This window comes from Lysinibacillus louembei (genome assembly GCF_033880585.1).
Classification (GTDB): Bacteria; Bacillota; Bacilli; order Bacillales_A; family Planococcaceae; genus Metasolibacillus; species Metasolibacillus louembei.
The window spans coordinates 2,013,430-2,071,100 of the sequence record NZ_CP137624.1; the positions used below are offsets into that span (position 1 = coordinate 2,013,430).

The following is a 57,671-nucleotide window of genomic DNA, read 5'->3' on the forward strand; positions in this document are numbered from 1 at the left end:
GATGTGATTGGTTTAAATAGCCCATATAGTAATCATCATTATGAGGATGTACCAGTAGCAACATTAAAGCAATTAATCAAAATTGTTGATGGTATCTGTCAAAAGCAAAATAAAATGGTTATCAGCTTGGGTGAGGTGTTGTGTCTTCATAAATATGAAGAGAGATATTTAGATATGCTGTGGTTCGATAATCGAGCGAAGATATTTTTAGATAAGAATGTCACCATCATTCAGCAATTTTTTGATAATAAAATTCAAAAAGGACTAGCTTTTACTGATACTGAACAAGAGATATATAACAAGTTTATTCAAGGCGAATTAACAGGCGATGATTTATTAAATATTGATATTGAAGATTTAAAACTTGAGAAACAGGGTGGAAGATTCCATTCATATATCCAAAATAAAGAATTAGCACGAAAGAACGTTTATTATAAATCGACAGAGGAACTTTTAAATGAATTTGATTTTCTTGGAACAGAAAGAGTAAGAGAAATTGTTTCTATCAATACCATCAAATTGTTGGATAGATTTTCTCCCTATGAGATAGTACCAATGCATCCGTTAGTAAAGCCATCTATGTTAGGTGGCAATGAAAAAGAGAAGATGCTTGAAGTTGTAGAAAGAAGGCTTAAAGAGCTATATGGTGAGCATGTTGATAAAACAGTCCAAGACAGATTAGCCCTTGAATTAGAAATGGTATACAAAGGTAGCTATGAAGTTGTCTTTTATGGCAGCTATTTATTGGTGGAGGAAAGCAAGCGCAACGGCTACTTAGTAGGTAGTCGAGGGAGCGTTGGGAGTATGTTACTCGCTTATGTAATGGGGATTAGTGAGGTCAATCCATTACCACCACATTATCAATGTGATACATGTAAAATGCTTAAATTTTGTGGAGATGAAGATGTAGTGTGTGGCTTTGATTTGCCTATTAAGCGATGTGCTTGTGGTGGTGCTTTAAAGGGAAATGGTTTTGGTATTCACTGGAGTAGCTTTATGGGATATGGTGGCGAGAAAACGCCTGATGTGGATTTGAATTTTAGTAGTGAGATTCAAAAGCATATGATTGATTTTATCACCAGCCTATTCGGTGAGAGTAATATAGTACGAGCTGGCACAATTAGTACACTTGCCGAGGGAAAAAGTAAAAAAATCATATGGGAGTACCATAAAGCTAAGGGAAATATAAAAGTAGAGACGCTAAAAGAACGATACGATAATGATGTTAGTGATTTTTATGAATTAGACGATGAAGGCAATTTACATCCAATTGATTATATTCATTTTGATAAAAATAATCGCAGTATCATTTATATAGAAAAATTAAAACAAGAGGATAATGGCGAGCCATTAGTAGAGATATTAGCATTTGATTTCGACAGCTTGGTTTTTCAAGAAACGTTAGATTTTTTAAATGGTGTAGCATTTAGCAGCGGTCAACATGCTGGAGGGATGTTAGTGATTCCAGAAGAGTTAGATGTGCATTATTACAGTGGTATTACCTATAGTAAGGATGGCTATGATGCCAGCCATGTTACATTGCAATCAGAATATAAGCCATATGAGGATGCAATTTTAAAGTTTGATATTTTGAGCCAAGATGATAGTACAAGGTTGTACTATTTGGAAAAAGAAACAGGCGTTAGTATTGCTGATATTGATATGTATGATAGTGATGTGATACAACAATTTGCGTTAGGGCGCACTGAAATGATAAGTGAATTTAATACAAACTATTCTACCAATGTCACCAAGCAAGTAAGCCCTCAAGAATTTAGCGACTTAGTAGCGATTAGCGGTTTAACACACGGAGAAGGTTTATGGGATGATAATGCGGATGTGTTGCTAAAGAACGGCAAGGCAATTGATGAACTAATTACAAGTCGAGAGAACTTTAAAAGGCTTCTCATTCAATATGGCATCGAAGAAACATTAAGTAATCAAATTGTGGAATTTATTCGCAAAGGAAAATTGCATAATAAAAAGAATAGCGCTACCAATTTGATTGAGTGGAAAAAATATGAAGAGATTTTAAGAGAGTACCATGTAGATGAATGGTTTATCCAAAGCATCAAAAAGGTTAAATATTTATTTCCTCTAGCCCATGCTGCTGCTTATGTCATCAATGCTTATAGATTGGCGTGGTTCAAAAAATATTATCCACTTGCTTTTGCAAAAATCATGATAAATCTATCTTTATCAGATAAAGATGTGGATAAGCGTATCTTTTTAAAGGATAGGGAGCAAATTGAGGCATTGATTAAAAAATACGAAAATCCCAAAACGTATTACACACTTCCTAATAAGACGAGAGAAAGTGCGGCAGAGTTGTATTTTATGCGTTGGTTGTTTGATAATCATATCGAGTTATTGGGGGTAGATGAAAATAAATCAGATGCTAAAATCGCTACAATAGAAGATGGAAAAATACGTCTTCCATATATGTTGAAACGATTTAGCATAACAGAAAATGAATAACTAGTATGTATAAAAATCCATTCAGACCATCTAGGAAAGAATGGATTTTTATGTATGAAGATATAGAAAGGAGAAGTGGTGTTATTCTCGCTCAAAATGTTTTTTATAGGTCTTGATAACATCGAGAATATATAGTTGTTCTTCTTCTGATAGCTCGTTTGCAAGGGCATAAATGTCCGCAAGCACTTTAGCACTTTGAGCAATATCCTCTTTTTCATGCATTTCCCCTTCACCGTTTAGCAGCCAATCTTTATTGATGTTTAAACATTGACTAATGGCATTAATCACAATCATCTGTGGCTCAGTTTTATTTTTTTCAAGATTAAAAATAACACCTCTTGATACACCAATTGTTTCAGCAAGTGCCTCTTGTGTGAACCCCTTACTTTTTCTAGCATGGGTTAATCTTTCTCCTAAAGAATCCATTGAACTATCACCTCATCTTTTATTATAACCAAATTAAAAATCATTATCAAAGCATTTTTGCGTTGTTAATGAAATTTATTCTATTTAATTTGCGTTTACAATGAAAAAATATTGTGTTACTATTCATTTATAAAGCAAAAATAAGGTGGTGGATGAATTGACAAAGCGAAATGAAGCTGTTTCATCGGTTCGGATACTGAACGAAATCATTGATACGGCAAATGAGCTACCCATTGAATGTCAGGAAAGAATTCTTGATATTTTACGTGGTATGGCATTTACAAAAAAATGTTTGGCAAAAGAATCCGAACAATTAGATGAATCTAACGAATAGGATAGCGGTCAATACCATCAATGGATAACAAATTTATTTAAAGGGTTTTAAAGGCTATTTTTAATACATTTTATCAATAGCCTTATTTTCCATAATTTTTAGGAGGCGAAATAATGAGGAAAAAAATGAAATTAGGTATGTGTAGCGCATTATTAGTAAGTAGTTTAGTAGGTGGAACTCTAGGTACAAGTGACATGGTAGCACATGCATCAAGCCATGTAGCTCAACAGGTAGGTAATCCGTTTAAAGATGTGAGTAAAAAGGATGCTGCTTATGAAGCCATTCTATGGGCAAGTAAAGAAGGGATTGTTAGCGGCTATAAGGATGGTACATTTAAGCCAAATGATAAAGTCACAGAGGCTCAATTTGCAAAAATGTTAGTGAATTACTTTAAGCTAGATGCTGCAAAAGGCACGTTAATGAGAAATAGTGGGGAACGGCATTGGGCTGATGATTTTTATGACAAATTAGCAAGCTATAGTGTGCCATTAAATGGCTATGTCAACGAGGTACAACGTTTTGAGCCTGTTAAACGTGGCGTTGTAGCCGAAGCACTTGCTTATCTTGCAAAAGATGAGATGACGTTAAAAGATAGCATTCAATTTTTATACGATAATAAAGTATCAAACGGTCAAAATTCAACAGAAAAATTGATTGAGCAACATTTTGGCTATGCGAATGATATAACTCGTTCACAAGTGGTTGTTTTCTTTTACAAATTGCATTTAGCAAATATCAAATCGGTGCAAGGCAAACAAGCACTTAGTCAATATGCTTCTGATGAGGACATCGAGAAATTAGCGAAGCAAGGTACTAGCTACCTGTTCTATCTCTTAACGAAAAGTAGTATACATGTGGATTTAGAAAGAGCAGCAATTCGTCAAGAAGAAACCGAGGACTATAATAAACGATACAAAGCGTTATTTGAATCAGGTACATTTAAGTTTGCGGAACGTGTAAAAAATAAAAGTGCTGGTCATGAATTATTTGATTTTAAAGCATTGGATAAATTGGAAAAGGAATTAACACCTGAAACGATTCAATACTTAAATCAGCATTATGTAGTGGATGGCGCAACAAGTGGGGATGACCATTATTTAATATTCTTTGTGGATAAAAACGACAATTATCTAACAATTAACTATGGGTCAAATGATTTCGCTACAACTTTATACGGAAAACGTAAGTACCATGTAAGAGCTACAGGCAATACACCTACTGCTAATCAAGCATTGGCAATGGTAGTGAGCGATATTTCAGGCACAAAGCGAACGCTTACTGAAATCAATTCCTATAAAACGTGGATTGATAAAAAGCAAAACTTATCATATGAATACGGCTACGCTGGAAATCTTGTCGTTCGTTTTGGCATTAAAACGTATTTAACAGGTTTCCCATATGAAGATGGCGAGTTTAGTTTTACTTATTTCCCCGATAAAACGAGAAATGGAGATTATGAGTAAAAATAATCATTTAAGAAGCTGATACTATATAACAACTTTGCATAGTAGAACAATTGATAGCACTAGGTAGAATATCTTTTAGTTACTGTTCATGCAAAGTTGTGGTTTTAATAGCAGTTATATATAGCTGTATAAATAAAAATAACTGTAAAAAGGGAGTGCACTTTTGAAAAAGAATATCTTTCTATTATTTATAATAACAATACTATTAGTTGGATGTAGCAGTGGAAAAGGAGGAACTAAAACAACTGAAAAAGACGTTGTTCAAGCAACTGAAGATACATATAAGGATTATTATGGTACATATTACAAAGTACAAGCAGGACAGCTAGATGGTAATTATTTTGATGATTATGAAACGGTTCCGCTAGAGGATTTTCATGATAACGAAACGATTCAGTTAAAGAGTGATGGCACATATATTACTAAATATGATAGCTATACACAAGACGGTATTCTATTTAGTAAAACTACGAACAAATATGAGTATAAATTTGATGGCTTTAATGTGGTTCGTAACAGAAATATTAATGAAAATAATTTTAAATCCCAAAAAAGTATCTTACTATATGACGGAGCACATTATTTTAAAGAATCAGTCTTACAAGAATATGTAGATACTGGTGCTACGGTTCTGAAAGAAGATGAAGATTCAGTTGTATACGATATTACGAAATGGAGAATAGAAAATAATGAACAAGATGGTGAGGAAAATCATTTAGAGAATGACTTTGTGACAGTTGATGGACTGTTAATTAGTGTCAATTATTATTATGATAGTGACGAAACAAAAGTATCGGTTTATGAAAAAAGATAATAGCGTACAGCTTATGGGCGTGGAGGATGGAAGGGAAGGCTTTCAAATCAAATTTCCTGATGAATCGTGGGCATATGGAAACCTAGATTTGGTTGCTGAATCTGATTTAACAAAAATACATGAAGCAATTTATTTACCAACAGATGAAGAAATTGAGCAAATGGTAAATGATGAGTTAGGGATTGAGTGAAAAATGGTCATGCAAAAAAAGATGTTTAAGTCTTAGCGGATGAATAAGGGCTTGAGGAGGAATGAAATTACCTTCCAAGCTCTTTATTGTTGGTAAAACTCTTTATTTTTTAACCTTCGTTCTGTATACTTTACTCATGTGAAAAACAACATCAAATGAAAGGAACAACACAATATGCGAAAAAAGAGTAAGTTTAAATATTTCATCCCTATCATTTCTTTTTTGTTTTACCTATTATTTTCGAATCATATCGTTTGGGCAAATAGTATAGAAGATGATTTTGATTATGGTGACAATCGAGAGTATGAAGTACCATATTATCCTGGTGGGGTAACAATCTATGGTGATTTGAGTACGAGTAGAAAAGATTTAGTTTTACCAGATAGGCTAGGTGGAAAACCTGTCACTATAATAGGGATGTATGCATTTGACAATAAACAACTGACCTCCTTGAAATTTTCAGATAATATGAAATCAATTTCTTCTGGAGCGTTTCGGAATAATCAACTAACATCAGTCATACTTCCAAATCAGCTTGAATGGATTGGGCAATCTGCTTTTCAGAATAATCATCTATCAAGTATAACAATACCAAACAGTGTAAAAAAAATATATGGAAATGCATTTATTGGGAATGATTTAAAAACGATAACGATTTTTGGTGCTAATACCTTCCTAATGCAAAGTGCTATACCTACTAACACGAAGATATTAGGGGTTAGTCCATCTGAAGCAAAGGACTATGCGGATGCAAATGGATTTGTATTTGAAGAAATAGCGAATAAAATCACCTATGATGGGAATGGACAAACGAGTGGTGAACTATCGGAAGACTACACAGGAAACACTACAAAAACATTTATTGTAAAAAATCAAGGAAGTTTAAAGAAAATAGGCTATACATTTATAGGCTGGAATGATAAGCAAGATGGAAGTGGAACAGATTATGATGTCGGAGAAGAAATCGTCATCAATCAAGATATTACGCTATATGCAAAATGGGAAGAGGATTCCTTTTTGGTAAGCTATGAAACAAATGGTGGTACAACAGTGGATACAGCAACTGTCCTTTATGGAGGGAAGGTTACTAAGCCTGCAAATCCAACAAATATGGGCTATACATTTGTAGGCTGGTATACAGAAAATACGTTTAATAATGAATGGAATTTTGCAACAGATGTAGTAACAGGAAATATTACATTGTATGCTAAATGGTCAGCAAATCCATATACCGTTACATTTGAAACAAATGGCGGTACAACAGTGGATACAGCAACCGTCCTTTATGGAGGGAAGATTACTAAGCCTGCAAATCCAACAAATATGGGCTATACATTTGTAGGCTGGTATACAGAAAATACGTTTAATAATGAATGGAATTTTGCAACAGATGTAGTAACAGGAAATATTACATTGTATGCTAAATGGTCAGCAAATCCATATACCGTTACATTTGAAACAAATGGTGGTACAACTATCCATACAGAAACTGCGAACTATGGAGAAAAGGTAACTAAACCAGTAGACCCAACGAAAGCAGGTCATACATTTGAAGATTGGTATAAAAATAGCGAATTCAATATAGCATGGGATTTTACGACAGATGTTGTGACAGAAGCTATCACCTTATATGCGAAATGGACAACGAATACCTACCCTGTAACCTTTGAAGCAAATGGTGGGAGTGCCATCGTAGCGCAACAAGTACCATATAATTCGCAGGCAAATGAACCTACGCCACCAAGCAAACAAGGGCATACATTTGTTGGGTGGTATAAAGACACAGCATTGACACAGGAATGGAATTTTGCAACGGATATTGTAACAGAAGCTATCACCTTATATGCGAAGTGGACAACAAACCCAACCTATACAGTGACCTACGATAAAAATGGTGCAACAGGTGGGACAGTACCACAAGACAATAAAGCCTATGAACAAAACGATAACGTAACGGTGCAAGGCAATAGCGGTCAGCTTGTCCGAACGAACTATACATTCAAAGGTTGGAATACACAAGCAGATGGCAAAGGGATACCTTATGTTAAAGATGCGACATTCCCAATGGGTCAAATCAATGTGACCCTGTATGCGGAGTGGACAGCGAACCCACCCGCAACAGGCGGAGGAAACAATCCATCACCGTCACCTGTATCACCTGACCATGATGACTCACCACCAACAAAAGTAACTATCACCTTGCAGACAAATGGTGGAACAATTTTAAAACCGATCGAAATCACATATAACATGAAAATAAGGGATGTACCTAGCCCAACAAGAGAAGGCTATCGCTTTGATGGCTGGTATCAAGATGAAGCACTAACAAAGCCGTTGACAGAGGAAACGATTGTGCGAGAAAATAGTACGCTTTATGCGAAATGGACGGCATTGCCTGTAGAAGAGCCGCAATCACCAAAGCCAAATATAACATTTAGTGATGTAGAAAGACATTGGGCAAAAGACATGATTGTGGAACTATCAACACGAGGCATTATTCAGGGCTATGAAGATGGGTCTTTCCACCCGAATGCACCAATCAGTCGTATGCATGTGGCAGTATTACTAACAAGAGCCTTTCCATTGAACCAAGTACGAGAAGGAATGGAATTCGTGGATGTACCAACCACACATCCTTACTATGAAGCCATTGCGACATTACAGCAAGCAGGCATTGTAAATGGCTCAAATGGTGCATTCCATCCAACAGAAAATATGACAAGAGCGCAATTAGCGAAAGTTCTTGTCGGGGTACTAGGACTAGCACCAGAAGGCACAAGTTCATTCAAGGATGTAGATAGTAAACATTGGAGTACAGGCTACATTGCAGTGCTAGAGCGTGAAGGCATTACTTTAGGCGATAACGGTCATTTCCGACCAAATGAGCCTGTCACAAGAGCACAGTTTGTCGCATTTTTATATCGGATTATGCAAAAATAGGAAGTAGCAAAAACTTGAAGGGCGCTTTCCTTCAAGTTTTTTGTTAGGTAACATTCGCATCTGAACAAGCAAAATTGTATAATAAAAACAAGAAAATCATGCATAAGTGAGGTGATGTCGAACGTGAAATTGCAAAATCCGCATGATAAATTCTTTAAAGATTCATTTGGCAATGTCAGCGTTGCAAAGGACTTTTTGTTAAATTACTGCCCATCAGAAGTATTACAAGTGCTTGATTTAGCCACACTAGAACCACAAAAAGATAGCTTTTTAACGCCTGAGCTAGAGGAAAGCTTTTCAGATTTATTATTTAATTTCCGAATGCGTGGTTTAACTCCACCGTCTTTAGACGGTATCAGCTTTTAGCCTTGCCTTTCTCGGTCCATACTAATGGATGAGGTGAAAGGATGGACGGCTATAGAAAAAACAGTCACGCAGTACATGACATCAAATACCATGTGATTTGGGTAACGAAGTATAGATATAAAATACTAAGTGGTCCTATCGCTATACGAGTAAGAGAGCTGATAAGACAAGGTTGTGAAGCAAGGGGCATCATCATTCTACAAGGTAGTGTAGGAAAAGATCACATTCATTTATTAATTCCCTGTCCACCAAGTTTAGCGCCAAGTAAAATCTTACAATATCTAAAAGGAAGGTCCTCACGATTATTGCAAGATGAGTTTCCAGAATTAAAAAAGAGATATTGGGGTCAGCATTTATGGGCGAGAGGATATTTTTGTGCAACTGTTGGGGCAGTAACAGAAGAAATCATAAGAAATTATATTGCCAATCAATTTAATGAAGTTAAAAATGACATCTTCAATATCGAAGAATGAGTTTAGTCAAAATTCAGTGTGCTTCAGCATAAGAGCTTTGAGAAGGACTTCAGCCTAGAATACCGACTTTAGTCGGCGACATTTATGTCGAAATCCACCTGCTTTAGCAGGTGGTCGTTTAAGGTGAATATCAATCAGCGAGCAGGTTATTTGTATTTATTATTTGAGCATAAAAGCTATGCGGATAAAGGTGTCACATTCCAGTTATTACGCTATATGTTGGATATTTGGGAAGCGAAACAAACGAAAGAACGTGCGAAAAAACTGCCGATGATTCTTCCACTACTGATTTGCCATGACAATAAAAAATGGAAAATTTCAACAAGTTTGAGTGGTTTATTAGATGGCTATGAGGAACTGCCCGAAGCATTAAAAAAATATGTGCCTAATTTTGAATATATGTTGTATGATGTATCACAATATAAAGATGAAAACATGCGTGGCTCTGTACGCAATCGTATTCTTTTCACTTTACTACGTGATATGCGATTAAAACAAGGGCATGAATTACTGGTAGCCATTCTCAGAGCCTTTCGCTATTTAGAAGAGCTAGAAGATAAACAATCGGTAGTCGGTTATATGGAAACGATGTTACGCTATATTTATGAAGTAGGGAAAGATTTAACGAAGGAAGATATGGAGCAAATCATTGAACGACTTGAAAATCATGAGTTGAAAGGAAGTGACTTGACCATGACATTAGCGGAAATTTGGAGAAATGAAGGCTTGCAAGAAGGGCAACAAGTAGGAGAAATGAAAGCTTTGTCCAACATGGCAGTGACTTTATTGACACAAAAATGTGGTGAGCTACCTAATGAACTAAAGCACCTTATTAATCAAGCAAATGCCGAAGCGCTGAATCAACTTGTTTCCAATATTTTTACGATTCAAGATTTAGATGAAGTGAAGAACTATTTGCAATAGATAAGATAAGAAGAACATTGATTACTTTTATAGTAATTGATGTTTTTTTGAGTTCACCAATACTTTTAAACATAACCAGTTACATTTTTGAGTGTGCTGGTTACATATTTACCTATGTCGGTTACACTTTTAGCCTTGCTGGTTACATCCATTTTTATATAAAATTTTAATTGTGAAATACATACTTAATTTAAGAAAGGGCTTGTAAATGTTGATATATCAACGTTTATAGCACTATTAGTTTTGTAGAATACTATATAATAATACTTACATTAGATAATAAATAAATATGGGTTACACCAGTTACACTATTTTGATAGTTATGATGTACATATATTTTTTTCTTTTAAAAATAAATTTTGTTATAAACCTTTTATGTAAAAAAGGTGTAACCAGTGTAACTGATGTAACCGATTTTTTAGAAAGTGCGTAAAACTTTATAGACGATACCTAAATGTTTATTTTATGATTGGATTGTAAAAATGAATGTTTAGTAGGTTTGGTTATATGATTGAAGATGTGTATGATTTTTTAGATTGTTTATATCCTAGTGATATTAAATATAAAGGTAGCTTTCTATTGTTTAATATAGATACAAAAATGAGTACGTTTATTGATGTACATGATAAAGAGAGTATAGTGGATTACATTCAAGCAGAGGCGGCTAAAGGGTATACAGTTCAAATCAATTTAGCCTTGCAATTAGAAAAGGAAGCAAAACTAAAAAAGGTAGGAGAGGAGAACACCAAGCATGAAATAGTAACAGCACTTTATAAAAAGTACATCCATCAAGGGTATAGCTATCAAGCCGCACAAGCGGAACGAGCGTTGCGTAGCATTGAACAAAAGGAAAGAGAGTTAGGTATCAATTTAAATAAGAAGAAAGCTGAATTACAAAAGGGTTTAGTTAGCTATGATACCATGCGTCAAAAGTTAAATGCGTATAGTAATCACGATTTTCATGGCTATTTTAAAGCTGATATTGAGGTGCTTACTCAAAATATTTTAAAGCGTGTGAAAGGTACTGTGGAAACCGTTAGCGAGGTATTTGGGTTATGGCTAGATATTGATGTCAATATAGAGGGGTATCATAACGAGCAGCATCATCAATATTTTGATAGCTTCCAGCAAGCGACTAACTTTATGATGTCTTTACCTCTTAAGCCAACGATAATCGTAAATAGCGGAGGCGGTTTACATGTGTACTACAAATTTAATGAGGTATTAAGGCTTGAAACAATTGAGGAACGTAAGGAAATCAATTTGATTTATAGGCTATTTAGCGAGTATGTCAATCAAGAGGCTAACAAGATTGGTAAGAAAATTGATAAGTCCAATGTGTTAAAAATGATGCGTGTGCCATTTACTTACAACCTTAAAAATAAGGATAAACCGAAGCTAGTTACGATTGAGTATTTTAAGGATGCCAATCAATTAAAATATGAGGATGTAAAAGGATTTTTGAAAGAAGCAATTGAAATGGAACAGCGCAAGATAGCGCATGGCAAGCAACAAAGCCGCTATCCATCTGATAAAAAAGCTGACGGTAATTTAATTTATGAACGCTGTAATTGGGTACGTCACAAGGTAGATAACCAGCATGAATGTAGTTATGAGGAATGGAATCTATTGTTGATGTTGTGCGCCAATATAAAGGATGGTTTTGATAAGGCGCATGAGTGGAGTAGGGATGATGCTAGGTATAACTCGCTTGAAGTTACAAGAAAATACCAAACACTCGTAGAACAAAAAATGAAGCCATTCCTTTGTAATAAAGTAAATAGCAGCAGCTTATGTAAAGGTTGTGATTTATTTAATCAAGGTAAATCACCTATTCGGTTAGGTTATGATGATAAGTATAAAAGATGATATGTTTATATAATTGATATGATTTTTAAAATAAAATTCAAAATGTACGAAAATTGGTTGATGAGAATAATGTTGATATTATAAGATGAAATAGCAGTAAAAATAATATAAATTGGAGGAATGATATTTTGGATTTAAAAGAGAAAATGAAAGTGATAGAGATATTTATAGAAAGGATGGTGAATAAGGGAGTTAACAATTTGAGTGATGATGAAATGAAAGAATTACTTGCAATGGAAAATGAATTAGCTTTATTGCAACAACAAGTAAATGGTCAAGCAATAGATAAAATGGCAAGTGAAGAAGCAGACAATAGCTATAGAAAAGACTTCTTCATTAATTTAGAACATGTTAATGATGAATTAGAGAGTGTTTTGGAGATAGAAGATATTTGTTTAAAAATTGAGAAGGAAATAGCTGCTTTAAAACAATTAAAGTCTTCTGTAAATCTTGATGAAGATGAGCTATTCAATTATTATTTGCTCAGTTTGTTGTATGCGGTGGAGCGAGAGAGTGGCTACGCCCATTATTTTATAAGATATAAAAATAAAATGTTGAGAGAGTTGGATATGAAAGCGAAGGATTTTGATGTAGTCTATCAATCTATCAGCAAGTTATTAGCAGATTATTATAAAAGTTTGAAGGATAGCAATATGGAAACAATCAACGCAGAAAAAAATAGAATGAAAAAATATTTGATTGATAATCGGTTAAATTATTGGCTTGTTGCGGAGGAACTGCTAAAAGAAGAGCATTTTATGCGAGAGGGTAATGCAAATTATATCTATGATAAAGGCGTTTATGTGGATTATCACAAGATAATGCATAAGAAAACCAAAGATAAATTAGGCGTGTTATATAGCGATATTAAAAATAGTAGAGAAGTGCTAAATCAACTGGAGATTGAATTAACACAATATGATGATACCGAAAAACACACAAATTATCAATATAAAAATCAACTTGCTACGACTATCAATTTTATGAATGGATTATATGATTTAAAAACAAATGAGCTAAAGCCTCATACACCTGCTTTTTTATCAAAAAATCAGATTCCATACAATTATAGTGAGCAGTATGATGAGCAATCTATGGAGATTTTGATGAATATTCTTCATACGATTGTAGAAGAGGATTCCATTCCTGTGTTATTAGAGTATATTGGTATGTGTATGACAGTGGGGATATTGCATCAACAATTTGTCATTTTATATGGTGAGGGTGGTAATGGGAAGAGTACATTATTAAGTCTTATCACAAATTTATTGGGCGCTGCTAATGTCAGCAATGTGAGCTTAGAGGATTTATCCAATGATAAAAGTTTTACGCTTGGCTTGCTAGAAGGAAAGCTCGCGAATATTGGTGGTGAGCTAGGCAAGAATGGTATGGTGGATATGAAAAATCTAAAGCTATTGACTGGTGAAGACAAAGTACGAATGGAAAAGAAATTTAAGGATAGTGAATTTAAAAGCAGCTATGCAAAGTTAATTTTCTCATGTAACTTCATCCCACCATTTAATGAAAGTGGTGAGGCAATTAAAAGGCGATTAAGAATTGTTAATTGCCCATATAAAGTTGCTGAAAAAGCTGTTTATAATAGTGAAGAAATAGCCATGTATGTAGCTGATGAAAAGGTTATTCAATGTTTAATACATTTGAGCGTAAAGGCTTATAGCCATGTTATCAATCATACAAAGCAATTAACCGTTACACCAACGATGGAAAGGCTCATTGAGGAGTATCTTAATTCTTTAAAAGTTGTCAAGAAATTTATGATGGAAAATGTCACGCTGCTAGATTATGAAATGCGTCATGGGAAGCATGAATTGATGATGGAATTGACTTATAAAAATCAGCAGAATGACATGGAAGTATTGAAGCTATTAGAAAGCGATTATATGACGCTGGACGAGTTGTATGAATTATATTTTGAGTGGTGTAAAAATAATAATTATCGAGCCAAAAATAGAGGGAATTTTGAAATAGATTTGTTTGCGGATATAGAAGGATTTGAAGGGCGAGTTGTGAAGAAGCCCATTAAGAAGAATGGTAAATCAAAGCGTGTGCAACAATGCTTTGGTGTGATTAAAGGCGAGTTGGAAGATTTTATAGAAAATAAAGTGGAGCAAGGTCATACGAATGGCAATGTGGTCAATTTAAAGGATTTAATGGGATAAGCATAATTAAATATGAAGGAGCTATTTTATGAAAAGCGATAAAAATAAAGTGATTCAAGTGGATTTTGTGAATAAAGGTCAAGAACAGGATGAGGGCATTTTTATTGGGGAATTCAATGAATGGCTTGGGATGAGCAGCAATGAGATTGATTTAGAAGGTTTTTCATGTGACTATGAGGCGTTTATAGAGCGTGATTTTCAGGTATCTTTAGCAGCGTATTATCAAAATGTAGCGGAAGAAAAAGTGGCATTAGAAAAAATTATTGAAAGAGAAGCAGGCGTGGTATGGCATTATATTAATAATGCCAATGGCTTGCTAAAAGTAAGTGATTTTTACAACATTAAAGAAAAAATCAATGATACGTTTTTATTTGCACAAATAGCACTTGATAGGGCTGTAGAGATAGAAGGGTTTATTGTCTTGGTGTTTAAAGAGTGTGAAATTGATGAAGTGATTTTTACTGATGAGGTAGAAGGGATTTGTACAGTAGAAGAAATGAAGGAATATTTTAATGAAGAAATTTTTAATAGTTTAAGTGAAGAGCGGCAAAAATATTTAAGAAGGGGCTTTGAGGATAAAGGGGAATAAGAAAAGTGGGTGGAATGAATAAAGTTCCATTCACTTTTTGCTTTAACTAAAATACCATTTTTAATAAGGAAGTGTTGAATCGTTGGTACAATCTCTAACGTTAAAGTAATAACTAAATATAGATTTTATATTAAGCAGGTATTGATAGGTAAAGGCATTAACATATTTAAACGTTTATACGAAATTGAAAGAAAAAAGACACTTTGAAAAGTGCCTTCTACATCGTGTTAGTTTGTTTGGTAAATTTCATCCGTTTTACTTAATAAATCATTAAATATGCTTCGACGGGATGAGTTAGTTTGATTATTGAAATTCACAGTGGTAACCCAATTCAATAGTTCATTTGTAAGAGATTGAGGTAGTTCTTCTATAGAATCAACGCCACTATAAGTGAAAAAACCAATTACATATGAAATGTAATCGACTCTATCGATATCATTCAAAGAATCATAATTATCTAGGAATTCTAAAGTCAATGTAAGAGATTTTAACGTTAAAGCAATTATTTCACGCAACTTGCTTACATCTAATTTAATAAGTATATCTTCCTTGGTATCTGAAGGGATAGGGGCATAATTTGTGTTATGATTACGTTTTTTTACAATAACTTCGTATGCTGGATTTAGTGCAGCTATAGGATATGAAACATTGGTTGTGAAGGGACTAAAGAGCTCCTCTACTCCGAATGATTTAAATGTTTCTTTAAATGGTAAAGTATACTCTGTATAAATGTCAAAATCTTTAACTTTAAGTTTTGAGAATGTCATTTGAATTTTTGTAACTCGACTACCAGCATTATTTAAGATTTCAAACCATTCAATTTGCTCAGCTTCGGTTAAATCATCAGCAACATTAATAGTATAATTATAGTTATGCATTTTACTTCTTACATTGATTAGTAGAGGATATAATTTAGCTAGTAAACCACGTTCAGTAAGGTAGTTTTCTAATAACTGAGCATTTTCATTTAATAAAATCCCAACGGGAATTTGATAGTTAGTCGGTGAACTTTCTATTATTTTAAATTTTGAAGCTGAAACATCTAAGACTATATTTACAAAATCAGGATGGTTAATATAACACTTAAAATTTGTCGTAAGACGTTGTTGACCATCTACTACAGAAAGATGCTTGTTTAAAATCTTATCATTTGAAATTAACTCTCTATCAATAAAAGAAATTTGCGAAACCATATTTTCTGTATCTACAATATTTATCTCATTGATTGATATTGGAGCAACAGGAGCTTTTCCAAATAATTGATAATCAAGAAGGTCCACAGCCTTTTTTAAAGTCCAGCTAACATCACGCTGATAAAGTGGGAGTGTGATTTGATTCTCTTTTATTTTTCTACACATTTCATGTACTTCCATACCATGGCTTTTCTTAGTTGGATTAAATCCTACAGCTTGACGTAATTTGCTATTAATTCTAACCAATTGATTGACCTCCTTATATGCTGCTTAAATGTAGCAGCTACCTAATTTTTTTGTTCTAAAAAAAGTAAAAACCTTTTAAATCAATGTTCTTTGAGAATTAGACATATCTGAGCTTCTCAAATATATATTAGGTCATTATCTTTTAATTGTAAAATAAAAACATCTAGGTATTTCATATTTTTCATTTTAAAGTAGGTTAAGAATTTTAATATGCAAGTTATTGATATAAATAATCTAGAGAAATTGTGATGTTCAATTCTTGAGAAGATAAATGTAAAATTAGATAGATTAGCAAAAATTCTTCTTTCACAGGAATTAATGAAGTAAGGCATGTAGTTATAGGTATATAGGTTGAAAGATTCTTAACTGTGTTGGTCAGTTTGTTTAAAAACATTATGTTGGTAAAATAGACTATAAAATTATCGGGCAAGGTAACCTGTTCATGCTAAGAAGATAACTAGTAGGAAACATGACGCTTTGATATGTTAGCAGTATTCTTGGCATTGAACTCTATCCAATAAATAACAAGGTTGGAATAAAAGATGCTCATAAACGTGGAGGAATAAAATAATATAAAATAATTGGATGAAAAGGAATGTTTTTTAAAATTGAATCACTAGAGAGCGCAACAGATGATATTGAAAAGACTAGAATCAAGGTGAGAATAATGCAACAAAGTAATTTAGCAAATATATACTCTAAGAAGTATATTGAGAATATATTGAAAAAGTATGACTATTATCAAGACTTAAGGGCTGTAGATGAAAATATAGAAGAGTTATTTGAAAGTTATAAAATAATGAAGAAATCTTATAGAAATGAATATTTTTATAAAAATACATTATTCAACAAACATGTTTTAGGTAAATATAACCTAAATACCACATTTGTAATGAACGAAGTAACAATAAGTAAATCTAAAGCTGATATGATAATTGTAAATAAAAATTTACCCATAGTATATGAAATCAAGACTGAATTAGACAATTTTGATAAGTTAGAGCACCAGATTATAGATTATTATAAAGTAGCTTCTTTAGTTTATGTTATTACTGCTGAAAACACTTATTATCCACTTTATAGGATGTTAAAAGATACTAGAGTTGGTATATATGTTTTGACGAAACGTAATACATTAAGTTTGAAGAAAAAAGCAGAGGAAGAAGCCGAATTTCTAAATCATAAAATTTTATTTAAGTTGCTTAGAAAAAGTGAATATGAGAAAATAGTAATGGGTTATTTTGGGTATTTACCGAATGTAAACGCATTTGAATATTATACTGAATGCCTAAAATTATTTACGGAAATTGAAATATTAGAAGCACAAAAAATGGTTTTTAATGAGATTTGGAGGAGGGAAGAAGAAATTGTAAAAGGAACAATACAAAGTATACCTTATGAATTAAGATGGTTGGTATATAGTTGTAAATTCAATAAAAAGATTTATGAAAAAATACTTGAAATTTTTAACTAATAAGGGAGTGTAATCAATGTATTTTCCGTATTTGAGAGGGAGGCAGTTTGATTTAATTGCAATTCGTGAGCTAGTAGAGAAAAATTTAATAGATGAGCATATAGTTCCTATAATAGAACCAATAAAACTTTCATCTACCCTTATCTCAACATTAAGAGCTTTTGTAGAAACACAAAGAGAGGTACTTTTAATTCAAAATCCTTGTGTTGGAAATTTTGCGAATGAATTAGAAACTCATGAGTTATATGAAGAATACGTAGAATTATTAAAAAATCCATATATTGTTATAACGCATTTTTTTAATGAAAATTCGGTATTTGAAATACCTGAAATAACAACTAATATTGAGAAAAAAATTGAGGATTTAGCTATCATCCATAAAAAGGATAATATTGGACTTTTGCCGATATATAAAGAAATTTATTCTAGTGTAATTCCAAAATATACCATAATTCCTTATGAACAGGCTTTTAGAAGAAGAATGAGAGGACAAAATCTAGTTTGTTTAAAAAATGAATTTAAAAAACAAAAAAGAAATACTGACTATGCTATAGATGTGGATGAGTTTTTTTCAGAAGAGCATTTACACTATAATTCAGAAGGACTTCTTGGCTTTTCCGATTATTCAGTAGTAGGTGATGATTATAGTGAAGGTGGATTCGCACCATATGCAATAGCTCTTCATATTGTTTATTTTGCGTATGATAATGACAATAGCGATTATGTGTTACGAATTAGGCATTTTGTATCTGATTCAAATGATGATATTCGTGACCCTGCCTTAAAATGCTCAGAGGCACTTAAGAAACTTGAAGAATGGACGTATACTATTAGATTTGATAATCTTTTCAAGACATATGCTATAGAACAATTATTAGAACATTTTTATAGAGGGGCATATCCAGGATTACCAACTTTGAAAAAATTAGCACTAATGCATCATATTCAATTAGTAAATATTTTTTTGAGAGGAGAGGTTACGGATGAATTGCTGTGAAAAATGTTTTAAAGACATAGAATTGATAGCAATTATCCAAGGTAAACAAAGGAAAGGAAACTGTGATATATGTAAGTCTAAAGTAGTCTATATCTATGATATGGATACTGATGAAGGATTGGATGTATTATTTGATGATTTTTTAAGTATCTATAAACCTAAATCAATGTTACCCGATAGTTTTCCTAATTCTAAGTTGTGTTTTTTAAAGGACGAATTAGTACATAATTGGAACATGTTTGATTTAGATTCCACTCAAGTATATCATTTACTTTCATGTTTAATGGAAAAGCAATTTCCAATGAAGATAAAACTATTAGATGAACCAGTTGGTATTCCTCAATTAGCAGATTTAGATTTTATAGCCAATAATAGTATTTTAAAAAGTTATAGTTGGGAAGAGTTTGTTGAATATATAAAACATGAAAATAGATTCCACTCTGCCCATATAAATTATGATGTACTAGATGAATTTTTAAAAGGTTTAATAGTTACTATAAAAAAAGGTTCTAAATTATATCGAGGTAGGATATCTAATGACAAAGATTTAAAAATTATAGAGATGGGTGCACCACCTCAAGAGAAGGCAACAGCAGGAAGAGCCAATTCAGAAGGAATTAGTCATTTATATTTAACTACTCATATTGATACAGCTATAAGAGAAATCAGACCAGGGGAACAAGATAGGGTATATATTGGTGAATTTATATTAGACGAAGACCTTGTTATTGTAGATTTAAGAAGTTTGGAAAGCATAAGTGTATTTCAAGGGTTTGATAAGTTAAGGTATGCACTAAATTTATCAAACATAAAGAAAATAAGTAACGAAATTTCAAAACCTGTTAGAAGAAATGATAGTAAGTTAGATTATTTACCTACACAATACATAGTAGATTATATAAAAAGTAAGCGTATCGAAAAAGAGTTTGAACATTGTGTTGGAATAGGGTTTAAAAGCACACTTTGTCATAGAGGTCATAATATAATGATTTTTAATCCAGAAATATTGGATTGTAATGATTTAACTAGTCGTGTTATCTCACAAGTAATTTATAACTAATATTTAAAATAATTAGATATTGGTAATGGAGAAATTTGAGAATCTAAAAAGATTCTCTTTTATTTTGCGTTCAATGTTGAATAAAGGTGTAATATCTATTAAAGTGTTAAGTTCTAAGACCGCCTGTAGTACTATAGAAATGTGTTCTAAACAAGCTATATGAATTGAAATAGCTCACGAAACGATTCCATTTAATAACTAAATTATATACAAAAGCTTTAAGTAGGATTTTGAACCAAGTTCGTAAAATATATAATACCCCTAGTGGAGAAATATTAAATTTACCTACTATATGTTGAAGAAATTGGTTTCCTAAAAAATACGAATTGTAAAAAATCTCAGTGAATATTGCAGAGATTTTTTGTTTGGGCAAACTATTTATTTATTATATGGGGTTTCTATTAATAAATGTATGCTTTTTAGTATTAGCATACATATCAAATGTTGATATTAAGCCATTCACTTATTGATACTCTATTGAATGTATGGTAATATTAAAATATTTAAAATAGCATACATAATAGAGGTGGTAAAAAAATGGCTAATTTGAATGAAAAGAAAGGCATGTTAATTGATGTACAACCCATAAAAAGTAAACAAGAAATTAATGAATTAATCGAAGCATTAGGAATGTCACAAAATGGATTACGTGACCAGTTATTATTTAAAATAGGCGTTTCAACAGGATTAAGATGTGGTGACTTAGTGGCTTTGAAAGTAGAACAATTGAAAGGCAAATCTTCATTCAAGATTCGTGAAGGTAAAACGAAGAAGGAGAGAACGGTTTATTTGAACAATTTAATGGCTGATATTGCAGATTATATTGAAACATTGCCGTTTGATGCAATTTATTTGTTCCCTAGTCGCAAAGGTGATAGTCACATTACAACAACACAAGCATATCGTATTATTGCTAAGGCTGGCGATATGATAGGTAACCATTCAATAGGAACACATACAATGCGTAAGACATTTGGTTACACATACTACCAAAAAACAAAGGATGTAGCGACATTGATGGAAATATTTAACCATTCATCACAAAAGACAACACTACGCTACATTGGCATTACAGATGAAGCTATTGAGAATAGCATAAAAAGTATTTCTTTTTTCTAATTAATCAGCGAGAATATTTGGCATGGAAATACAAGAAGCTATAATGACATTTGTAGTCAATCTCAGATGAATCTTAAAACCTCTAAATGCAAAAGTAAGGAATAAATCATAAAGTAAAGGGCATTCCGTGTCGCATTGAACAGAAAACCCTTTATTTTATCGAAAAACGAACATCTACGTTAAAATAATGTTCCTGTTTAAATAGTGTGTTTTTTTTCTATTTAACCCATGAGTAGACAATATATTATGATAAAGTGTAATGTATATGAATATAACAAAAAAAATAATATAAAAAACTTCACATTGAATATAGTTGTTTTTATACTATTTAACTGTATATTTTCTTTACATAAGAAATTACATTTTCCTGAGGTACATTATGGTCAAGAATCTTTTTTAATACTAAGTCGAGCTCTTCGCTGAGTTCTTTTGGAATCTTTTTATCAGAATAATTAATGAAATCATTTGGAACAATTACATTATATTCTGACGCTTTGTTTTTTATTTCTGTAATTATTTTTAAGTAATCATCAGAATCATTAATTACTAGTGCCTTATTGTAATGTATTAATTCATAAATGCCTTGAGTAGCTGTTACAGATTCGGGCTCTTGTGGATAGGGACAAAAAAGAAGGCGATTTTGTAACTTTGTAAATCTTATGGTATGTTGAGTACCTCCTTCTATAGGTGTTTGCACAGGACAAACTGCAAGAGAAAGCCCGCTTTGAATTCTATCTCTATTTACAAATGCAGATTTGAATGGTCGTGCATTAATCGGGTACTCAGAAACTAATAATCCTCCACTAGCAATTATTTGTTCTGCTAATAAAGTATTTTCTTTTGGATATATACTATCTAAACCAGATGCAAGAACAGCGATTGTTTTTCCATTAGTAGCTTCTAATGCACCCAGATGACCAGCAGTATCTATTCCTTTTGCCAATCCACTGACTATTGTATATTTATTGTTTGCAAAAATGCGTGCTATTTTTTTTGCGGCTAATAATCCAATTTTAGTAGGTTCTCGAGTTCCTATAATCGCAATACATGCAGAATTTTTTAAGAGTTCTACATTTCCTTTTGCATATAGTATTATTGGAGGATTTTCGATTTCTAATAAAAGCTTAGGATAGTATTCATCGTTAATAGGAATCATCTTAATACCTTGATTATTGTGTAATTCAATTTCTTTTGAAACTTTATTTTGTTCATCTTTTAGAAAAGCTGTATTAGTAATTTGCTCTAATATTACTTTTTTCTTTATAATAGATTTTATTAAATCAAAATTATCTTCAATTGACTCTAAGGACAATGTTGGGCATGCCCTATATAAAGAAATAAGTGTTTTATTACCTAATCCCTTCACATTACTTAATATATGCCATACTAAATTTGGCAAGATATTCACCCTCTTAAACTGTTTTTGCAATAGCGATTTTCTCTACTTTTGATGCACCAGCATTTAAAAGAAGTTGTTTACACGCCTCTAGAGAACTTCCTGAAGTGGTAATATCATCAAGTAAAATTACCTCCTTTCCTTGGATTAGAGACGCGTTTTGTACTTGGATTGAGTTGATGTGTGTGTGTACATCTCTGGGTCCGCCATTAGCTGCTTTAGGAACAGACGTGTGGCGAACAAGACATGATGTTGCATCAATTCTACCATTTTCCGCAAGTAAACGCCCTAATTCCTTTATACCAGTATCAATTTTATTGGAATCAGATGAAGGAACAACCGCAATTAATACATTTTGTTTAATGTGGGGGTCAATGGAACTATAAAAAAGATTAATGGCATCTTTATTTCCCTCTTTTAAATCTAGAATTTTCCCAGAATATATTTTGGTGAAATTTGGATTTATTTCTTTGTTTGGTAGATAATATGGATGATAATCATAAAAATAAGTACATGTCATTATAGGGATTCTCCTTTGTTTAAAAGATTAATTAAGCTTGTATTTAATGAATCTGGGTTAGAAATAATCAAGTCTGCATTTGATGATTGATGTTGGCTAAAGGTACCATCTCCCCAAGTAACACCGATTGAAAATATACCAGCAGATTTAGCGGCAATAGTATCATTAAAATGGTCACCAATACTGATTGAATTTGCTGAATCTGTGTTTAAATTTTGTAAACATTTAAGAAAAGGCTCAGGATAGGGCTTTCTATAGGATGTGTCATGATATGCAATTAAACAGTCATAATGAATCTCATGATAGTTTAATAATTTTATCGCATACGGTCTTGGTGAATTTGTAACTATTCCTATTTGTGTGTATTCATTAAAGTGATTTGGATTGAATATTAGCTTAGTTTGATGAACGTTAGAATAACATTTATTCCATTCTCTATTATTTCTAAACATTTTAAGTGAATCAGTGCTTATTAATGTATTATCTAAATCAAAAATCAGTGCCTTAGTCATAATTCACCTCCTTATAGTATATATTTACTCTAATTATATTATTTATTTCCAATAATGTGAAACTAAAAACCCTGAAAATGTATTTTTTGATATATTCAATACTTTTCCTATGTAATATTTTAATACTAAAATGTTTCTTTTGGTCTATTTTGGGCGGATTTTATGGAAAAATTATCATTATAACCATTTTTAACTATATAAAATACTTATAGTTTGAAATAGGAAGAGAGTGAATTGAGGCATAACTTTTGATATGTGACTTTTAATAGTCATATAAAATGAAGTATTTTTTAGATTAGTAATAGGATTTTGTATTAGTTTGGGTATAATTAAAATCTTAATATACACAATCATAGAGGCGGGGAATACACAATCCACTCTGTGATTTATAATCCTAAAAAACATCGACAAACGTTGATGTAATAGTGTTTTTAAACAATCGCAATGACGGTGGCATTATACTTTCGAAGCACATGTTTTATGGAATCGTCATTTAGGTACCTCTAACAAAATTGAATAAGATGGTTCCATTCGATAATCAATTGATATACACTGGAATCAGTAAGGTCTGTGAACCAAGTTCGTAAATATGTAATACTCCCTAGTGGAGAAAATTGTTGAATATAGAAATGTAGATAGCTCACAAATGCTTGTGGCTCTAAGGTCGGCATAATGCCACGTGAACTGCAAATAGACAAACTACACGCGTAGAAGCCGGCGTATTGGAGCTTCTGGACGCGGGTTCGACTCCCGCCGTCTCCACACTAATAACGACTGTGAATACAGCTCTACCAATGATTATTAAGATGTGGATAGTGTACAAGGGTTGTGCTCTTGAACAATATTCACATCTTTTCCTATAAGGTGAGCTTGAAAACAAATACTAAAGCGATTAATCATCCCTTACGTATGCAGGTTTTGATATTATCTAAATAGATAGGCAATCACTTTAATTTTTTGGATGCTTGAAAAGTTATTATAAAGAACAGTCTCTTTCAACCATCCAAAAACTAAATTCAAACCAAGTTTACTTTTGGATAATCTTTCACATCACCCCCTACCAACAAACCTCCAAACTTTCCTAACCTGCTCATCGTAATTTGTGGTGTCACACCTTGTAACTAATGCTTTTGATAATCTCCAGCCCAGTCAAAGGGTCTGTTTGCCAACCATTGATAGTTGAATAGTTGTTCCCATGTTTGAATCACTTCTTTTTGTGGAAATCCTTTTTTCTTAAAATTATCCCATTCATTTTCAGCATATGTAATGGGGCTATTGTTTAAGATGGCATGCCAGACATCGAATGATGACCATAAAATTTGATTTTCAGGGATGTCTAATTTTAAAATCACCCATCTTTCTCCCTTTCGTGCAAGTGCCTTTTCATTTCGATTAGGTCGTCTTTGCCACAGCCATATAGGGTAGTTTTCCATAGCACAATGAGCGATGCGCTTTTTCATTTGCTCTATCATCCATTCATACGCTTCTGGAAACATCGCAAAATCTTTATGTCCTTCTAGATAGCCTTGTTCACGCATTTTTTATAAAGCTTTTCAGGTTTGACTGTGTATACAAGCAAAATAATCCCCCCTATTGTTTTCTCTTATTGAAATATTTTACACTATTATGCTACTATTTTTGAAACTCTTTTTCTTATCCATACGTAAATATATTAAAAAATACTAGGGAGGCTAAACAGATGTATTATGACCCAAACCCTTTAGGAAACGCCATGTTTACAATTGTCCCACTATTAATTATTGGCGTATTTATTTTTATGGTAGTGAAAGGACTTACTCAATGGAGTGCGAACAATAACTCTCCTCGACTTACAGTTCCTGCTACCGTTGTTACGAAAAGAACACAGGTGTCTAGGAATCATCATCATGCAAATGACCATATGCATTCAACGTCCTCGACTTCGTATTATGTAACATTTCAGTTTGAAAGTGGGGATCGTTCAGAGTTTTCAATGAATGGCTCGGAATATGGGATGCTGGCAGAGGGGGATATTGGGAAGTTAACTTTTCAGGGAACGCGCTATCTTGGGTTTGAGCGTGTATAATGATAATGTTTTAAATTACTGTAATTTAACTACTAGTCATTTATCACTATGTATCTTTTATAAAAAATAAGTTCAGCTAGCCTATATTTTACTTTAACCAATTGAATTCCCCACAAGTTAGTTTAAAATTAAATTCAGGTAAAGGCTTAAGGGGGAGAGCAAATGATTATTTATGAGGCGGATGTGTCAGAATTTTTAGATGATGTGGCAAATGAAATTATTGTTGATCGCTTATATAAAGTTTATCAAGAGAAAATAGGGCGCACAACTAGAAGTGAAATTCGCTCATGGGATTATTCATTGCAGCGTATGTCAAACGTGCTACGTGATCGAGAGATTCCTAAAGATGCAAAGGCGGCAATTGAATTTAAAATCCCGAATACAGGAAAGCGTGTAGATTTTATTATTGCGGGAAACGATGGACAGGATGACCATGCGGTAATTGTTGAATTAAAGCAATGGGAAGAAATAGAGAAAAATGAGAGATTAGATGCTGTTGTTGTAGAGACATATTTAGGTGGTGCAAAGCGGCAAACAACTCATCCATCCTATCAAGCTTGGAGCTATGCAAATTTAATCGAAGATTTCAATGAGGATGTTAGAGAACGACCAATTAAGCTCAAACCATGCGCTTATGTACATAATTATTTAGTGCGAGAAAATGATCCAATGTTAGATAGCCACTATGCAGAGCATATTGAAAAAGCACCTGTTTTTCGGAAAGGTGAAGTAGAAAAACTCCGTCGATTTATTAAGCAATTTATTAAATATGGGGATCAAAACGATATTATAGGTGCAATTGATAGTGGACGTATTAAGCCATCTAAGTCATTACAAGATAGCATGGCGGCTATGCTTGAAGGAAATCAAGAATTTGTCATGATTGATGACCAAAAGATTGTCTATGAACAAATATTAGATTATGCTCAAATGTCTATTGCTAATGATACAAAAGGGGTTTTTATTGTTAAGGGGGGACCAGGTACAGGTAAATCAGTGCTGGCAATTAACTTACTAGTGCAGTTGATTCAAGATGATTATTTTGCTATGTATGTGACAAAAAACAGCGCACCGCGTAATGTATATGCGACAAAGCTAAAAGGAACAATGAAAAAGAAAAGCATCGATAATCTTTTCAAAGGGTCTGGTAGTTTTCATTCAATGGATCAAAATGAGTTAGATATATTGATTGTTGATGAAGCACATCGTTTAAATGAAAAATCAGGCTTATTCAGTAATTTAGGTGAAAACCAAGTCAAGGAATTAATGAATAGTGCAAAGTTTAGCATATTTTTTATTGATGAGGCGCAACGAGTGACACTGAAAGATATCGGAAGTGTAGAATTAATTAAAGAATTTGCAAAAGAGTTAGATATAGAGATTTATGAGGGAGAATTAGCTTCTCAATTCCGCTGTGATGGCTCAGATGGCTATATAGCATGGTTAGATGATGTGTTAGAAATACGTGAAACGGCAAATGAAAATGACTTAGGGATGGATTATGATATTCAAATATTTGATTCTCCAAATAAGGTACTTCAGCAAATTAAGAGTAAAAATGAATCTAACAATAAATCAAGATTAGTTGCAGGCTATTGTTGGGAGTGGATATCAGAAGGGAAAAACAATCGTGATGTCCATGATATTGTGATTAAAGAACATGATTTCTCTATCAGCTGGAATTTAGGTAATGATATTTGGGCAATTGCTCAAGAATCTGTGGATGAAGCAGGCTGTATTCATACATGTCAAGGATTGGAGTTTGACTATGTAGGTGTCATCATAGGGGATGATTTGCGTTTTGAGGATGGTAAGGTTATTACGGATTATACAAAGCGAGCAAAAACGGATCAGTCAATTAAGGGCATTAAAAAGAGAATGAAGGAAAATCCAGAAGCGGCTACAAAGGAAGTAGATGCAATTATTCGAAATACATATAGAACGCTTATGACGCGTGGACAAAAGGGGTGCTATGTGTATTGTACAGATAAAGAGTTAGCAAAATACTTGAAAATAAGATTAGGAAGAGTATATAGACAGCAAAATGAAGTTAGAGAAATGCTAGTTGCTGAGGAGAAAGTAGAATATAACTAAATAGTTTTAAGTGTATAAAACAGAAGCCTGAATAATTAAGTTTGTTTGGGTTTTATTATGGTTAATTTATTTCCCCATCCTTTTAATAATTATAAAAAATCATGCTTTAATTACCACTTTACAAGAACTAACGTTCGTGTTAATTTGTAGTTATTAATGATAAGGAGGGCTTAAAAATGAAAATAACTGAGGAGCTACGACAATATTATTTACCATATTTCCAAACGATGAAAGACTTAGAGAAAGCATTATTTTTTGAGGATTCAGCATTAAATCAAAAGAAAGCCTTTGCTTTTATAAAAAGTGCTGCAGAGAAGAGTTTAATAAGCTCTATTCGATATACAAAAGAAGCAACAGGTGTTATTTCTACAAATAAGTATGAAGTTCATTTTGCTGTTTTACCATCAGGAGATTTGGTTTATTATACTGTCAATAAAAATACTAAGAAAAAAGGAAATTATCATCGAGTAATGCAGCTAGAATCTATTTATAATCATCTAACAAAACTAGGAGTTATAAATGAAAGCACGGGATTTTTCGATATTTTGAATGATATGGTTTTTGGTGAAGCTGTGCTAAAGTCATCTTTCATGCAAAAAGCTTCAAATGTAGATTCAATTACAAATGAGGATGGATGGAGTTCTATTTCAATAACTTCCTCAATGACTGTTGATTTGGAATTTCCCATACTAAATGGGAGTTCTCAGATAGTGCTTAATATGGAGGATAAGGAGATAAGAGTAGGGTACATTCATTTTAGAATTTATAATTCGTATCAATTAAGTAGATTTGAATTATTGGATGCGGCAGATGCTTTATCAGGCGATGAAGAATGGCTAATGTCTGCCTTTCTTGATGCATTTGAAGAAGAGATTGAAGAATGGTCACCTAAGTGTCTTACACTGGACAGAATTTTAGTAGAACCTGTTTATAGAAATAAAGGTTATGGAAAATTAGCGATAAAAGAATTAGTTAAATTATGTGAAATTTTGGGTGTTGACTATATTGTTTTAAAACCATCACCAGTAGAAGAAGCTGATTTTAGTGATAAAGCTAAAGCACAACGAAAAGAAGACATTAAGAGATTAGTTTCTTTTTATGATCAGCTTGGATTTGACATTTATTCTTTAAATGAAGAAGAGCCGTTTATGGTTTTGAATGTAAATGAACAATGTGAATAAAATGATACAATAAGAAACAAAGGGGCTTTGAAATAATAAAAATAGTACCATTTTGTTTCTTATTCTTCAAATAACCCAAATACCATCATTCCTCAATCTTTGCTATACTAATAAACAAACTGGAGGGGGCAACATGAAAGACCAACTACTTCAATTTAAAAAAGCATTTATCAAATTAGCTGAATTAGAGCAGATTGTCGGAAGGCCTGAGACGTATGAGCAGTTTGCAGCAATTGTGCAAGATTTAGTGAATGAGCAGTTATTACAGCCTGTGAGAAATTCAGGGAACCCTCCGCAATCTCCTCAACTCTACTACAAATATAAGATTTTGAAGCATTCTGTGAAGAAAGAGCTTCGAGAGACGATTGAACGCTTGCAATTAACACTACATGAGCGCATTTCTTTAGATGCATATTACCGCCTTACACAAACTCAGCTTGAACAGGATTTACCATACATTGAGAAAATACATACATATTTAATGGCAGAAGGGTTACCAATATTATCAGTGCCAGCGCCAGAGCGAAGTCAACAGATTATGGGTGATGAAAAATGGATTCAATATAAAGGGGGACGGCGTCTATTAGAGCGACTCAGCTTATGGGCAGATATGCAAATTGTCGATGTAAAAGAGCCGCTGCGATTTGCGCTGAACCCGCAAAATATTGGACGGTCAACTCATTACCATTTAATTGTAGAAAATAAAACGACTTATGAGGCGTTATTGCCAGCACTTTCAGCAACTTGCTTTACGACATTAATATATGGAGCAGGCTTTGAAATTGTTGGGAGCTTGAGCTTGTTTCCAAAGCAGCTGCCATTACCATATGCCAACCACATATTTTATTACTTTGGCGATATTGATTTTGCAGGCATATCGATTTGGTATTTATTGAATAAACAGCAGCCTGTGGAGCTAGCAACGCCATTTTATGAAGCGGCACTTACTGATTTAGGGAAGCCAATATCTAAAAAGCAATTAATTGATGAAGAAGCGATTCAGGCATTTATGGAACGATTACATGAAGAGGCAAAGATGCAGTGTCAGCAATTAGTTGAACAGCGCTATTATGTGTCTCAAGAAGTGCTAACGACAGCGGAGCTACAGCAAATATGGCAGCGAATGAGTGCGGAATTAGTGGGGGATGCCAATGGAATGGAGTTTTGATATTACGACAGGCTTGAGAGAGCGTATGCGGCGTATTTATTTGTTTGAGCCGTTGCATGAGCTTGCAGCGAAGCAACAAAAGGATGATGATGGGCAAGATATTGATATGCGGATGCTTGGTTTGTTGACATTGCTTTATTTTTTTGAAATGAAGCTTATGCGTGAGTCGAAAGTCGGGATAGAGGAGGCAGCGAATTATTTGCGACCGCTTATTCAGAAACGCTATAACGTTGCCGATGAGCGAGTGCATACGTTGTTATTAGCTGTTAAAGAAATTTTTCGACCAGCGAAGGGGCTTTATAAAACGTATTCCTTTTACAATTGGGAAACAGAAAAGGTGGAGGAGATTCCTTTTTCCTTTTTGAAAACAGATTTTTTTGATGTGAAGGAAAATCGGCAATATTACCAATTAGACGATGATGGCTTGGAGCTTATTTTTGCAACAAAGGAGTATTTTCAGGAGTTCCAACTGTCGATTCATCAGTTGATGCTACGCAAGCTGTTGGAGAAAGGCGAGCTACAAGGGGCGTTACGGCAAATTAATGAGATGCGCATGGATGTGGAGCAGCTGCACGAGCGAATGGAGAAGCTATCACATGAGATTAAGCGTAACATTATTAATATGGAGACCCAGCAGCGTTTTATGGAAGTACTGCAAGATCGCAATTTACGTTTGCAGCGTGAAAATACCGAATTTGAGGAGCTGCATAAATTTATTGTTGATGCGAAAAAGGCATCCGAATCGACAACGAATGAGGAGGATATGCGCGCTTTTCGAATGCTGATGAAAATTGAGGAGGCACTGATGGCTGTGCATGAGCAGCATCGCGCGTTGTTAACCCATAGCTTAAAGCTTAAGCAGGAGGCGCTTGAGGCAGCAGAGCAGTCGCTTTATAGCATCGGGGTAGATAATTTTAACTTTGATCAAGAAATTGTTTCGGAAATTGTTAGTACGCCGTTGCCACTTGAGTCGATGAAAGGAATTTTAGCGCCATTTTTAAAAGTTGGGCATAAAAAAATGTGGTCATTGCTAACTATTTTTAGTGCGCAATCGTGGTCAGAGGAAGAGCAAAGTGCTGAGTTGGCACGCTATGAGGAAATTATCGAGGAAGAGAAGCGGGAGCAGTATGCGAAGCAAATAAGGACATTATATGGAGCTTATATGAAGTCAATGCTTGCCTTTGCCGAAGGGCATCAAAGCTGGACAGTGCAGGGCTGGCTTGAGCATATAAAAGAAAAGAATGATTTTTCATTGGATGCACGCTACCTTTATGATTTTTTACTGCTTTGTCATCACCGCTCACCTCTCTATAAAGATAGCAACAATGCAGATGAGCAATCGTTGCATTTGTTGATAGAGGTAACAAGTTTACTTGGCGACCGTCAATTAGTGATTGAAGAATTACCGAATATATTGCAACCTACGAAGCGTTATTCGATTCAAAATCTACAATTCAAATGGCAGGAGGGATAATATGCTATATCAACAAGAGAAAGTAGAGCGAGCCTTTGAGATGTACAGCGAGCTGGCAATGGAAGGGCGTGTGACAGGAGAAGCTGTCCGCTTATTTAAAATTGATACTGACTTTCGAGCTTTAGTTGAGATGTTTTGTAAAAAAGTACAGGCCATTTGTATTGAAGTAGGTGATGAGGTGTTGCTTGTGCCTGAAACGAGGCTATCACCATTCCATGTAACAAACGAAGCGTTAAAGCGTGAATATTTTAAAACAAAAGGTCGCAATGAGGATTTATATTTAATGTATTTTGCAACGATTTGTGTGATTGGAGAGTTTTATAATGCCTTTCATTCCATCCATCCAACGCGCCCGTTTATTACAATTGAAGAGTGGATTCAAGCGATTGATCGTCGGATGGCAACATTGCGTGAATATGATGAGGAAACATTGAAGGAGAAGGAAAAGCAGTATTCCTATCGTTGGCATATGCTGTTAGAAAAATGGGACGGGCTTGATGATGTCAAGGAAACAGCAAAGCGCCAAAGCGCCAATACGATGAGTAGAGTAAGTTTTTTACATACAACATGTCGCTTTTTGCGTGATGAAGAAATATTGATTGAAACAGGTATCGGTGAATTTGAGCTGACCGAAAAAGCGAAAGTCATTATCGGAAATTATTTTATGGATTCAGAATATAATCGAGGAATTATCGCCTTTTTATATAGCATGAAGGAGGAAGACGATGCCGACCATTACTAAAATTCGTTTTGCTAATGTCATTTATGAGCAAGGCTCAAAGCGCTATCATGATGAAACATTTCAATTTAACACGCATAATGGAGCGATTTTATTAGAAAATGGCGGAGGTAAGACCGTATTTATTCAAGCGGCGATGCAGGCAATTATTCCGCATGCCACTGTTGCTAATCGCCAAATTAAAGAAACCTTTTATTTAGAGGAAGGACCTGCACATATTGCAATTGAATGGCTGCTGAACGAGCGACCACGCCAATATGTCGTGACAGCTGTTACCCTTTATACAAAAAATAATAAAGTAGAATCGCTACGTTATGTTTATGAATATGGTGAGGGCGATAAGCATGCTATTGATGCGATACCTTTTACGAAGCGAGAAGCGGGGATGCAATATCCGGCAAGCAAGGATGATATGCAGCTTTATTTTCAAGGAATTGTACAGCAAACGCCGATGCGCGCAAAGCTTTTTCCACAGTCGATTAAGGCCTTCACCGATTATTTAGAGAGCAATTATTTTATCATTCGTGAAGAATGGGAAAATATGGTTGTTATGAATAGCGCAGAAGGCGGCATTGAAAAGGTTTTTGAGGAGTGCAAAGGGACGCAGGAGTTATTTGATCGTTTGTTGATTCCTTCTGTTGAAAATGCCGATAAGCATTTCAATCCGCTTAGTATGGCTGATCAGTTTGAAAAACAGCGCAGCAATTTAAAAAAGTATAAAGAGTTTAATGAAAAGAAAATTGAATACTATGCCATGCAGGAGCGTATGGAGCAATATGTGCATAAATTCCGAGTTTATAATGATGCCTTGGTGAACTATAGGGAACAGCAGCAACAGGCGGTAGCATATGTTCACTACTTGCAGCAACAGCGAGAGCAGGCGGAGAAAGATGTGAAATTGATTGAAGAACAGCTTGCCGATTTGAAAAATGTACAGCAACAGCTTGTGCAGCGTCAGCAAGCATTAACGATTTATAAGGAGCAGGACAAGCAACGACAGCTACAAGAAGAGTTAATTGTAGCTGAAGAAAAATTCAATCAAATTGAAAGCAAGCTCAAGGTACGTCAGCTTGACAAAGCTTCATTAGAATATGCAATAGATGCAGAAAAGCTGAAGCAAGCGGAGGAAACGATTGCCCATGCGCGTGTACTATTGCAGCAAGAAAATGAAAAAGAGGATATTGATGATTTACAAAATGAGCTAGAGCTGTACAAAGGGCAATGGCTTTATTTATTAGAAGTAAAAAAAGAAAAGCTACAAAATAAATTAGCTGCAACAACACGTGATATCCAAAAGCTAAAGAATGAGGAGCTTGAAATTACCTCAAATTTAGAGAAGACACGCGAGGATATGCAAGAGGCGAGCAAGCGTGTAACAAAAAATGACACATTGATTCAAGAAAAATCGAAGCAATTAACACAGTTAAAGCGTAAGCTAGTAGCGCATGAAAATGAGCAAGTAGAGGATTTATTAAAGCAATGGATTGGGCGTGCCACACAATTAGAGCAGACAAGCCATGAGCATGAGAAACATTTGAAGGTACTGGAGCAGCAAGCGGTGGAACAGCAACAAATGAGCAAGCTGTTAGTAGAGAAACAAGTAGACTTAGAGAAGAAAATTAGTGTACTTGACCACCAACTACAGTCATTTGAGGAAGAGGAAGCATCAGTGAAAGCTCGTCTACAAACGATCTTGCATCAAATGAGCATGACTGCACGCATTTATGACCGCGCGATGAGCTACACAAACCAGCTACAGGAAAAAATAACGCAGTTACAAGCCGACCATGCAGAAAAATTAGTTGTGGAGCGTAAAGCGAGGCGTTATTTGGATGACTATGGCGGGCAAAGCCAATTTTTTGCTGAGCCATATTTAGCTGAGCAAATCCAGCATTGGTCACAGTTTACACATATTCAAACAGGTGTTGATTATTTGCAATCATTAGAAGAAGCAATTGATGTGCAGCATATTGCCTACCCATTTTGGGCGATAACGCTTATTACAACTGCAAATGAAAGGCAGGCATTGATTGATAAAGTGCATGTGCTGGCAGATAAGCTAACAACACCAATTGTTGTGTTAACACGTGAAGAGGCAAAACAGCTTGTACAAGGTGAGCCATTTGATGAGGCATGGATTGCTCCGTTATTTTGGCGAGAGCATGTAGATAAATCTGCGTTTTTACAATGGAAGCAAAGCGCAACAGCAGAAGCGAGCTTTGTGGAAAAAGAGCGTAAGGAAATCGAAAAAAAGCTATCAGACGTGGAGCAAGCTTATACGACGCTGACAACATTTCTTGAAAAATATCCATATGAGCATTTTAAGCAGTTAAATGAGCAACACTTTGAGGCAAAGGAAGCGCATAGTAAGGCTGCATATGATTTACGTCAAGTAGAGCAAAAAATAGCAGAAACCGAAACAACGAAAAAGCAAATAGAACAATTATTACAGCAAGAAAAAGAGGAGCTGCGCAATTTAAATTTCGAGCGTATTCCGAATGCGCAGGAGTATCAGCATGTTCACAAGCAAATCGAGCCATTACAGGCACAGAGGAAAATCGATGAAGTAGAAGTGACCCGCTTAGTGCAAGTTGTGCAGCAGCTTTCGCAAAATAAAGATAATTTACAGCAGCAATGGCTTGATATGACATCAGAAAAGCTAAATATTGAGCACAGTATCATGCATGAAATTGAACAGCACGAAATTTACCAGCAGCGAGCAGCATTAACGGCACGTGCTACGACATTGTCTGAGCATGCATTGAAGCTAGAGGTGACACGTATAGAGGAAGCGCTCAAGAAAATGTCCGCAACGATTCAGCAATTGCAGGAGCGAATTGATACGCATGAAAAACTAGTGCGAGATTATCGCGATTCGCTTGAGCGCAAGCTTGCGGAACATCCAGCATTGGATAAACAAATAGCTTTACCAGTCCAACCTGAGGGGATGCTAAAGCAACTTCAACAAGAAATGAATCGTTTAATTGCTGCAAAGGTAGAGCCATTGAGTGCTGTGGAGCAAAAAAAGGAAGCTTTGCAATCTTTAAAAGGCAGTATTCAGACATTAATTGCGCAATATGAAGGGGAGTTGCCAGCACGCACTGCTTCGATTGAAGAGCTACAGCAAGAGTTACAGATTGATTTTGAACGCTATGAGCAGAAGCTTACTTATACGAAAAGTGAATATACGCGTATAAATAAGCAGGCAAAAAATTTAGCGCTAGCTGAGGGGCAGTCAAAGGATAGTTATTTCCGCCATCAGCTCAATAAAATTAAGCAAATTCCATCACTATCTACTGAGCAGCAAATAGCCTTTTTATATGAATATGAAAAAGAGCTAAAGCAAATTTTCGTAAAGCTAGATACCAATTTGAAGGAGCTGCAAAGTCAGCAGCAAATGATGGATAAGGAAAAGCAGCAATTCCGCCAGTTTTGTACTACTTTGCAAGATCACAAGCTAAGTAAAGTGACGATGGATGGCATTGAAAATCATCATACGTACAAAGCAATAATGGAGCATCAACAGCTTATCAATCAAACGATTCAGCAGGCAATTCATCTTGCTGATGCAGCGATTCAAGAGTATGACAAAGACCAGCAGCAAATTATTCAATATGCCGTACAGCAGCTTGTTAGAATCCGACATAATTTATTGGAAATTCCTAAAAAGACGCGTATTCGAACAGAGAACGAAACAAAGTATATGTATCAATTTATTATTCCTGAGTGGGAGGAGCATGAGGCAAAGGATGCGATTCGCGATTATATTAACTGGATCTTAACAACGCTTGAGCAAGATAAATACCGCGATGAGTATGGTAATGAGGATGTAGCGAGCATCCGCAAATTTTTAGAAAAACATTTGCAAACAGTGCCGTTGCTACACCAAGTGCTTGGCAATAAAAAAATGCAAGTAAAATGCCGCAAAGTAGAAAGCGAGCGCCAAATCTCTTCTAACTTCTATAGCTGGGAGCAGTCCAATAAATGGTCAGGCGGGGAAAGCTGGAGCAAAAACATGGCCCTGTATTTAGGTATTTTGAAATTTATCGCAGAAAAGTCAGGCGGCCCAATGAATACGAAACGTAATCGCGCGCTCATACTCGATAATCCTTTCGGCAAAGCATCGAGCGATCATGTATTAAGCCCTGTATTTTATATCGCCGAGCAGCTCGGTTTCCAAATGATTGCACTAACTGCCCATGCGGAAGGCAAGTACATCGCTGACTACTTTCCAGTCGTTTACAGCTGCCGACTTCGCTCAGTACGCAACGCATCACATCAAGTGGTTCAAAAAGAGCAGCAGCTAAACAAAGCCTTCTTTGCCGACAATCAGCCAGAGGCACTGCATTATGTTGGTGAGAGGAAGCAGATGACGTTGTTTGAGGATGAGTAAGTATGTTTAATCATTTTACTTCCCAATATTTGATTGAGTATAAAATAGTTTTGGTTAATAATAAACTAATTGATAGCTAAATCAAGAAAGGTATGATTGAAAATGCTTTCTTTAGAAGGGTACATTTCAAAAAGAAAAATAGAAGATAAGATAAATGAGTATGACATTGATTCTAGAAATGAAAATATACGCATTTGCGTGAATTATATTTTTGAATATTTTAATCAATACTTAAATACTGAAGAAATAGGCCAAAGGATTGGAGTAAATATAGAATAAATATTTGGATTTTTGCTTTTAATTATTTATCTCGTTTTTTTGATAATGATAGTTTATGGCCAGCACAACATAGGATTAAAAGTAATGAAATAGGCATAAATTATTTTTATGATTATAAGCAAAAAAATAATCTTTTTAATTTAAATACACTTTACAGTAAAATTTCAAACAAATCTTTTGTTCAAGGTAAACAGCAATACATTGAAATAATTTTCATGTATATTTGGCTTCATAATATATGAGGAGATGAAGATAATTATTGGGAACAATATAGCGCCATAAATCTTTAACATAGGATTTAAAACAAGCTGAATAAATGCTCAAAATGTAAGGGAGTGAAATGAATGCCAATCCAATCAGCACATCTTCAAAATTTTACAGTGTTTGAAGATATGCAAGTGCAGTTTTCAAAAGGGATTAATGTGATTGTTGGAACAAATGGAACAGGAAAAACACATTTGATGAAGGTAATGTATGGGATTTGCGAAGAAATAAGTTCCAGCCAAGAGGATGAAGTAATGGATATTGCTCTAAGTTATTTTTCTGTGGAATCTCTACAATTAGTTAAAGTAAATGCCCAACAAGCAATCGTTAGTGTAGTTCTTACTGATGAAAATTCAGCAACTTATGAAATTGATAATTCACAAAAACGTAGCAAGAATACGTTGGACGGTTTTAATTTCCATTTAGATTTTAATGTGAAATCAATCTTCATCCCTGCAAAGGAAATGCTGTCCCATTCCAAAGGTCTTTTGGCACTTTATAATAAATATAAAATACCTTTTGATAAGACGTATGTTGATATTGTTATTAATGCTGAATTGCCTGAAGCTCGTAATATGTCTAAGTTAAATGATGCTCTATTACAAACCATTTCCAAAGTTATTGGTGGGGAAGTGCTACATGAAAACGGCGTATTTTACATTAAAAAAGCGAATGGGGCGAAAATTGAATTTCCTGTAGAAGCAGAAGGATTACGTAAGTTTGGTTTATTGTGGAAGCTAATAAAAAATGGCTTACTTGAAAAGGATACAGTGCTTTTTTGGGATGAACCTGAAGCAAATATCAACCCAGAGCTTATGCCCATTTTAGTTGAATTAATGTTAGAGCTTGAACGAAAAGGCGTGCAGTTATTCATTGCGACACATAGTTATAACTTAGCAAAATATCTTGAAATTAAGCGGAGAAAAGAAGAACAAGTGCTATTCCACCATTTACATCAAACTGAGCAAGGGGTACAAGTAGACAGTAGTGTTTATTTTGGCGAATTGGAAGATAATCCAATTATAGAAGCAGATACAAAATTATTGGATGAAGTCATTGAGGGAAATTTCGATGACTAATTGTAAAATCGTTGTGGAAGAGAATGGACGCTTTCAGTTTGACTTTTCAGCACTTGATTATGTATGGCAATTTCACGATAGTGTTGTGAAAACAATGCTAAGCGATGTTGATTTTATTACTGAAACTGCACAAGAGGTTGTTTTTATTGAGTATAAAAATGCTAATATTAAGAATGCAGTAAATCCAGATGCAATGCTACAAAAGATAAAGCATGAAACATTTTATTCTAAAATAGCACGCAAATTTTATGATAGTTTATTGTTATTTTGGGCATGTAAAGGAAATGAAAAAGAGCTTCCAATTACATTTGTATTAATTATTGAACATCCTATTTTAGACAAAAAGCTACGAAGACAATTGAAGTTGAAAATTGAAAAACAATTGCCATTACAGTTGAATGTTCCAATGATTGCAAGACAAATGATATCAAGCTTTGAAGTATTGAGCTTGGATGAATGGCAGGAGCGATTTCCACAGATTGTAGTTAGAGAAGTTATACCAATAGATGAAACTCCTACTCAGTTTTGAGGTAGGAGTTTTTTATTTAATGCATATGACCGTAAATCGTGTGAAGGATTATTTGAAAAGCTAGTATTATCGAAATTTATTGTTGCCGGAAAATATGATAAGGAAAAAAACGTATTCATTTAAATACTGTCGCAGCAGACGAGTTTTATACGTATTATGATGGCGTGATTTATAACATCTTGTATTCAGGTGATGTGGACGAGGAAGAAATGGTTACATTTGTACGGGATTTTATAGTGCAAAATACGATTCAAGAGCTTAATTTTGAGAGGAAATATGAAGGCTAGGGTTCGATGATGTGGGTTCTTGCTGTGGTAGGCATCCTTTTAGTATGTTTTATCATAGTGCTTTTTTATATTGCAAATTTAAAAGAAAAAAGTAAAGGTACTAATATTTGGTCTTGGTTCATTATTTATCATTACGCCATTAATCAGTGGTGCAATCGCTATGATGGCTAATGTTTGTTCTTGTGCTGCCAATCGGCATTGTAACTTCTTTGCTCATTACGATTTATGGTATTGTCCGCTTCAGAAAGGATAGAAAAAGTTAAATCAAATCCATATAAAACTTGTAGGATAAGAAGGGTTATGCTACAATCAACATAATTTCATAGCTTATCAAGAGAGATTGAGGGATTTGGCCCGATGACATCTCAGCAACCAGCTATTTGCTAGTATGGTGCTAAATCCAATAGGCGATTGCCTTAAAGATGAGTGGAATACGATTATATGGCAATCGAAGCTCTCTTTATAAAAAGGGGGCTTTTTTACATTTTACAGAAAGCAGGGATGGACGATGACGAATGATTTATTACAGGCAGTTGAGCTATTAAAGAGTAAGAAATGGGTGGATTTAACGCATACATTTGGGCCGGATTCTCCGCATTTCTTTATGTTTGAGGATGCTAAGTTTGAAACGTTATTTTCACATGATGACGGCTTTTTTGCACAGCAGTTTTCATTTCCAGGGCAATATGGGACACATATTGATCCGCCGATTCATTTCGTGCGTGATGCGCGCTATTTAGATGAATTAGATTTAAAGGAGCTTGTGCTGCCACTTGTTGTCATTGATAAATCGCAAGAGGCAGAGGTGGACAATGATTTTACTTTAAGCGTTGAGGATATTTTGGCATTTGAGGCGGAGTATGGTGAAATTGAGGCAGGTACATTTGTAGCGCTGCGTACGGATTGGAGCAAGCGTTGGCCTGATAAAGAGGCATTCAATAATAAGGATGAAGAAGGCAATAACCATATTCCAGGCTGGGGCTTTGAGGCATTGCAATTTTTATTTAAAGAGCGCAAGGTGAGGGCAGTTGGGCATGAAACATTCGATACGGATTCCGCAGCAGATTTCCGCAAAAATGGCAATCTTCAAGGAGAATATTTCGTGCTGGAGCAGGATACGTATCAAATCGAGCTATTAACGAACTTAGATCAATTGCCAGCGAAAGGGGCAGTCATTTTTAATATTGTGCCAAAGCCTGAAAAAGCATCTGGCTTCCCTGTGCGCTCGTTTGCGATTTTGCCATAAATAGGATAGTAATAATAAAAAAACGCATGAAATGACAGGATTTCATGCGTTTTGCATTATTTTTCTATATAAAAGAAACCATATACCAGATTAAAGAGTGCCCTTTGTAAAGGACATTTTGAAAAAAAATAGGCAACTTGTTGAAGCTGCTGTCTGTATTTTACAGGTGGCAACTTTTTTAAATTCCATTGGTCTCGGTAATGATTGTAATACGTCATATACCTCTTCATTTCTCGTTTTGCTTCTTCTCATGTTTCGCACTCATTTAGATTTGTTTCTCAAATTTTAAGTTTGTTTCGATTGTGATTTCTTCTTCAACATCTGCTTTTCGATAAGCATTACGCCAACGTTTCGCTGAAGAGGCGATTCGCTCTAAACCAACTAAATCAACGTCAAAACCTGCCGCTTCAAAAATTTCTCTTGGCAATCTCCCATTTTCATTTTTCACAATAAAATGGTGTTTAAATTCATTTGTATAGGTAATTACTTTTTCACTCACTGCCTGCACATGAGGATTACATTTCAATTGTTCTTGTTCTGTAAAGTATTTTTTGTCATTTCAATTCGCTCCGCCATCTTTTTTCTCATTATAAACAAAAATACCCAATAAGATAGACTTTTTCAAAGTGTCTATCTTATTGGGTACAGTTTAATCCTTTCAATTTTTTTCTTTTGCTATTTTTGCATAATCCGATATAAAAATGCGACAAATTGCGCTCTTGTCACAGGTTCATTTGGTCGGAAATGGCCATTATCACCGAGTGTAATTCCTTCACGCTCTAGCGTTGCAATATAACCTGCACTCCAATGAGTGCTAGCCACATCTGCAAAGGAACTTGTGCCTTCTGGTGTTAGCCCTAGCACGCCAACAAGGACTTTTGCTAATTGTGCTCTCGTCATATTTTCTGCTGGGAGAAACGCACCACTTGCTCCATCTATAATGCCTGCTTGTTGCAATGCTTGAATTGCCTCATAATAAGGATGTGTAGACGGTACATCCGAGAAGCCATCTGCTTCTCTCACTGCATCTAGTGAAAATACTCTTGATAGTAACACCGCCACGTGCATACGACTAATCGGGGCATTCGGACGGAAAGTACCGTCTTCAAAGCCTTGGATAATACCAAGGGCTGTCAGTTCCTCAATCATCTCTTTTGCCCAATGTCTTTCTACATCATGAAATGGCACGATTGGCTTTGGTGGTTGTGAGGGTTCAGGCTCCTCTATAGGTAATGCTGTCCATTTTGCATAGAGCGAAATATTTTCTTGCAAAATCGTTTCTTCTACCCATCGCTTTGTCAATGCCTCATCTTGATACCAACCTTCAAAGCGATAGCCCTCTCTTATTGGCACAGGTAAATCGCCAACTTTTGTATTATAGTTTATGTCGATAGGTGCTATTGCTGTGCCACCGTTCGTATGCAATGTAATAGTTAACGCATTGACGGTTGTTCCTGTTGAAGCTGGTACATCAATAGTCGAATTATTACCATGCACCACTTTTATGGTAACTGTAATTACTTCCTCATCTGTTAATGAGCCATCACTCACCTTTACTGTAAAAGTATACTCTTTCGAGCTTTGAGTTGCTGATGGTGTCCATGTAAACACACCTGTTGTTGCGTTGATGCTTGCTCCTGTTGGTGCACCCTCTAAGCTGTATGTTAATGAATTTATAGGTAAATCAGCATCCGTTGCACTTGCCGTAAATGTAAGCAAGCTTTCTTCATCTACCGTTTTATTGCCGATGGCTGCTAGTACGGGCGCTGTGTTGACTTCATTAACCGTAACAGTAATACTTTCTTCGTCTGTTAACGAGCCATCACTTACTACTATAGTAAAGGTATAGCTGCCTGGCCCCTGCGCTTCTGTCGGTGTCCATGTAAACACCCCTGTCGTTGCGTTGATGCTTGCTCCTGTTGGTGCACCCACTAAGCTGTATGTTAATGAATTTATAGGTAAATCAGCATCCGTTGCACTTGCTGTAAACGTAAGTAAGCTTTCTTCATCTACCGTTTTATTGCCGATTGCTGTTAGTACGGGCGCTGCATTTACTTCATTAACTGTAACAGTAATACTTTCTTCATCCGTTAACGAGCCATCACTAACTCGTACTATAAATGTGTAGCTGCCTGGACCCTGCACTTCTGTTGGTGTCCATGTAAACAAACCTGTTGTTGCGTTGATGCTTGCTCCTGTTGGTGCACCCTCTAAGCTGTATGTTAATGAATTTATAGGTAAATCAGCATCCATTGCACTTGCTGTAAACGTAAGCAAGCTTTCTTCATCTACCGTTTTATTGCCGATGGCTGCTAGTACGGGTGCTGTGTTTATTTCATTAACCGTAACAGCAATACTTTCTTCGTCTGTTAACATTCCATCACTTACTCGTACTGTGAATGTGTAGCTACCTGGGCCCTGCGCTTCTGTCGGTGTCCATGTAAACACCCCTGTCGTTGCATTGATGCTTGCTCCTGTTGGTGCACCCACTAAGCTGTATGTTAATGAATTTATAGGTAAATCAGCATCCGTTGCACTTGCTGTAAACATAAGCATGCTTTCTTCATCTACCGTTTTATTGCCAATTGCTGTTAGTACAGGCGCTGTGTTGACTTCATTAACCGTAACAGTAATACTTTCTTCGGCTGTTAACATCCCATCACTAACTCGTACTGTGAATGTGTAGCTACCTGGGCCCTGCGCTTCTGTCGGTGTCCATGTAAACACCCCTGTCGTTGCATTGATGCTTGCTCCTGTTGGTGCACCCACTAAGCTGTATGTTAATGAATTTATAGGTAAATCAGCATCCGTTGCACTTGCTGTAAACATAAGCATGCTTTCTTCATCTACCGTTTTATTGCCAATTGCTGTTAGTACAGGTGCTGCGGCGTATTCGATTTCAAGCTTTGGTTCAATCAGAGCTAATTGTCCTACTATAGGACTTTTCATCATTTTTCTCTCATAATAAGATTGGTTAGCCAAATTTTCTATTGCCCTTGCTGGTAAACCACCAAATAACGTTTGCATAAATAAAACTGCAATCGCTATAGGAACGAGGGTTGGATTAGTTTTTCGTTGCATATGTGTTGCTCCTTTCGATTGATTTGTTTTTACGTGGATACATTATACAGAGCGAAGGTTAAAATTAGGTTAAAAAAATGATTATGGAAGGTTATGAGAAGGAAATAATGGCTATTTCTTTTTCATTTACACTTGATTTATTTTTTGACAAATATACTTCTGTTGAAAAATGCGCCTCCCTAATATGGTCTGTTTATTGAATAGCAAGACGAACCTGTTTAAATGACTTTACTACCTAATCTAAACAATTTTATTGTTTAAAAACAGTTTTCCCCTTTTAAAATACTCGTTTCTCGAATGATTAGCTCATGTACTATTTATAGCTAACCACTGATACATACTCTAAAGAGGGGCAGATTTTTCTCATTTCTCTTGATAGAAACGTAAAGTGTACCCTTTGTAAAGGACATTTTGAAAAAAAACTAGGCAACTTCACTTATAGATAAATGAAAGGATTATCGGGAGATAGAGTACTAATTTTAATCTGTGGGGAGGCAATAGTAAGAGGGAGGCCTTTTTACTTTATTCGGCTTCCTTGCTAGAAATATTTTCAATCTTATTTTGTTCCTTTCAATTTACTTTTGTTCTATTATAAATAATAAACAAAAAGGAATGGTGATCATAATGGAAAATACAGTGGATTTAGTCATAGGCACATATCAAAAAGCAACTTCTGAGGCGCTTCAAATAATCACTTTACATACAAAGACATTGGAAATACAGCAGCAAGTAGCGATAAAAGGCATTGATTCACCTTCCTTTGTCGCTGTTTATCAATCCTATATTTTTGCTGTTAGTGAAGAGGATGAAGGAAGTATTTATAGCTATCGCTATGATAAGGAGCAGCAGCAATTAATTGAGCTAAGCCGTCAGTCTACACATGGTGCGGCACCTTGCTATATCGCATACGATGCTAGTAAAAAGGCTTTGTATGTCACAAATTATGTATCTGGTTCAATAGCCGTTTTCACAGTCAATGAACAATTCGAAATTCAGCCTTGTAAGCAGCTGATTCAGCATACAGGGAGCAGTGTGAATGTGGAGCGACAGGAGGCGGCACATGCACATTCTATTGAAATTTTGTCCTTTGCTACAGACTATAAAATTGTGCAAGACTTAGGCTGTGACACGATTTCCTTATATTTTACTGAACCGGATGGTATGCTAACACTCGTAAATACTTTTCAAATGCCATTGGGAAATGGTCCACGCCATGTCGCTTTTCATAAGGAGCATAAGCTAGTTTATGTATTAAGTGAATTAACATCAACAGTTGATGTATTGCAGTTCGATGAAAACAAGCTAACTTTCGAATTAACTCAAACGATTGCTACATTACCATATGATTTTGCTGGTGAAAGCACAGGAGCGGATATTCATATATCGTCTGCAGGAGATTATTTATTTACATCAAATCGTGGGCATGATAGCATCACTATTTTTACGATTGATGCCCACGGGCAATTAGCGTGGCATCAATGTATGCATACAGGTGGGGAGACACCACGTAATTTCGCAGTTATTTCAGATGACTTACTCGTTATTGGCAATCAAAATGCTGATAAGCTCACAATGGCAAAGCGTGATGAGTGCAATTTGTTTGTGTTGCAGCCTGTGGAATATTTAGTAGAAAAGCCTGTATGTGTGAAGGTATTATAAGGGAATTTAAGTTATAATAAATGATTAAAGGGAGTGAATGATATGGAAAGAATTATTATTCCGGTAGAAACTGTCCCAATAATCAGTACCTCGAGTAAAGGGGATCAATCGAAATGGCAAGTTGATAATAAGTGGATTAAGCAAAATACACGTGGTTATGAAGGACAAGCAGAGGTGCTCACATCGCTTATTCTATCATGTTCTACGTTAACAGAACGAGAATATGTTAAGTATCATCTTTTTTTATGAAGGACGCGTTGCTAATGATTAACTATATGAAATTTGATGTAATGTGGATGGATGATGTAATTGCACATGTTGATTTAAAGCCTGCCAATGGTGGAACGCCGTATGTAATAAATTATATTGATGATTTTAATAAACAATTTTCTCCGAATATGGAAGGGCATATTAGCATTGAGGAGCTAGAAACATGGCTGAAGTGGCGCACTTTTCCTCCGACTCGTGCTAATGCACAGGAGCTGTTAGAGGGCTTAGGTTTGCAGGCCTATAATCGCTGGGGCATTGTACGAAAAACACATGGTGTCATGGCAGATGATGAGATTTGGCTGCGCTTTGACGGTGAAACATTAACACATCGAGATGTTTGCTTGCGGAAATATTTGTATTATCCAGAATAATAAATAGTGTGGGCTTGTTGAAAAAGGTAAATCCTTTTTCAACAAGCCTATATTGCAACAATACATAAATAATCTTAAGGTTTTGGAATAGTGAGAACAATTTACAGAAAAGCTTTATATAATTTATTTTAGGCTTCATATTCAACCTTTATTAATTTCTGTCAGCTGTTCATTAATTACAAAAATCTTTGCATTTACATTGTCGATGCCAAATCCAGCTAGTCTTTTTGTGTGCATAGCAAGATATTTTTCAGCTGCTTCCTTTGTTGTGAATTTGTAAATACCACCAGCCTCGCCTGTTTCGGCATTTTCTGTCCAAATTTTTGAAATAAAGCCTTCTTCATGATTGATGCTTTGTGCCAATTCAGTAAAAGCCTGTGTCATTGCATCTCCGAATGGGCCAGTCATTTTGAAATCTATTTGTAGTAAGTAAGCCATCCTTATTCTCCTTTATTTTTTTGTAATATAGTTTTCACCAAGAAGTGCCTTTAATTCATAAGCATTTGAGGAAAGTTCCTCTTCTATAAAGCTTGTTATAGCAGCTTGGTCAATATCATACATAACTTCTATTTCCTTTGAGAAAAGCAGCTCCTCTTTTTCAAGTAAGCTTGCAAGGGAAGGTTGCTCTTTTGGCTGTATCTCTTCACCAACTACTTTCTGTAATCCTTGAACATAAGCTTCAAGTGGGCGACTACCAACTATTTTTACACCTTTATTTTCTTCGTTTATCATAATAATTGTTGGGAAGCCTCTTGCACTAAGCTCGCGTGTAAGTGCAAAATCCTCGTTTAATAATTGATGACCGATTGGACCTTCAGCCTCTGCTATAATAGCGTTACCATCAAGCCCAAGATGATCGACAATACTTATTAATACATCAAGCTCAGAAACGTTTTGATTAAACGCAAAAAGCTGCTCCCTTGTACGACGTAAATATTCATAGGCTTTTTCAGCGCCATAATTTTTAGCGATGACCTTTAATACACGGGATGAGGGGTAAGAAGATTGCACAGGATTATCAATCATCACTGAGCCATCAATTGGCATACGTGAATATTCGCCAACCTCTCTCCAATGTGGTGCAACGTCGGATGGTTTAGAAATACCATTCGCAGGATCAATCGGACCATCATGCCATTTTTCTAATAATCCACCAAGCACAGTGTGGAAATTAAAATATTGCCCATATTGCTCTTGGAAGCGACGTAGAACAGGCTCTAACGCCCAGCAGTGTGAGCAAATTGGATCTGTTACATAATATAAATTAACTGTTTTTGCTGGTTTGTTGAAATCAATGACTGCCATTTCCTCATCGTCAGCAACACCACACACACCTGTTTGTAAATCACACATCATATTATTATTTGTCATTTAAGACCCTCCTAATTAATTGGTCTACTTTTTTATAAGCTTTTATAGTTGCCTTACAGCTTTATTGTAGTAATAATAAAAATAAAAAAACACCAATAGATGATTAAATATGTTGTTTAGCCAACACATTGGCAAAATTGTCGAAAAAGTAGGAGGGATACTATGACGCAAGCGAAAACAGATCCTCGTGTGCTGCGTACAAGAAAATCCATTATGGATGCATTTATTGAGCTTTCTACTAAAAAGGAATTTAAAGATATAACGATTAAAGATATTACGACAGAGGCTATGATTAATCGCGCAACCTTTTACGCTCATTTTGAAGATATTTATGATTTATTAGAAAAGGTTTTATCAGAAATATTTTTGATTAACTTAGATGAGACGATTTTGGCTAAAAATGAGTTAAATGAGGAAACAGCGGTAAGTATTTTTAAAGCAATTACGAACTTTCAGCGCTCATTATCTTCACGCTGTCATAGGGGATATGAGGAGACAATTGCACGCATCATTAAAGATCAGCTTGAGGTTATTTTTTATAAAATGCTGTTAGCAAAGCACGACAAACCAGATACTGAAGCATTAAAAATAGCGGCGGTCATGCTAAGCTGGGGAATGTATGGTGCTTCAGTAGAATGGCGCAGAAGTAGCATGACAACATCACCAGAGGAATTTATTAAAAAGGTAATTCCTCTTTATAAGGAGATTAAGTAAGAAGCATGTAATAATAGAGCATATCAAGAAAGAAGCTCCTTTCCTGATATGCTCTGTTTTAATATTTATATGATTGACCACCATCAATTGGAATAACGACACCGTTAATGAAATCAGCTTGATTTGATAATAGGAATGCTACAAGATAGCCAACTTCCTCAGGCTTACCAAAGCGTTTCATTGGGTTTGGTTTTACAAATTCTTTACCTACCTCTTCCCAATTGTCTCCGCCGATTTGACGTAGTGAGCCTTCTACCATTGGTGTCATAATTGCGCCAGGAGCAATCGCTTTTATTGAAATGCCGTATTGACCATATTCAATACCTGAATTACGTGTTAATCCAACAACACCATGTTTACTTGCTGCATAGCCAGATTGGTTGCCAACACCACGAATACCGCCAACTGAAGCAGTATTTACAATGGAGCCGAAGCCTTGCTCTTTCATTACTTTTAATACGTATCTCATTCCATAAAATACACCATTTAAGTTAATTGAAATTACTTTTTGAAATTCCTCAATCCCAAAATCCTCTGTTAAATTTTGCTTTCCTTCAATACCCGCATTGTTAAAAAAGCCATCAATTTTGCCGAATTTGTCTACAGTTGCCTGTACATAGCCTTCAACAGCTTTTTCATCTGCCACATTTGCTGTTAATAATAGGGTTTCGGTATTTGGCTCAATTTCTACAATTTTTGCTTGTGTATCCTTTAAACCCGCTTCATTTAAGTCAACTAATGCAAGTGTTGCACCTTCAGCAGCTAATTGTAATGCAGTAGCTTGACCTAAACCAGAGCCTGCACCTGTTATAATAACTACTTTATTCTCAAAACGTTTCATCATCTAATCTCCTCGCTTCTGTGCAATAATTGTTACAAGTTCATTGTAGGCAATCAAATTGCTTTTACCAATCAGCAATTGCCTTTAAAATGTAAAGAAATACTACATTTTTTGAAAAAGTGTCGATATTGAGGTGAGTTATTTGAAAACGCATTCAGTTCAAACAGAAAGAACAAAGCAGTTTTTGAAAAAATCATTTGTAAAAATGGTTCATGAAAAAGGTTATAATGCTGTGACAGTGAAAGATATTGTGACTGATGCTGGCTATAATCGAACAACCTTTTATTTGCACTATCAAGATAAGCAGGATTTAGTAGAAGAGCTTATGCAAGAAATGGAAGCATTAATCCAGCATTATAGTATGTGTAAATATAAAAAAGATACGCCAATTGATGTGATGAAAATGAATAATTTATCTTTTGATTTGTTCTATTTCATTTATGACCATCGTGATTATTTTTCCTTGTTACTAGTAATGGACACATTACCTGGCATTCATCGCCAATTGCCTGATAGGCTATATTATATGTTTCTTCACCATTTTCAATTTAAATATAATAATGCAAATACCGATGACCAACATCAAAAGCGCTACATGGCATACGGCACTGCGGGTGTGATTCAAGATTGGATTGAAAGTGGATTTATAAGTAGCCCAGCTGAAATGACCATGAAGGTAACCTCGATTTTAGGTACATTTGCAAAATATTTTACTATCCACTACGACGATGCTCAGTGCACATAGCTCTGGTAGTTTCTAATACCAAAACTTCAATTAATGGTTCGTTGAAATTCTGTATAGTAAAGCCTTTGATGTGACTATTTTATTCGTTACTCCTTTGTTTGTGTACGATATTTATTGCGATATTGCAGTGGTGCAAGATGATAATTTTTACGAAATAGCTCCACAAAATAGCTCACTTGATTGAAGCCTACTTCCTCGCTAATTTGTGAAATCGATTTATTTGTATGCAAAATTAAGCTTTGTGCGATATAAAGGCGATGCTTATTAATAAATTTAATTGGCGATAAGCGCGTGTATTTTCGGAATAGCTGATTGCATGCGCTTTTATTAATGAGCGCGCAGTTCGCCAAATCATTGACCGTAATCGTATTTGAATAGTTTTCTTGTACAAATTGCAGCATTTGATTAAAAATCGCAATTTCATGCTCCTCACTATTTTTCATTGCCACATCATAGTATGTAAGTAGATGCTCGAGAAGTGCTGTTAAAAAGGCGATGACTGAGAAAGGTGTTGGTTTATGACCTTGCGTCCAGTTCGCAAGCCTTGCTTTTTGCTCAAGCGATAATGGCAGTAAACAAGAAGCAAATGGATTGTCTTCAAAAAATGGCTGAACATGCGCTGTCAAAAGCTTTGGATGTAAAAAGTCCAAGTCGAAGTTAATGCAAAGTGCATTTGTATTTTGATTAATCGTTTTTGAGCTATGCAGCTGCTTTTTATTGATAAGTAAAAGCGTGTTTTCAGAAATAGTTACAATTTCATGATTAATTTGATATTCAAGCGAGCCTTGATACACCCACACAATTTGCAGTGCATGATGCCAATGAATCGGTATATAATCCGAGCGTAAATGATGATATGTTTGCGTAAATAAGGCGATTGCATAATCATCAAACTGATACGTCACCTGCTCCTCTAAATCCTCTGTTAATGTAATTTCAAACGTTGTCCCATCTAAAATATTTTGCGCGACTGGCTTTGATTTCATCAACATTCCCCTTTTCCTCAAATTTGATAAAAATAGTTACAAAATTTATAGAAAGAATATTCCGATTATATGTATAGTAGCTGTAATAGCAATATTTTAACGTATTGAAAGGAGAACGTTAACTATTTTGTATTGTAGTGAAATTTGATAAAAAGGGGAATTGCAATGGCATATGATTTAAATGAAGGAGCAGCTCGCGTTATTCAAGATTTAAAGGAGCTTGCCTTATTAACTTCTGATCGAGATGGGGCACAGCGCGTTGCTTGGACGGCGTTATGGCAAACGGCACGTGATTGGTATCGCCAAAAAGCAGAGGAGCTTGGTGCGGAAGTTTCAATGGATAGTGCTGGCAATGTTTGGACGAAAATTGAAGGCGAAAGCGCAGAGGCAATTGTCATTGGAAGCCATTTAGATAGCGTGCCAAATGGGGGCTGGCTTGACGGTGCACTAGGTGTATTAGCTGGGCTTGAGGCGTTACGACGTTATGTAACTGACAATAAAAAGCCAAGGAAAACGCTATATGTGGTCGATTGGGCAGATGAGGAAGGCGCTCGTTATGGCTATAGCTGCCTAGGCTCATCCGCAGCAAGCGGCTCTTTAAATATGGCTGAGCTATTGGGACGTGTTGATTTACACGGCATAGCTTTTGAAGAAGCAGCAACAGAGTTTCAAGTAATACCAGAAAGGATGCTACAAGCGCATCAGGAATTTTTAACGAGAAATATTACAGGCTATTTAGAGCTGCATATTGAGCAAGGGCCTGTTTTAGAAAAGGAGCACAAGGATGTGGCGTGTGTATTTGGCGCAGCAGGTGTGGAGCGCCATTATATCGATTTTGTTGGACAGGCTGCTCATGCAGGCTCATTTCCAGTAGCTATGCGTCAAGATGCCTTTCTAGCTGCGGCAGAGGCAGCATTGGAATTTAGAAAGCTTGCATTAAAATATAAGGCGGTTTGTACGGTTGGGCAAGTGCAAGTACAGCCTGATGTTGTCACAATTGTACCAGGGAAATGTACGATTTCCTTAGATATGCGTACGATAGATATGGCTGATTTGCAAAAAATGTATGAGGAAGCACAGGCTGTGACAGAAAAAATCGCGAGCGCAAATGACGTTTCAGTAGGATGGCGAAAAATTTATTCGGTCGCACCGCAATTATTCGATGAACAGCTCATTCAGTTATGTGAAAAAGCTGTTGAAAAGGAAATAGGTGAGCCAACAAAAATGTACTCTGGTCCTTTACACGATGCAGTTGAAATGGCAAAGCTTGTACCAACTGTCATGATGTTTACAATGTCTGAAGGTGGCTTATCACATACAAAGGAAGAGCACACGCCAGAGCCTAAGCTACAAATCGGGATTCGTGCATTTTTACGATTAGTTCATGAGGTGATGGAAGGATAAAGGAGGATTTTTCTATGAATTTTAAACAACAGTTAATAGAATGGCGACATTATTTACACAAATACCCTGAAACAGCCTTTGAAGAGGTGAAAACAGCTGCCTATGTAGCACAGGAGCTTCGCAAAATGGGGTTAGAGGTGCATGAAAATATTGGCGGAATGGGTGTTGTAGCAAATTTAACAGTTGGCGATGGAAAAAGAGCGATTGGCATACGTGCGGATATGGATGCTTTAAATTTACATGAGGTGAAGGAGCTGGCATACCGCTCTATACATCAAGGGAAAATGCATGCATGTGGACATGATGGACATATGACAACTGTATTAGGCGCAGCAAAATTGCTATCGACAGAGAAGAGCTTTAATGGTACTGTCCGCTTTATTTTTCAGTCTGCGGAGGAAATTGGCAAAGGAGCAGAGGCGATGATGGCAGATGAGTTATTTGAGCGTTTTCCAATCGATGAAATTTATGGCTTGCACAATATGCCAGGGCTGCCAGCAGGCACGATTCAAACGCGACCAGGTCCAATTATGGCGAGCGAGGATAATTTTGTTATTCGCATTAAAGGAAAGGGCTCACACGCATCGAGTCCACATATGGGCATTGACCCACTAGTCATTGCCGCAGAAATTATTTTAGCACTGCAAACGATTGTAGCACGCAATATCAATCCAAACGATACGGCGGTTGTTTCTTGTACAGAGATTCATACAGATGGCATTCGCAATGCGATTCCTTCTAATGTAGAAATTAAAGGTGATACGAGAAGCTTTACACCAGAAGTGCAGGCAATGCTTGAAAGTCGCATGAGAAGCATTTGTGAAGGGATTTGTGCTGTACATGGTGCTGAATGTGATTTCGAATATACGTATGAATTTTCACCAACAATCAATGAGCAACGCTGTACAGCAGTAGCAATTGAAGCAGCAAAAAAAATTGTCGGAACAGACAAAGTAAATGAAAGCTGTGAGCGATTTATGGCATCAGAGGACTTCGGCAAGTTTTTAGAGAAAATCCCTGGCTGCTTCGTGTTTTTAGGCAGTAAAGTTGAAAATGAGGAAATCATTCCATTACACAATGCGCATTATGACTATAACGATGACGTATTGGAAACGGGCGCAGCATTTTTCGCTGAAATTGTAAGGAGGCAGCTACAATGAAATTAATAAAATATGAGCGTCAACAAAATCCGAGCACAAGCGTGGAGTTTTTAGGATTAAAGGAAGCACAAAAAGTGCAAGCATTCCATCAAAGCTTTCCACAATATGAGCCAACGCCTTTAGCAATGTTAGATCAATTGGCGAAAGAATTGTATGTCAGCAAGCTTTTTGTCAAAGATGAGTCCTATCGATTTGACTTAAATGCCTTTAAAGCATTAGGTGGCTCTTATGCTATTGGACAATATTTAGCTAAAAAATTAAATATAGAGCCAACTGAATTAACATACGACAAATTAGTTTCACCAGAAGTAAAGGCACAATTAGGTGAGCTAACGTTTATTACAGCAACAGATGGCAATCATGGGCGAGGGGTAGCATGGACGGCGAAGCAGTTACAGCAAAAATCAGTTGTCTATATGCCGAAGGGCTCTTCTCAGGAAAGGCTGAACCATATTAAAGCATTAGGGGCAGATGCCTCTATTACAGACTTGAACTATGATGATACAGTTCGTTTAGCAGCTGAGCATGCAGAGCAAAATAATTGGGTTTTAGTGCAGGATACAGCGTGGGAAAACTATGAGGAAATTCCAAGGCATATTATGCAAGGTTATATGACGATGGTTGTAGAGGCATATGAGCAGCTAAAAGAATTAGGTGAAAAGCCAACACATATTTTCATTCAAGCAGGTGTTGGCTCAATGGCAGCTGCAGTGCAAGGCTTCTTTGCAGACGTCTATGGTGAAGATCGCCCAATAACAGTTGTTGTTGAACCAGATAAGGCGGATTGCTTATTTAAAACAGCTGAAGCAAATGATGGTCAGCTACATTATGTAAAAGGCGATATGGATACGATTATGGCAGGGCTTGCCTGTGGAGAGCCAAGTACATTAGGATGGGCAATTTTAAAGGATTATGCGGATGCCTTTCTTTCCTGTTCTGACAATATTGCTGTGCAAGGGATGAGGGTTTTAGCTGCGCCGATGAAGGGTGACATACAAGTGATTTCAGGTGAATCGGGAGCTGTTGGCGTAGGTGCTGTTAGGGAAATATTGAGAAGAAGTGAGTATGCACATTTAAAAGAGCAATTAATGATCAACGAAGCTTCCAAAATATTATTTTTCAGTACAGAAGGTGATACGGACGCAGCGCATTTTAAAAAGGTTGTATGGGATGGAGCATACTCCATATAATATAAAGCAAAAATCCGAATTATCGTTCGGATTTTTCTTTCGTTAAAAAAGATACTTCCAAAATACATCTTTTTTATAGTATGATTGTCTCATATGGGAATTTGAAAAGGGGAATTTACTATGAAGCTAAGAAAATCACTAACTTTTCAACTTGGGACAATTATCGCTAGTATTTTAGTCGTGATGTTGGGGATTAGTTCATTTGCGACATATATCACAGCTTATAAGAAAATATATGAGGCTGCGGGAATAGAAGCATATGGCTGTGCAAATATTACGACAGGCTTAATTGCAGCGGCTGATATTGAGCAGGCTCTAGCAGGAAATGATGCGAAGAAGCAAGAAATAAGCGATGCACTTAATTGGACAATTGCACATAAAGATATTTTTCAAACGCAATATATTTTAACGCTTGATGGGTCATTGCTAGCACTTGATCAGCATCTTGCGCAAGCAGGCTTTACTATTGGTGAGTCATTCCATATGGATGAAAAAGCTGTAAGCGCTTTATTAGAGCATAAGCATCCAACGTATTCTGAAATTTATGAATTTGGCGGAATGGAGCGCCTATCAGGCTATGCACCTATTTTTAAAGACCATGACCCAACGCAAGAAATTATTGCGATTAGTGTCATTGATTTTGATGCAAACATTGTCAAAGAACGCACATGGGATGTTGTGCGTAATGGTATTTTAATTAGCATTTTCCCGATGTTTTTAGCTTCGGTTATTACGGGCTTCTTAATCCGCCGTAAAGTGAAGCCAATAAGCGTATTAATTCAGCAGGCGAAGGAAATTGCAAATGGCAATTTAGCTGTTGAAAAAACATCCATTAAAAATCACGATGAAGTGGGCGACTTAGCTTTAACTTTAAATCAAATGACAGATAATTTACAAAGCATGATTTTAACAATGCGACAAACGGCATATACACTATCGAATAATGCAGAGAAATCGGCAAAAACTTTGGATAGCATGACGCATACGATGCAAGGTGTTGCCAATCATATTAGTGAGGTCACAGGCTCGATTACTGGTGGCATGCATCATGCAGAAAAAGCGAGCGACGCGCTGGTTGATTTAGCGAAAGAACTACAAACGATGAAAGTAAAGGCAGATCATACTGTAGAAAATTCGCATACTACATTGCAAATTGCGCGAGATGGAGAGCAGCGCGCATTAGATATTAACAATGATATCGCCTTGATTCAAAAAGGCTCTGATGAAGTAAGTCAAACAGTTGAAAATTTGGTTGCCTCTGCAACAAAAATTCAAGCGATTACGACAACAATTACTGAAATTGCAGCACAAACGAATTTATTAGCGCTCAACGCATCAATTGAATCAGCGCGTGCTGGTGAGCATGGTAAAGGCTTTGCTGTTGTCGCTGAGGAAGTAAGAAAGCTAGCTGAACAATCGAATCGTGAAGTATCGCAGGTTGAAGCATTAGTACAGGACATTATGGCAAATATTGAGCATGTTATTGCATCATCCAAGGACAACACGAAATACATTGACCAAGGTACAGAAACCGTCAAGCTTACAACCGAATCTTTACACGCCATTTCGCAGGCTGTAACAGAAACGGTTGAAGAGATTATCGAAATGTCCTCAATAATGACAGCGGAGGCAGAAAAATCACAGCATGTCGTGCAAATGATTCAGCACTTAACGGCCAATATAGCTGAAATTGAAGCAACGATGAACAACTTAACAAATGCTGCACAGCAAACGACAGACAGCATCGACGAAGTAGCACAAAGCTCAAATGAAACAAACGAAATGGCGCAAGCGCTAAATGAGCATGTAAAGGCATTTACGTTGAAATCATAAAGTAAATCCAACTATAGGAGGTAACTATGGCAGACATTAAATACGAAATTATTGAGCATATCGGTGTACTTTCACAATCACCAAAAGGCTGGAAAAAGGAATTAAATCGTATTAGCTGGAATGGCAATGCACCAAAATATGATATTCGTGAATGGGCACCAGAACATGAGAAAATGGGAAAAGGGATTACGTTGTCGGAGGAAGAAGTACAGGTTTTAAAGGAATTGTTAGCTAAATAGTTTATGATCAAAGCCACCTCTTTTTTAGAGGTGGTTTTATTATCAACGAAAAGCAATTACAAGCTTTCTTTAAGTTTCCAAATCTAATAATTTACTCTATTAAACCCATATTTTGAATTCGAGATATTATCTTGTGGAAAGTAATTTGAAATGCTACACTAGTTAAATAAATTTAAAGATTCAGAATGAAAAGGAGAGATTTAAGAAATGGGGAAAATTAATAAGAGTATAGCGATGCTTAGTATTGCTGTCTTAATTTTTGCTACAAGTATTTTCTTTACACAATCAACCGCTAGTGCACAAGAAGACAAGGATATACATATTACGCTTCTTGCAACATCGGACATTCACGGGCGCTCTATGCCTTGGGATTATGCAACAGATGGAGAGAATTTAACGGGGAGCTTGACACAGCTATACACAATTATTAAAAAAGTTCGTCAAGAAAACCCAAATACAATTTTATTGGAAAACGGTGATTTAATACAAGATAATTCTGCTGAATTATTTAATGACCAACCGCAATCTCCAATGATGGTTGCAGCAAATGAAATGGGCTATGAAGCTTGGACATATGGCAATCATGAGTTTAATTTCGGCTTGGATGTATTAGATAAAGTTTCTAGCCAATTTAATGGCGAGCGCCTTGCAGGAAATGTTTATAAGGAAAATGGGGAACGTTATTTACCAGCCTATACAATTATTGAACGTGAAGGCGTGAAAATCGGTGTGATTGGGATGGTTACCCCATTAATTACAGAGTATGAAAAAGGTACAAATCATTTAGATGGATTAGTTGTAAAAAATCCAGTAGATGAAACGAAAAAAGCAGTGAAAGAATTAGAAGGCAAAGTAGATGTGATGATTGGTCTTATGCATATGGGCTTGGAAAATGAAAACGGTGTTCCAGGAACAGGTGTTAAAGAAATGGCGAATGCTGTGCCAGAGCTTGCTGCTATTTTTGCAGGACACAACCATGTATTGATTAATAAAGAAGAAGTGAACGGCGTTGTTATCACAGAGCCTAATCGATACGGAACGCATATTTCACGCATTGATTTAACGTTTACACGTGAAGGTGAGCAGCTAACATTAAAAGAAAAAGATGCATCGACAATTCCTGTAAAAAACGAGGATGGCACATTTGTTGAGTCAGACAAGGGGTTAGAAGAAATCTTAAAGCCTTATCATGAATTTGCACGTGCAGATGCAAATGTTGAAGTAGCTCAATTAAAAGGAACAGACCTTGTGCCTGACAATGAAATCAAAGGTATTCCTTCTGTACACATTCAAGAAACGCCTTTATCAGATTTCTTCCATGAAGTAATGCTTCATTATAGTAAGGCAGATGTGGTAGCACATCAAATTGATAATGATAAAGCGTCATTGGATGTAGGACCGATTAAGAAAAAGGATATCGCTTATAATTATCAATTTGCTGGT

Annotated in this window: 47 protein-coding genes, 1 tRNA gene, 2 pseudogenes and 1 riboswitch (2 of these 51 only partly in view); of the genes and pseudogenes, 37 read left to right on the forward strand and 13 right to left on the reverse strand. The window is 35.6% G+C overall.

Translation table 11 applies throughout. From position 1 onward, the window contains the following. Positions 1-2,478, forward strand: partial view of an exonuclease domain-containing protein gene (locus R6U77_RS10010; RefSeq protein WP_319835540.1) — the 3' portion only. It extends 1,608 nt beyond the left edge of the window; 2,478 of the gene's 4,086 nt are visible here — the last part of the coding sequence; its start codon lies off the left edge, out of view; it ends in the stop codon at positions 2,476-2,478. An 81-nt stretch (positions 2,479-2,559) separates the two neighbouring features. Here R6U77_RS10010 and R6U77_RS10015 read toward each other — a convergent pair whose 3' ends face one another. Then, the gene (locus R6U77_RS10015; RefSeq protein ID WP_319835541.1) at positions 2,560-2,904 is read right to left on the reverse strand and encodes a helix-turn-helix domain-containing protein; all 345 of its coding nucleotides are present in this window, start codon (positions 2,902-2,904) and stop codon (positions 2,560-2,562) included. Between the two features lie 157 nt (positions 2,905-3,061). Here R6U77_RS10015 and R6U77_RS10020 point away from each other — a divergent pair, with 157 nt between their 5' ends. The 11 genes from R6U77_RS10020 to R6U77_RS10070 all read left to right on the forward strand — a co-directional run bounded on the left by R6U77_RS10020 (position 3,062) and on the right by R6U77_RS10070 (position 15,049). Next, complete coding sequence (locus tag R6U77_RS10020) at positions 3,062-3,238, forward strand: hypothetical protein (RefSeq protein ID WP_319835542.1); 177 nt, start codon at positions 3,062-3,064, stop codon at positions 3,236-3,238. Positions 3,239-3,351: 113 nt separating this feature from the next. Further along, positions 3,352-4,701 carry an S-layer homology domain-containing protein gene (locus tag R6U77_RS10025; protein ID WP_319835543.1) on the forward strand — a complete coding sequence of 450 codons (1,350 nt, stop codon included), beginning with the start codon at positions 3,352-3,354 and terminating at the stop codon, positions 4,699-4,701. 166 nt (positions 4,702-4,867) lie between these two features. Then, entirely contained in the window at positions 4,868-5,518 is a 651-nt protein-coding gene (locus R6U77_RS10030; protein WP_319835544.1) for a hypothetical protein, read from the forward strand. Continuing rightward, entirely contained in the window at positions 5,505-5,708 is a 204-nt protein-coding gene (locus tag R6U77_RS10035; protein ID WP_319835545.1) for a hypothetical protein, read from the forward strand. Before R6U77_RS10030 ends, R6U77_RS10035 begins: the two co-directional genes overlap by 14 nt. A gap of 174 nt (positions 5,709-5,882) precedes the next feature. Further along, the gene (locus tag R6U77_RS10040; RefSeq protein ID WP_319835546.1) at positions 5,883-8,648 is read left to right on the forward strand and encodes an InlB B-repeat-containing protein; all 2,766 of its coding nucleotides are present in this window, start codon (positions 5,883-5,885) and stop codon (positions 8,646-8,648) included. Positions 8,649-8,771: 123 nt separating this feature from the next. After that, on the forward strand, positions 8,772-9,014 hold the full coding sequence (locus tag R6U77_RS10045) for an Rpn family recombination-promoting nuclease/putative transposase (RefSeq protein WP_319835547.1): 243 nt from the start codon (positions 8,772-8,774) through the stop codon (positions 9,012-9,014). A 41-nt stretch (positions 9,015-9,055) separates the two neighbouring features. Then, positions 9,056-9,487, forward strand: coding sequence for an IS200/IS605 family transposase (tnpA, locus tag R6U77_RS10050; protein ID WP_319835548.1), 432 nt, complete (start codon positions 9,056-9,058; stop codon positions 9,485-9,487). A gap of 84 nt (positions 9,488-9,571) precedes the next feature. Beyond that, complete coding sequence (locus R6U77_RS10055) at positions 9,572-10,411, forward strand: Rpn family recombination-promoting nuclease/putative transposase (protein WP_406601034.1); 840 nt, start codon at positions 9,572-9,574, stop codon at positions 10,409-10,411. Between the two features lie 519 nt (positions 10,412-10,930). After that, positions 10,931-12,280: a PriCT-2 domain-containing protein gene (locus R6U77_RS10060; protein WP_319835550.1), complete on the forward strand. Its 1,350-nt coding sequence runs from the start codon at positions 10,931-10,933 to the stop codon at positions 12,278-12,280. A gap of 983 nt (positions 12,281-13,263) precedes the next feature. After that, the gene (locus R6U77_RS19865) at positions 13,264-14,460 is read left to right on the forward strand and encodes a DNA primase family protein (RefSeq protein ID WP_406601104.1); all 1,197 of its coding nucleotides are present in this window, start codon (positions 13,264-13,266) and stop codon (positions 14,458-14,460) included. Between the two features lie 28 nt (positions 14,461-14,488). After that, positions 14,489-15,049, forward strand: a complete 561-nt coding sequence (locus R6U77_RS10070) for a hypothetical protein (RefSeq protein ID WP_319835552.1) — start codon at positions 14,489-14,491, stop codon at positions 15,047-15,049. Between the two features lie 227 nt (positions 15,050-15,276). On the opposite strand, the gene R6U77_RS10075 is transcribed toward R6U77_RS10070, so the two are convergent. Continuing rightward, positions 15,277-16,488, reverse strand: a complete 1,212-nt coding sequence (locus R6U77_RS10075; protein WP_319835553.1) for a GmrSD restriction endonuclease domain-containing protein — start codon at positions 16,486-16,488, stop codon at positions 15,277-15,279. Positions 16,489-17,083: 595 nt separating this feature from the next. Here R6U77_RS10075 and R6U77_RS10080 point away from each other — a divergent pair. The 4 genes from R6U77_RS10080 to R6U77_RS10095 all read left to right on the forward strand — a co-directional run bounded on the left by R6U77_RS10080 (position 17,084) and on the right by R6U77_RS10095 (position 21,138). Then, positions 17,084-17,962: a sce7726 family protein gene (locus tag R6U77_RS10080; RefSeq protein ID WP_319835554.1), complete on the forward strand. Its 879-nt coding sequence runs from the start codon at positions 17,084-17,086 to the stop codon at positions 17,960-17,962. Between the two features lie 16 nt (positions 17,963-17,978). Continuing rightward, positions 17,979-18,959, forward strand: coding sequence for a sce7725 family protein (locus tag R6U77_RS10085; protein ID WP_319835555.1), 981 nt, complete (start codon positions 17,979-17,981; stop codon positions 18,957-18,959). Next, positions 18,946-20,019, forward strand: coding sequence for an RES family NAD+ phosphorylase (locus R6U77_RS10090; RefSeq protein ID WP_319835556.1), 1,074 nt, complete (start codon positions 18,946-18,948; stop codon positions 20,017-20,019). The genes R6U77_RS10085 and R6U77_RS10090 overlap by 14 nt, the downstream gene beginning before the upstream one ends. 537 nt (positions 20,020-20,556) lie before the next feature. Next, positions 20,557-21,138 carry a tyrosine-type recombinase/integrase gene (locus R6U77_RS10095; RefSeq protein WP_319835557.1) on the forward strand — a complete coding sequence of 194 codons (582 nt, stop codon included), beginning with the start codon at positions 20,557-20,559 and terminating at the stop codon, positions 21,136-21,138. A gap of 328 nt (positions 21,139-21,466) precedes the next feature. Here R6U77_RS10095 and R6U77_RS10100 read toward each other — a convergent pair whose 3' ends face one another. From R6U77_RS10100 to R6U77_RS10110, 3 genes are read right to left on the reverse strand one after another with little or no spacing between them, the layout of a single operon-like run. After that, entirely contained in the window at positions 21,467-22,537 is a 1,071-nt protein-coding gene (locus R6U77_RS10100; RefSeq protein WP_319835558.1) for a DNA-processing protein DprA, read from the reverse strand. Positions 22,538-22,550: 13 nt separating this feature from the next. After that, complete coding sequence (locus R6U77_RS10105) at positions 22,551-23,054, reverse strand: ComF family protein (protein WP_319835559.1); 504 nt, start codon at positions 23,052-23,054, stop codon at positions 22,551-22,553. Next, on the reverse strand, positions 23,054-23,566 hold the full coding sequence (locus R6U77_RS10110) for an HAD family hydrolase (RefSeq protein WP_319835560.1): 513 nt from the start codon (positions 23,564-23,566) through the stop codon (positions 23,054-23,056). The genes R6U77_RS10105 and R6U77_RS10110 overlap by 1 nt, the downstream gene beginning before the upstream one ends. 652 nt (positions 23,567-24,218) lie before the next feature. On the opposite strand from R6U77_RS10110, the gene R6U77_RS10115 reads away from it, so the two are divergent. Next, positions 24,219-24,328 (forward strand) — tRNA-OTHER (locus R6U77_RS10115). Positions 24,329-24,687: 359 nt separating this feature from the next. Here the strand turns inward: R6U77_RS10115 and R6U77_RS10120 are convergent. Further along, positions 24,688-25,104, reverse strand: coding sequence for a DUF3841 domain-containing protein (locus R6U77_RS10120; protein ID WP_319835561.1), 417 nt, complete (start codon positions 25,102-25,104; stop codon positions 24,688-24,690). 161 nt (positions 25,105-25,265) lie between these two features. On the opposite strand from R6U77_RS10120, the gene R6U77_RS10125 reads away from it, so the two are divergent. The 10 genes from R6U77_RS10125 to R6U77_RS10170 all read left to right on the forward strand — a co-directional run bounded on the left by R6U77_RS10125 (position 25,266) and on the right by R6U77_RS10170 (position 40,364). Continuing rightward, positions 25,266-25,631 (forward strand): DUF2500 domain-containing protein, encoded by a 366-nt coding sequence (locus tag R6U77_RS10125; protein WP_319835562.1) that lies wholly within the window; start codon positions 25,266-25,268, stop codon positions 25,629-25,631. Between the two features lie 162 nt (positions 25,632-25,793). Continuing rightward, a complete protein-coding gene (locus R6U77_RS10130; protein ID WP_319835563.1) occupies positions 25,794-27,725 on the forward strand; it encodes a DUF2075 domain-containing protein in 1,932 nt (643 codons plus the stop codon). 176 nt (positions 27,726-27,901) lie between these two features. Next, positions 27,902-28,906, forward strand: a complete 1,005-nt coding sequence (locus R6U77_RS10135) for a GNAT family N-acetyltransferase (RefSeq protein ID WP_319835564.1) — start codon at positions 27,902-27,904, stop codon at positions 28,904-28,906. A 133-nt stretch (positions 28,907-29,039) separates the two neighbouring features. Further along, positions 29,040-30,074, forward strand: a complete 1,035-nt coding sequence (locus R6U77_RS10140; protein ID WP_319835565.1) for a Wadjet anti-phage system protein JetD domain-containing protein — start codon at positions 29,040-29,042, stop codon at positions 30,072-30,074. Beyond that, positions 30,058-31,548 (forward strand): replicative DNA helicase, encoded by a 1,491-nt coding sequence (locus R6U77_RS10145; protein WP_319835566.1) that lies wholly within the window; start codon positions 30,058-30,060, stop codon positions 31,546-31,548. Before R6U77_RS10140 ends, R6U77_RS10145 begins: the two co-directional genes overlap by 17 nt. A 1-nt stretch (position 31,549) precedes the next feature. After that, entirely contained in the window at positions 31,550-32,290 is a 741-nt protein-coding gene (locus R6U77_RS10150) for a DUF6063 family protein (protein WP_319835567.1), read from the forward strand. Continuing rightward, entirely contained in the window at positions 32,274-36,680 is a 4,407-nt protein-coding gene (locus R6U77_RS10155; RefSeq protein ID WP_319835568.1) for a hypothetical protein, read from the forward strand. Before R6U77_RS10150 ends, R6U77_RS10155 begins: the two co-directional genes overlap by 17 nt. A 623-nt stretch (positions 36,681-37,303) precedes the next feature. After that, on the forward strand, positions 37,304-38,302 hold the full coding sequence (locus R6U77_RS10160; RefSeq protein ID WP_319835569.1) for an AAA family ATPase: 999 nt from the start codon (positions 37,304-37,306) through the stop codon (positions 38,300-38,302). Further along, positions 38,295-38,831, forward strand: a complete 537-nt coding sequence (locus R6U77_RS10165; protein WP_319835570.1) for a hypothetical protein — start codon at positions 38,295-38,297, stop codon at positions 38,829-38,831. Before R6U77_RS10160 ends, R6U77_RS10165 begins: the two co-directional genes overlap by 8 nt. A gap of 611 nt (positions 38,832-39,442) precedes the next feature. Beyond that, positions 39,443-39,547: riboswitch (SAM riboswitch) on the forward strand. 79 nt (positions 39,548-39,626) lie between these two features. Further along, positions 39,627-40,364, forward strand: a complete 738-nt coding sequence (locus R6U77_RS10170) for a cyclase family protein (RefSeq protein WP_319835571.1) — start codon at positions 39,627-39,629, stop codon at positions 40,362-40,364. A 131-nt stretch (positions 40,365-40,495) separates the two neighbouring features. Here R6U77_RS10170 and R6U77_RS19870 read toward each other — a convergent pair. The 3 genes and pseudogenes from R6U77_RS19870 to R6U77_RS10180 form a co-directional block, all read right to left on the reverse strand. Beyond that, positions 40,496-40,609: pseudogene (locus R6U77_RS19870) on the reverse strand (IS3 family transposase); the annotation flags it as partial. A gap of 20 nt (positions 40,610-40,629) precedes the next feature. Next, positions 40,630-40,902 (reverse strand): annotated as a pseudogene (locus R6U77_RS10175) (HTH domain-containing protein); the annotation flags it as partial. 137 nt (positions 40,903-41,039) lie between these two features. After that, complete coding sequence (locus R6U77_RS10180; RefSeq protein ID WP_319835572.1) at positions 41,040-43,445, reverse strand: putative Ig domain-containing protein; 2,406 nt, start codon at positions 43,443-43,445, stop codon at positions 41,040-41,042. A 624-nt stretch (positions 43,446-44,069) separates the two neighbouring features. Here R6U77_RS10180 and R6U77_RS10185 point away from each other — a divergent pair. Together R6U77_RS10185 and R6U77_RS10190 are read left to right on the forward strand one after the other, a co-directional pair. After that, positions 44,070-45,104, forward strand: a complete 1,035-nt coding sequence (locus R6U77_RS10185; protein WP_319835573.1) for a lactonase family protein — start codon at positions 44,070-44,072, stop codon at positions 45,102-45,104. 263 nt (positions 45,105-45,367) lie between these two features. Beyond that, complete coding sequence (locus R6U77_RS10190) at positions 45,368-45,745, forward strand: hypothetical protein (RefSeq protein ID WP_319835574.1); 378 nt, start codon at positions 45,368-45,370, stop codon at positions 45,743-45,745. Between the two features lie 141 nt (positions 45,746-45,886). On the opposite strand, the gene R6U77_RS10195 is transcribed toward R6U77_RS10190, so the two are convergent. Together R6U77_RS10195 and R6U77_RS10200 are read right to left on the reverse strand one after the other, a co-directional pair. Beyond that, positions 45,887-46,183: a monooxygenase gene (locus R6U77_RS10195; RefSeq protein WP_319835575.1), complete on the reverse strand. Its 297-nt coding sequence runs from the start codon at positions 46,181-46,183 to the stop codon at positions 45,887-45,889. Between the two features lie 12 nt (positions 46,184-46,195). Continuing rightward, on the reverse strand, positions 46,196-47,116 hold the full coding sequence (locus R6U77_RS10200) for a DsbA family protein (protein ID WP_319835576.1): 921 nt from the start codon (positions 47,114-47,116) through the stop codon (positions 46,196-46,198). 162 nt (positions 47,117-47,278) lie between these two features. Between R6U77_RS10200 and R6U77_RS10205 the strand changes: the two genes are divergently transcribed. Beyond that, entirely contained in the window at positions 47,279-47,830 is a 552-nt protein-coding gene (locus R6U77_RS10205) for a TetR/AcrR family transcriptional regulator (protein WP_319835577.1), read from the forward strand. 58 nt (positions 47,831-47,888) lie between these two features. Here the strand turns inward: R6U77_RS10205 and R6U77_RS10210 are convergent, their stop codons facing one another. Next, on the reverse strand, positions 47,889-48,671 hold the full coding sequence (locus R6U77_RS10210) for an SDR family oxidoreductase (RefSeq protein WP_319835578.1): 783 nt from the start codon (positions 48,669-48,671) through the stop codon (positions 47,889-47,891). 142 nt (positions 48,672-48,813) lie between these two features. On the opposite strand from R6U77_RS10210, the gene R6U77_RS10215 reads away from it, so the two are divergent. Continuing rightward, complete coding sequence (locus R6U77_RS10215) at positions 48,814-49,416, forward strand: TetR/AcrR family transcriptional regulator (protein ID WP_319835579.1); 603 nt, start codon at positions 48,814-48,816, stop codon at positions 49,414-49,416. Between the two features lie 86 nt (positions 49,417-49,502). Here the strand turns inward: R6U77_RS10215 and R6U77_RS10220 are convergent, their stop codons facing one another. Then, on the reverse strand, positions 49,503-50,402 hold the full coding sequence (locus R6U77_RS10220) for a helix-turn-helix transcriptional regulator (RefSeq protein ID WP_319835580.1): 900 nt from the start codon (positions 50,400-50,402) through the stop codon (positions 49,503-49,505). A 165-nt stretch (positions 50,403-50,567) separates the two neighbouring features. Between R6U77_RS10220 and R6U77_RS10225 the strand changes: the two genes are divergently transcribed. The 6 genes from R6U77_RS10225 to R6U77_RS10250 all read left to right on the forward strand — a co-directional run. Next, positions 50,568-51,806 (forward strand): Zn-dependent hydrolase, encoded by a 1,239-nt coding sequence (locus R6U77_RS10225; RefSeq protein ID WP_319835581.1) that lies wholly within the window; start codon positions 50,568-50,570, stop codon positions 51,804-51,806. 14 nt (positions 51,807-51,820) lie between these two features. Beyond that, positions 51,821-52,966 (forward strand): M20 aminoacylase family protein, encoded by a 1,146-nt coding sequence (locus R6U77_RS10230; RefSeq protein ID WP_319835582.1) that lies wholly within the window; start codon positions 51,821-51,823, stop codon positions 52,964-52,966. Next, complete coding sequence (dpaL, locus tag R6U77_RS10235) at positions 52,963-54,156, forward strand: diaminopropionate ammonia-lyase (protein WP_319835583.1); 1,194 nt, start codon at positions 52,963-52,965, stop codon at positions 54,154-54,156. The genes R6U77_RS10230 and dpaL overlap by 4 nt, the downstream gene beginning before the upstream one ends. A gap of 120 nt (positions 54,157-54,276) precedes the next feature. Beyond that, positions 54,277-55,989 carry a methyl-accepting chemotaxis protein gene (locus R6U77_RS10240; RefSeq protein ID WP_319835584.1) on the forward strand — a complete coding sequence of 571 codons (1,713 nt, stop codon included), beginning with the start codon at positions 54,277-54,279 and terminating at the stop codon, positions 55,987-55,989. A gap of 26 nt (positions 55,990-56,015) precedes the next feature. Then, positions 56,016-56,228, forward strand: coding sequence for a YdbC family protein (locus tag R6U77_RS10245; protein WP_319835585.1), 213 nt, complete (start codon positions 56,016-56,018; stop codon positions 56,226-56,228). A gap of 207 nt (positions 56,229-56,435) precedes the next feature. Continuing rightward, positions 56,436-57,671, forward strand: partial view of a 5'-nucleotidase C-terminal domain-containing protein gene (locus R6U77_RS10250; protein ID WP_319835586.1) — the 5' portion only. The gene runs 1,005 nt beyond the window's last position; the window shows 1,236 of its 2,241 coding nt (coding positions 1-1,236); it begins with the start codon at positions 56,436-56,438; its stop codon lies beyond the right edge, outside the window.

What these genes read in the sequence shown, in the direction of transcription:
- R6U77_RS10015 (WP_319835541.1), bottom strand. Translation starts at nt 2,904, where the DNA reads ATGGATTCTTTAGGAGAAAGATTAACCCATGCTAGAAAAAGTAAGGGG.
- R6U77_RS10025 (WP_319835543.1), top strand. Translation starts at nt 3,352, where the DNA reads ATGAGGAAAAAAATGAAATTAGGTATGTGTAGCGCATTATTAGTAAGT.
- R6U77_RS10035 (WP_319835545.1), top strand. Translation starts at nt 5,505, where the DNA reads ATGAAAAAAGATAATAGCGTACAGCTTATGGGCGTGGAGGATGGAAGG.
- R6U77_RS10040 (WP_319835546.1), top strand. Translation starts at nt 5,883, where the DNA reads ATGCGAAAAAAGAGTAAGTTTAAATATTTCATCCCTATCATTTCTTTT.
- tnpA (WP_319835548.1), top strand. Translation starts at nt 9,056, where the DNA reads ATGGACGGCTATAGAAAAAACAGTCACGCAGTACATGACATCAAATAC.
- R6U77_RS10055 (WP_406601034.1), top strand. Translation starts at nt 9,572, where the DNA reads ATGTCGAAATCCACCTGCTTTAGCAGGTGGTCGTTTAAGGTGAATATC.
- R6U77_RS19865 (WP_406601104.1), top strand. Translation starts at nt 13,264, where the DNA reads ATGAATGGATTATATGATTTAAAAACAAATGAGCTAAAGCCTCATACA.
- R6U77_RS10070 (WP_319835552.1), top strand. Translation starts at nt 14,489, where the DNA reads ATGAAAAGCGATAAAAATAAAGTGATTCAAGTGGATTTTGTGAATAAA.
- R6U77_RS10080 (WP_319835554.1), top strand. Translation starts at nt 17,084, where the DNA reads ATGTTTTTTAAAATTGAATCACTAGAGAGCGCAACAGATGATATTGAA.
- R6U77_RS10085 (WP_319835555.1), top strand. Translation starts at nt 17,979, where the DNA reads ATGTATTTTCCGTATTTGAGAGGGAGGCAGTTTGATTTAATTGCAATT.
- R6U77_RS10090 (WP_319835556.1), top strand. Translation starts at nt 18,946, where the DNA reads ATGAATTGCTGTGAAAAATGTTTTAAAGACATAGAATTGATAGCAATT.
- R6U77_RS10095 (WP_319835557.1), top strand. Translation starts at nt 20,557, where the DNA reads ATGGCTAATTTGAATGAAAAGAAAGGCATGTTAATTGATGTACAACCC.
- R6U77_RS10105 (WP_319835559.1), bottom strand. Translation starts at nt 23,054, where the DNA reads ATGACATGTACTTATTTTTATGATTATCATCCATATTATCTACCAAAC.
- R6U77_RS10110 (WP_319835560.1), bottom strand. Translation starts at nt 23,566, where the DNA reads ATGACTAAGGCACTGATTTTTGATTTAGATAATACATTAATAAGCACT.
- R6U77_RS10120 (WP_319835561.1), bottom strand. Translation starts at nt 25,104, where the DNA reads ATGCGTGAACAAGGCTATCTAGAAGGACATAAAGATTTTGCGATGTTT.
- R6U77_RS10125 (WP_319835562.1), top strand. Translation starts at nt 25,266, where the DNA reads ATGTATTATGACCCAAACCCTTTAGGAAACGCCATGTTTACAATTGTC.
- R6U77_RS10130 (WP_319835563.1), top strand. Translation starts at nt 25,794, where the DNA reads ATGATTATTTATGAGGCGGATGTGTCAGAATTTTTAGATGATGTGGCA.
- R6U77_RS10135 (WP_319835564.1), top strand. Translation starts at nt 27,902, where the DNA reads ATGAAAATAACTGAGGAGCTACGACAATATTATTTACCATATTTCCAA.
- R6U77_RS10140 (WP_319835565.1), top strand. Translation starts at nt 29,040, where the DNA reads ATGAAAGACCAACTACTTCAATTTAAAAAAGCATTTATCAAATTAGCT.
- R6U77_RS10145 (WP_319835566.1), top strand. Translation starts at nt 30,058, where the DNA reads ATGGAATGGAGTTTTGATATTACGACAGGCTTGAGAGAGCGTATGCGG.
- R6U77_RS10150 (WP_319835567.1), top strand. Translation starts at nt 31,550, where the DNA reads ATGCTATATCAACAAGAGAAAGTAGAGCGAGCCTTTGAGATGTACAGC.
- R6U77_RS10155 (WP_319835568.1), top strand. Translation starts at nt 32,274, where the DNA reads ATGCCGACCATTACTAAAATTCGTTTTGCTAATGTCATTTATGAGCAA.
- R6U77_RS10160 (WP_319835569.1), top strand. Translation starts at nt 37,304, where the DNA reads ATGCCAATCCAATCAGCACATCTTCAAAATTTTACAGTGTTTGAAGAT.
- R6U77_RS10165 (WP_319835570.1), top strand. Translation starts at nt 38,295, where the DNA reads ATGACTAATTGTAAAATCGTTGTGGAAGAGAATGGACGCTTTCAGTTT.
- R6U77_RS10170 (WP_319835571.1), top strand. Translation starts at nt 39,627, where the DNA reads ATGACGAATGATTTATTACAGGCAGTTGAGCTATTAAAGAGTAAGAAA.
- R6U77_RS10180 (WP_319835572.1), bottom strand. Translation starts at nt 43,445, where the DNA reads ATGCAACGAAAAACTAATCCAACCCTCGTTCCTATAGCGATTGCAGTT.
- R6U77_RS10185 (WP_319835573.1), top strand. Translation starts at nt 44,070, where the DNA reads ATGGAAAATACAGTGGATTTAGTCATAGGCACATATCAAAAAGCAACT.
- R6U77_RS10190 (WP_319835574.1), top strand. Translation starts at nt 45,368, where the DNA reads ATGATTAACTATATGAAATTTGATGTAATGTGGATGGATGATGTAATT.
- R6U77_RS10195 (WP_319835575.1), bottom strand. Translation starts at nt 46,183, where the DNA reads ATGGCTTACTTACTACAAATAGATTTCAAAATGACTGGCCCATTCGGA.
- R6U77_RS10200 (WP_319835576.1), bottom strand. Translation starts at nt 47,116, where the DNA reads ATGACAAATAATAATATGATGTGTGATTTACAAACAGGTGTGTGTGGT.
- R6U77_RS10205 (WP_319835577.1), top strand. Translation starts at nt 47,279, where the DNA reads ATGACGCAAGCGAAAACAGATCCTCGTGTGCTGCGTACAAGAAAATCC.
- R6U77_RS10210 (WP_319835578.1), bottom strand. Translation starts at nt 48,671, where the DNA reads ATGAAACGTTTTGAGAATAAAGTAGTTATTATAACAGGTGCAGGCTCT.
- R6U77_RS10220 (WP_319835580.1), bottom strand. Translation starts at nt 50,402, where the DNA reads ATGAAATCAAAGCCAGTCGCGCAAAATATTTTAGATGGGACAACGTTT.
- R6U77_RS10225 (WP_319835581.1), top strand. Translation starts at nt 50,568, where the DNA reads ATGGCATATGATTTAAATGAAGGAGCAGCTCGCGTTATTCAAGATTTA.
- R6U77_RS10230 (WP_319835582.1), top strand. Translation starts at nt 51,821, where the DNA reads ATGAATTTTAAACAACAGTTAATAGAATGGCGACATTATTTACACAAA.
- dpaL (WP_319835583.1), top strand. Translation starts at nt 52,963, where the DNA reads ATGAAATTAATAAAATATGAGCGTCAACAAAATCCGAGCACAAGCGTG.
- R6U77_RS10240 (WP_319835584.1), top strand. Translation starts at nt 54,277, where the DNA reads ATGAAGCTAAGAAAATCACTAACTTTTCAACTTGGGACAATTATCGCT.
- R6U77_RS10245 (WP_319835585.1), top strand. Translation starts at nt 56,016, where the DNA reads ATGGCAGACATTAAATACGAAATTATTGAGCATATCGGTGTACTTTCA.